Here is a 57,671-nt window from a genome sequence, read left to right as displayed (position 1 = left end):
CCGGCGGTGCTCCCGATAGCCCTCTCGAAGCTCCGACATGTCGTCCATGTCATGGAGCCCCGCCAGGTGCGAGTGGTCGCGCTCCCGGTGCTCCGGCGCTTCGCGATAGCCCCGCGACCCCATGCCATAGCGGCCACGCTCCGGGCCCATGCGGCTCTTGTCCTCATGGAAGGCGCCGCTCGGGCTGGCCCTCGGATCGAAGTCCCGGTCCCGGCTCGGCCGCTCGGCATATCGGCTCCCGCGCTCGCTCCGCTCACGTCGGCCCAGCCGCTCGCCCCCTCCATAGCCCCTCTCATCGGGACCCCGGTACATCTCCGCGCGCCGCTCGCCTCGCCGCTCCTCTTCGGGATCCCGTCTGCGCCGCTCGTCCTGTCCGCGTCTGTCGTCCTCGTAGCGCCTGTCTGCCATCGCAGCCTCCCCGGGTAACTCCAAGACGTTCAGGCTCCGGCTCGCGACCGGCAACGTACCCCTCCCGCGCCCGAGCGGCGGGCAGGGGAGGAGCGTGCCGCCAGGGAATGAAAGCCAAAGCCTCTCACCCGAAAAGACAGGGATGCCGATTGAGGCTGCTCGGTCGCTCGGCTACGCTAAGCGTGTCTTCGTGTCGTGGGGGCTGTGCGTTCGCGGCTGCAGCCCCGGCGAAGCGCTGGGGATTGGCGTGCCATCGGCCCCTCCCTTTTCTCTCCAGGAGGAATCATGCGTCTTATGGGGCCGGAGTTCGTGCGAATGCTCGCCGTCGTTGTCTGGGGTTGTCTGTTGGGGGCCTGTGAGCCTTCCACCGTCGACGACGCGCCTTCCCTGGCCGTCAGCAAAGCGGCGCTCGTGAATACCTCCTATATCGATCTCCGACTCCGGACGGGGACCGCGGTCGCCCAGGGGAGCACCTGTGGCGCGCGCAACGAGGTGACTCCCTCCTGCAAGAGCAACAGCTCCGCCTCGGACTTCAGCTTCCGCTGGATGGCCCCGTACACCGGCAGCTTCACGTACACCACCCACGGCTCCAACTACGACACGGTCCTGGTGGTCACCGACTGGAACTCCAGCGCGACACTCGGCTGCAATGACAATGCGCCCGGTGGCTCCACCTCGGGGGTGTCCGTCAACCTGTCGGCGGGGCAGGAGGTCAGCATCACGGTGGATGGAGCGGGTTGGTCCTGTGGCAAGTTCCAGCTCAACATCACAGGGGTGCAGCTGTCCTGTGGCGCCTGCAATACGCCTCCCAGCCCGTGCCATGAGCCCAATGGCACCTGCTCGGGTACCACCTGCCAGTATGCGCTGAAGGCCGAGGGGGCGAGCTGCGATGCCGGACCCCCGCCAGACCAGTGCTACGAGTCCACCGGCACCTGCTCCGCCGGGCAGTGTGTCCCCAACCCCAAGCCCGCCGGGACGTGGTGCGACTCGGGCAACCTGTGCATGGTTTCCGCCTGCAACGGAGCGGGCCAATGCGCGTTCGTGGAGAACGTCGTCTGTCCCTACTCCCCGTGTGAGCACTCTTATGGGTGCGATCCCTTCCAGGGATGCGTCTACGAGGACTGGTGCTCGAACGCGGGAGGGATATGCGCGTATGGCTGCTGCAGGGACGCCACCTTCAATTACTGCATCGCTCCCGTGGCGTGGTGAGCCCAGCGCGGGACTCTTGCTTGGATTCTCTTAAGCTGGGAAATCCAGTCATGCGAGAATAACTAAGAATCCTTGCACTCCCCTCATTTTCTCTGATAGTGAATATCGTCACGGGGTGCTCGCGCCGAGCGCCGGGCCTGAGGGCCAATCCCAACAGTTCGAATCCGGCAGGGACCGTGTTGCCATGGAATGGCGACACGGAAGGCCGTCCCATCTCGGCGTGACGCCACGCATGACAGGTATGGATGAAGAGGGAGGACGAATGAAGAACCAGAAGGTATCGAAGGCGTTGCGTTCCTTTGTCTCCGTGGGCTCGGTCTCCGCAGTCGCGCTGCTGTCGGCGGGGTGGACCAGCGCGCTGAACCCGCCGACCGCCAGCGTGGACAAGGCAAGCCTGCTCGCGGACTCGCAGTACATGAGCCGGAAGTTCCAGGCACGTGCCGAGCGGGCCTCGGACTCGATTCGCATCGACCTCGCGGACGCGGCGCAGTTCCGCTTCGTGGAGAACCGGCTCAAGGCGTCCGGAAAGACTCCCAAGAACTCGCCCTACCTCTTCCAGCGGCTGCGCGAGGCCCGGCTGAAGGCGCTGGCCAACCCTTCGCGCCCCGGTGACATCTCGACCCAGGAGTCGGAGGCGGGGCAGTGGTGCACCCACTTCCTCTATATGGGCAACGAGAAGGGTGACAGCACCAGCACCACCTATGAGCTGACCCCGGTGGTGGCCTGCGAGGGCGGCGCCAACTACATCTATACCGACGTCATCGCCTACGACTCGAACGCCGATCTCACGGACAACATCCCGGTCGACTCCGCGGCGGGCGAGGACTACGGCGGCGGCACGAACTTCGTGGGCGATCTCGTCATCTACCCGACCCTCCCGGCGGATGCTTCTCGGCACCTGAACACCGAGTCGCTGATGATCGCCATGGACGAGAGCACCGGGGCCGAGCAGTTCACCTACACCCAGGTGCAGTCGGCCGTCACGCCGGTGAAGCAGGGCATCCAGGTGTTCCACCCGGCGCAGCTGCTGGGCGGCGCGGGCTCGGACATCGTGATCTGCCAGCAGCGCGGTGGCTCGGACTGCGACTATGCCGTGTCTGGCTACGTCAACGGCGTGCTGCAGGCCTACCCGTCCGGCAGCCTCATCACCGGCATCGCGGGCGCGAAGCCCGACGGCACGCGCAACCCGAGCGCGTACTGGCCGGTGAGCAACTACTCGCAGGCGAAGGTCTACCTGCCCGTCAACGGCCTGTATGACGCGGGCGCGAAGGCCGCCGAGTGCCGCATCACCCAGTTCGAGTCGGCCAAGCTGCGCCTGCAGCTCGTGAACACCGGCAAGGTCTGCTACGTCGAGACGGACTTCCTCAACCAGCTGGTCTCCGGCTCGCGCGCCTCCGCGTTCTCGTTCCTGGCGGACTTCACCCGCACGGCCAGCGGCCCGGGCACCTGCAACAAGGACACGATCCTCAACGAGGCGGTCACGCTGTGGATGCAGATCAAGGCCAAGGCCGACTGCGGCGGGGGCCTGATCGAGGATCGCTTCACCTCCATGACGTCGGACATGAAGGCGCTGGTGACGCAGAAGATCTTCTACCGCAACAGCTGCATGGCCGAGGGCACCAGCATCCTGCGCGCCGACGGCACCAGCAGCCCCATCGAGCAGCTCGAGGTGGGCGACAAGGTCATCGCCAACGACAAGGGTGTGGCGCTGACGGTGATGGACATTGCCCGCGGCGGCGAGGACAAGCCGCTGGTGCGCGTGCGTGACAGCGCGGGCCACGACGTGCGCCTGACCGAGCAGCACCCGGTCATCACCGCCTCCGGCAAGGTGGTCCCCGCGGTGGCGCTGAAGGTGAAGGATCAGGTCAAGGCGAAGGGTGGCACCACCACCATCACCTCGATCGAGCGCATCCCCTACGAGGGCCAGGTCTTCAACCTGACCCTGGGCACGGACGCGGAGCTGGCCTCGCTGAGCAAGGAGGAGCGCACCATGTTCGCCGGTGGCTTCCTGGTCGGCGACAACGCGATGCAGCTCGAGCTCGAGACGCCGAAGCACCCGCAGGTGGCGGTCATGTCCAGCCTGCCCAAGGTCTGGCACAAGGACTACCTCAAGCGGCTCGACGTGAAGCAGGGCGCCGCCCGCAAGTAACGCGGTAGATGCTCGCCCCGGCCCCGGTCCTTCCCCGCGGAGGATCGGGGCCTCGTCGTTCGAGGGCTAGCGCGCCAGCTCCACCCGCTCCAGGTACCGGGGCACGTAGGCCTGCCAGCCCTGGGACTCGACGCGGCTCTTGAGCCCCTGGAGCGCCACGGGCTCGCCGTGTACCAGCAGCGTCTGGCGGGGAGGGGACTGGAAGCCCTCCATCCACCGCATCGTCTCCCGCCAGTCCGCGTGCGCCGAGAAGCCGCTCACCGTGCGGATCTCCGCCGCCACCGGCACCATCTGCCCGTGGATGCGGCTCTCCTTCTCCCCGTCCTGGAGGCGCCGCCCGCGCGAGCCCTCGGACTGGTAGCCCACGAAGAGGATGGTGTTGCGCGCATCCGGCAGCCGGTGCTTGAGGTGGTGCAGCACGCGCCCGCCCGTGGCCATGCCCGAGGCGGAGATGATGATGCCCGGCCCCTGGAACTGGTTGAGCCGCTTGCTCTCGTTGGGCGAGGTGATGAACCGGGTGCGCCGCGTGGCCAGCGGCGTGGCCCCCCGGTCCACCAGCGAGCTCATCCCCAGGTCATGCTCCTCGGGGTGCGCCAGGTAGATGGGGGTGGCATCGCACGCCATGGGCGAGTCCACGAACACGTCCACCTCGGGGATGCGGCCCTCTTCCTCCAGGTTGCGCAGGTGGTAGAGCAGCTCCTGGGTGCGGCCGATGGCGAAGGCGGGGATGACCACCACGCCGCCACGATCGAAGGCCCCCTTCACCGCGTTGCACAGCGCGTCGTGCGGCCGCGTCTCGCCGTGCTCCCGGTTCCCGTAGGTGCTCTCCACCACCAGCGTGGTGGCGGCGCTCACGCCCTGCGGATCCCTCAGGATGGGCGCGTTGTAGCGGCCCAGGTCCCCGCTGAACACCACGCGCTGCCCCGTGCTCTTCAGGTCGAAGGCGCACACCGCCGAGCCCAGGATGTGGCCCGCCCTATAAAAGGTAAGGGTGATGCCGGGGAGAATCTCCTTGGGGCGCTCGTAGCCGAACGTCTCCATCAGCTTCACGGCGCGCTGGGCATCCGCCACCGTATAGAGCGGCAACGCCGGCTGGTGCTTGGAGTAGCGCTCCTTGTTGGCGTAGCGCGCCTCTTCCTCCTGCAGGTGCGCCGAGTCCGGCAGCAGCAGCGCCGCCAGGTCCCGCGTCCCCGAGGTGGAGTAGACCGGACCGTTGTAGCCCTCGCCCACCACGCGCGGCAGCCCGCCCGTATGATCGATATGGGCGTGCGTCAGGACGATGGCGTCCAGGCTCGAGGCGGGCACGGGCAGCGGCTCCCAGTTGCGCCGCCGCAGCTCCTTGTGGCCCTGGAACAGGCCGCAGTCGACGAGCACCCGCCGGCCCTCGTGCTCCAGCAGGAACTTCGAGCCGGTGACGGTGCCCGCGGCACCCAGGAAGTGGATGGAGGCCATGGCTTTCCCCTAGTCGCGGACGTCCTGCAGGTCGGGCAACTGGTCCGGGTCTATCTTCAGCAGCACGCAGATGCGCGTCAGCGTCGAGACGCTGGGCAGCAGTCGGCCGCGCTCGATGCCCCCGTACGTCATCGGGTGCAGATCGATTCGGCTGGCGACATCCTCCTGCGTGAGCCCGGCGCTCTCCCGGGCGGCGCGGATGGCGACCCCCAGAGCGACGGCCCGCTCTCTCTGACTCATGCGGAACCCCGTTCAGTCCGCCAGCCTATGCCATACCCGGCACCGAGTCTTTCCACTCAATCTTCCATTCCAGGGCTACTCTCGAAGTAGAGTCGCTGTAAATTTACCCTCAGGGTAGTGTCCCAAGGCATTGAGCCATCTTTCCTGGAAAAGGAGCCCCTTCATGACCAGTCCGCCACTGGATCGTCCCCCCGCCGCCGGCCCCGCTGGCCCCGTGCTGCTGGAGTCCGGGCGCACGACTTATGAGCTCATCCGCCCCTTGGAGCAGACCGTCCATGGGGAGCTGCTGCTCGCCCGGCGGAGGTTCGACACCAACACCGGGGACTACGTCGTGCTCAAGCGGTTGAGCCGCGAGTGCCGGGAGGAGGATTACCGGCGCCTGATGGAGGAGGTGGCCATCACCGCGCGGCTGAGGCACCCCGGCATCGCCGGCATGCACGACGTGGACGGCAGCGTGGGGGACCCCTACCTGGTGTTGGAGTACGTGGAGGGGCACCGGCTCGACACATTGATTGAGGCGGCAGCGCAGGCGAGCAAGCCCCTGACCGAGGCGTTCGCCTGCTACGTGGGCAGCGAGGTGGCCGATGCGCTGCACCACGCCCACGAGCTCACCAGCGAGGAGGGCCGCTGGCTGCGCCTGGTCCACCGCAACGTGTCGCCGCGCACCATCATGGTGGGCTCGCGGGGCGAGGTGAAGCTCACCGACTTCGGCACCGTGTGGGCGGCGCTCCCGGGGCGCCAGCCCACGGAGGACGACGCGCTGCCGGGCAACCTCGCGTATGCCTCGCCGGAGCTGACGCGCAAGGGCACCATCGACGGGCGCACGGATCAATTCTCGCTGGCCGCCGTGCTGCTGCACCTGCTGACGGGCAGGCCCCTGGTCGAGGGCTCGGACCGCGTCACCCACGAACTGCACGAGCTGCGGCAGCGCATGGAGGAGGCGGTGGCGATGGGGCCGGGAGACGAGGCCGCCACCGCACTGGTGCGGGACTTGCGGGGCCGCATCCACAAGCTCACCTGGGGGTTCGTCGATCGGATCCGGGCGCTGACGCCTCGGGATGTGGCGGAGGCGACGCGGGCGGTGCCCGTGGGCCTGCGCCCCATCCTGCGCCGGGCCCTGTCTCCCCGGCGGACGGACCGCTATGCCTCGTGCGCGGAGTTCGGCCACGAGCTGCGCCTGCACCTGTGGCGCGTGGGCCAGTTCTACGGTCGGCCCGAGGCGGCCAGTGAGGTATCGGCCCTGCTGCGAGCCCCCTCGCGCGGCCGCTCCCGGAGCGCTGTGGCCCGCTCGAGCACCGCGGGGCACAAGAGCGGGGGAGCAGGCCAGGGCCGGCGCGCTGGCTCCTCGGCGGAGGGGCGCCGAAAGAAGGACACGCCGTCCCGGTGAGCCGGCAGGGGAGGCGGGGGTGGCACCCTGGCGGGGCCGTGCGCAGCCTCTCACCGGCAGTGAGAGGATTGGCGCCGGGCGTGCGCTGTGTTAGGCCGCCCCTCCCCCCAGGGAGAGACAGGAGAAGCGTATGGGTCGCCGTCAGATCCGCGTTGTCGGCGCGATGCTCCAGAACGACGAAGGGTGCTACCTCATCACCCAGCGGCCTCCGAAGGCCTCGCTGCCGTTGCTCTGGGAGTTCCCCGGTGGCCGGGTAGAGCCGGGCGAGGCGGACGCTCAGGCGCTCGCGCGAGAGCTCCGCGAGGAGATGGGCGTGGAGATCCGGGTGCTGGAGCAGGCGATGCACACGCTCCACGAGTATCCGAACTACGACATCGACTTCCGCGTCTTCCACTGCCGGCTGCGCGACGAGAAGGCCCCCATCCAGCACCTGCGCGTGCATGACCACCGCTGGGTGAAGCTCGAGGACATGGCGAAGTACCAGTTCCCCGACGCGGACGCGAAGACGCTGGCGAAGCTGCTCGACCTGGAACCGTGACGTGCGACGCCTGGCCCCGCTGCTGATCGCGGGCCTGCTGTGCGCCTGCTCGCGCTCCAAGCCCGTCACCCTCGAGTCCTCGGCTCCCGATGCGGGCCACTACGCGCCCGCCGACGGGGTACCCGGCTGCACGCTCTATGGTGAGCCCCGGCAGACGGGCACCGTGCCCGCGGAGCTGCCAGAGCTGTCCGGCATGGCGGCCAGCGCTCGGCACCCGGGCATCTTCTGGGCCCACAACGACTCGGACAACGACTTCCGGCTGTATGCGGTGGAGGACAGCGGGAAGGTGCGCGCCACCGTGACGCTGACGGGGGCCACGCCGCGCGATGTCGAGGACATCACCGTGGGGCCGTGCGCGCCGGGGGCCAATGCTCCGCCGTGCCTCTACCTGGCGGACACGGGGGACAACTTCCAGCGCCGCGAGCAGGTGCGGCTCTATCGGTTGCCGGAGCCGGAGCAGCTCGCGGACGTCAGCCTCCCCGTGGAGACGCTGGCGTTCACCTACCCCGAGGGCCCGCGCAACACCGAGTCCCTCATCATCGATGCACGCACCGGGCGGCTGGCCGTCATCACCAAGACGATGGACTCGCTCGGCGAGGTGTATGCGCTGGACGGCCTGAGCCCGGGCGGAGTCGGGAAGGCCACACGGCTGGGCACGCTGCGCGCGCCGCAGGAGGTGGACCGGCTGACCACGGCGGCGTCCCTGCACCCCTCGGGGGAGCGGCTGCTGCTGCGCACCTATACCCGGGTGTGGGAGGTCCGTCGGCCCCAGGCGCAGCGCCTCGAGGAGCTGATCGAAGGACAGGTGGCCGAAGTGCCCGGCGCGAGCCAGGCCCAGGCCGAGGCCCTGACGTTCACCCCGGGCGGGAAGGGCTATCTGATGGGCTCCGAGTTCACTGGCCAACCTTTCTATCGCACTGACTGCCGTTGACTGTCGTTCGCACCCGGACAGGACTGTGAGTACGGCGGGTTGACGGGCTGGCGGGGGTGACCATCTTTCGGCGGCAGGTGTGACGCCTCGCCACATGGGCGGGGGTTTGGGGAGGGGCGAGCGTGCCGACGATGAAGCAGCAGGATCCAACACCTTCCGGAGGGCTGGGCCCTCGTAACAGGAAGCCAGAGAAGCCGCAGACGCCCTCCAAGGGGTTCAAGTTCGGCTCGCCGCTGGGCTACATCCTCCTGCTGGTTTTGGGGTTCCTGCTGTTCCGCAACGTCTTCCAGGACGCGGGCGTGCGGCGGGTCAGCTACAGCCAGTTCCGCGAGGCGGTGGAGAGCGGCCAGTTCACCCGGGTGCAGGTGACCGATGAGTGGGTGAAGGGCTTCCTCAAAGAGAGCGCGCCCGCGCCGCAGGCCCAGCCGGCCCAGGAGCGGCCGCTGCGGGGAGAGCTCAACGCGCTGCCGTGGATGGCCTACCGCGTGTCAGGCGACGACAAGCTCGTCGAGCTGCTGCAGGAGAAGGGCGTCCAGTACGAGGCGGTGCCGCAGTCGGGCCTGTCCGAGGTGCTGTGGATCTGGCTGATCCCCATGGGCCTGGTGCTGCTCTTCTGGAGCTTCATGATGCGGCGGGTGGCCGGCGGCATGGGCCAGGGGCCGCAGAGCGTCATGAGCTTCGGCAAGACGCGCGCGAAGGTGCAGGCCGAGGCCGACACCGGCGTGGGCTTCAAGGACGTGGCCGGCGTGGACGAGGCGGTGGACGAGCTGCGGGAGATCGTCGAGTTCCTCAAGACGCCCGAGAAGTTCCGCCGCCTGGGAGGCCGCATCCCCAAGGGCGTGCTGCTGGTGGGGCCGCCGGGAACGGGCAAGACGCTGCTGGCCCGGGCCGTGGCGGGCGAGGCGGGCGTGCCCTTCTTCAGCCTCTCCGGCTCCGAGTTCGTGGAGATGTTCGTGGGCGTGGGCGCCGCGCGTGTCCGTGACTTGTTCGCCCAGGCGGCGGCCAAGGCCCCGTGCATCATCTTCATCGACGAGCTGGACGCGATCGGCAAGAGCCGCAACGCGGGCGTCGCCGGCGGGCATGACGAGCGCGAGCAGACGCTCAACCAGCTCCTGGCGGAGATGGACGGCTTCGATGGCCGCACCGGGCTCATCATTCTGGCGGCCACCAACCGGCCGGAGATCCTCGACAGCGCCCTGATGCGCCCGGGCCGCTTCGACCGGCAGGTGCTGGTGGATCGGCCGGACAAGCGGGGCCGCGAGCGGGTTCTGGAGATCCACTCGCGCAACGTGAAGCTGGGGCCGGACGTGGACCTGAAGGCCATTGCCGCGCGCACCCCGGGTTTCGCGGGCGCCGACCTGGCCAACGTGGTGAACGAGGCGGCGCTGCTGGCCGCGCGGCGCAACCGTGACGCGGTGACGCGCTCGGAGTTCGAGGAGGCCATCGAGCGCGTGGTGGCGGGTCTGGAGAAGAAGAACCGCCGCATGAACGAGCGCGAGAAGGAAATCGTCGCGCACCACGAGGCGGGCCACGCCGTGGTGGGGTGGATGCTGCCCTACGCGGAGCGGGTGACGAAGGTCTCCATCATCCCGCGCGGTCTGGCGGCGCTGGGCTACACCATGTCGCTGCCGCTGGAGGACCGCTACCTCATGTCGCTGGATGAGCTGCGCGACAAGATGGCGCAGATGATGGGCGGCCGGGCCGCGGAGGAGCTCTTCATCGGAGAGGTCTCCACCGGCGCCTCCAACGACATCAAACAGGCCACGGAGATCGCCCGGCTGATGGTGCGCGACTACGGCATGAGCACGCTGGGCCCCGTGGCGCTGGGGGCCGAGCATGGCCCGGGCTTCCTGCGGTCGGCGGGGGTGCCCGAGGTGCGCACCTACTCCGAGCAGACGGCGCGCATGGTGGACGAGGAGGTGCGCAAGCTGGTCACCGAGGCGCTGGATCGCGCCCGGAACGTGCTGCGCACCCACCGCGACAAGGTTCACGCCCTGGCCGCGCGACTCTTGGCCACCGAAGTCATCGAAGAAGATGCCATGACGCCGCTGTTGGGGCCCAAGGTGGTTCCGGATCGGGGCCTGCTGCATCCGGAGGCTCGGCAGGTGGTCGCCGCGCACCCGGCGGGAGAGCAGGAAGGCAGTCCTCCCACCCAGCACACCGAGTCCTCCCGGGACGTTTGATCGCCTGTTTGCTGGGCGATCGGACAAGGGGCCCCTGTCACGGGCTGCGGTGTCCAAAAGGCGAATTAACTTCTGACCAGAAGGAGGAGGCGCCGTGGAGAACAGGATCGGGAAGAGCTACATGGCTCGTAAGGCCCTCTTCGCCAAGGGATTGCGCGAGGGGCGGTTGACGGTGCAGGAGATCGAGAAGGCGCTTCCCGCCGGGACTCTGACGGCCGCGGAGCGGTGGTTGCTTTACTACTCGCTCCGAGCAGCCCAGGTGGAGATCATCGACGAGGTGACCGGACAGGTGGACCACGGCTTCCTGGAGCAGCAGGAGCCGGCACCTTCCGAGCACTAGCGTGACAGGTGCGTTGACAGGCCCTGACCGGCGGTTAGGTTCGCCCTGGTCAGGGATGTAGGACAACAACGACACCCATTACGGCGCGCTCTCTGGCGTCGGAGAGCGACGCAGGTTCGATATGGACGGCAACCCCCGCACTCAGGAAGGTACGCAGGAGCAGGCTCGCCCGGCGGAGCCCACGGCTTCGCAGCAGGCACAACCCGAAGGGGGCACCTCCGCCCAGGAGGCCTCGGGCGCGCCCGCGGTGGACGCGGAGCGCCAGCGGCTGGAGGCCGAGCTGGAGGCTTCGCGCCGTCGCGTGGACGAGCTGGCGCGGGCCTACCAGGCGGTCAACAAGGACCGCGAGGAGTTCAAGCAGCGCCTCACCCGCGAGCGCGAGCGGATGATGGACGTGGAGCGCGGCAACGTGGCCCAGTCGCTGCTGGAGGCCATCGATGAGCTGGACCGCTGCCTCAGCATGAGCGGGCCGGAGGCGGCCAGCACGGGGCTGGGCCAGGGCGTGAAGATGATCCGCGACGGGCTCCTGACCAAGGCGCAGGGGCTCGGCATCGAGCGCATCCAGGTGGTGGGCCAGCCGTACGACCCCAACACCGCCGAGGCGACCGACATGGAGATCACCACCCAGCCGGACGATGACCAGCGCGTCGTGGCCGAGGTGCGGGCAGGCTACCGGATGAAGGATCGGATCATCCGCCCGGCCCGGGTGAAGGTGGCCAAGTACGTGGCCCCAGCTCAGGCTTGACCGGCAGCCCGGTGGGAAATAGGCGGGGGGGGAGGTTGTTGCCCCGTCGCCATGTCCCCACTCATGGATCTTCCCTCTCTGCCGCGATGTCTGCTCCTCCTGTGCCTGGTGCTCGCCTCTACTGCGAGTGCGCAGTCAGGCCTGGAGGAGTGGATGCAGGCTCGCTCTCGCGAGCACTCCAACTGGTTCCAGGGGCAGGGCGAGCGAGCAGGCTCGGCCGGCAGCAGCCTGGAACTGTGGCGTGAGCGGGCCGCTGAGGACCCAGGCATCCCCGCCTTCGTTCCGCCCACCTCGCTGGCGCCGCTGATCCGCGCGGTGGAGGCGGCGGTGGTCAACATCACCACGGTGAACGTGCCGAAGAACGCGCTCGCGCAGGCGGGGCGTTCGACGGGCTCGGGCTTCGTGCTGACGCCCGAGGGGCTGGTGGTGACGAACAACCATGTGGTGGCCCAGGCGCGGCAGATCGTCGTTCGGCTGGGCGACGGCCGCGAGTTCCCCGCGGAGGTGGTGGGCCGGGACGCTTCCACGGACGTGGCGCTGTTGCGGCTGCGCGAGGTGGGACTCCAGCCCCTGCCGGCGGTGTACCTCGGAGACTCGGATCGGCTCGAGGTGGGGGACTGGGTGGTGGCCATCGGCAACCCGTTCGGGTTGGACCACTCGGTGGCCCACGGGATGATCTCCGCCAAGGAGCGCTCGCTGGGCGTGGGCATCTTCGATGACTTCATCCAGACCGATGCGCTGATCAACCCCGGCAACTCCGGCGGCCCGCTCTTCAACATGCGCGGCGAGGTGGTGGGGGTGAACACCGCCATCCTCAGCGGGGGCCAGGGCATCGGCTTCGCGGTGCCCATCAACATGGTGAAGGATCTGCTGCCCAACCTGCGCGAGAACGGGCGGCTGGAGCGCGGGTGGCTGGGGGTGAACATCGACGACCCGCGCCCCGGCGAGGTGGGGCGCTACCTGGTGGTGAAGGACGTCTACCGCCGCAGCCCGGCCGCCAACGCGGGTATTCGCCCCGGAGATCGCCTGCTGGCCGTGAACGGCAAGCCCATCGGCTCCTACGGGCAGATGCTGCGCAAGGTGGCGCTGCTGGCGCCCGGCTCCGAGACGAAGCTGACGCTGCAGCGCGATGGGCAGACGCAGGAGGTGACGGTGACGTTGGCGGCGCGCCCGGCGCCCGAGACGCAGCAGGCGCTCAACAGCCCCGGCAACATGGAGGAACTGGGCCTGGTGCTGAGGGATATGCCTCCCGAGGTGGCGGGGCCCCTGGGGTTCGAGGCGTATGTGGGCATCCTGGTGACGGGCGTGGTGCCCAACAGCCCCGCGGCGCAGGCGGGCGTGGCCGCGGGCGACGTCCTCCTGGAGGTGAACCGCCGCCGGGTGAAGGATGTGGCGGGAGTTCGCGCGACGCTGGAGAAGGGTGGGGCGGGCACCAAGGTCCTGCTGCGCGTGCAGCGCGGCGACGTCGAGCAGTACGTGGCGCTCTCTCCCTAGCGCACTCCAGGTCACCTTTCCGGATGACCGAGAGTCCGGGTTCTATTTGACTCGCTATTCTTCGGGTTTCACGATGGTGCCATGCGCGATGGACACCTTCGACCGTGGTTTTTGAGGCTATTCGTTGTCTCGTTGCTCGCCACCCTGGCCGGCTGTGTGGGAGACCCTCCGGACGGGAAGCCAGAGGACCTCAACTGTGGCACCGGGACGCTGCAGGCCGGTGAGGCCTGTGACGACGGCAACCGGTCGGATGGCGATGGCTGCGCGGCGAACTGTCGCAACGTCGAACCGGGCTGGTTCTGTGACACGCCCGGCGCGCCCTGTTTCGCCAACATCTGCGGGGACGGACGCCGGGGCGGCAGCGAGACGTGCGATGACCGCAACACCACCTCGGGCGATGGCTGCAGCAGTCAGTGTGCCCAGGAAGCGGGGTGGGTGTGCGCTCAGAACGGAGGTCGCTGCGTGGCCGCCCGCTGCGGGGACGGCATCATCGCTGGCGACGAGGAGTGCGAGGACGGGAACAACCCGCTGGCGGAGGGAGATGGCTGCGGTGTGACGTGCCGCCTGGAGAATGGCTACAAGTGCCCCACGGCGGGCCAGGCCTGCGTGCCCATCCGTTGCGGTGACACCCTCACGGAAGGCACCGAGCAGTGCGACGACGGCAACAACGACATGGGCGATGGCTGCTCGCCGCTGTGTACGCACGAGCCCCGCTGCACCAATGGCACCTGCACGGCCGTGTGTGGTGACGGCCTGATCCTCCCGGGGACGAACGAGGAGTGCGATGATGGCAACCAGCGCAACAACGACGGGTGCTCCTCGCTCTGCAAGCTCGAGCCGGGCTTCCAGTGCCGGCTCGTCGAGGAGGTGGCCCCGGACACCGTGAAGATCCCCGTCGTGTACCGCGATTTCCGCGGCAACGATCTCTCGGGCGGTCACGTCGACTTCGAGAACGCCAACGGAGCAGAGACGGGCATCGTCGCCAGCCTCCTGGGCGAGGACGGCAAGCCGGTGTACGCGAAGACCGGCGGTGGCAGCACCACCACCCACGGCGCCGGGCCTTTCAGCCAGTGGTACAAGGACACCGCGGGCGTCAACAAGACGCTCGTGGGCACGCTGACGCTGGAAAAGCAGTCCAACGGGGCGTACCAGTTCGACGAGCCGGACTTCTTCCCGCTCGACGACAAGGGCTGGGTGGCCACGGGCGAAGAGCCCGAGCGCAACAATCAGCACAACTTCAGCTTCACCAGCGAGGCGCGCTACTGGTTCGAGTACAAGGGCACCGAGGTGCTCGAGTTCCGCGGTGACGACGATGTGTGGGTCTTCATCAACAAGCACCTGGCCGTCGATCTCGGCGGCGTTCACTCGGCGCTCAACGGCAGCGTGACGCTCTCTCAGCGGGCCTCTCAGTTCGGCCTGGAGGTGGGCAAGGTGTACGAGGCCGTCGTGTTCCAGGCCGAACGCCACACCACGGCCTCCTCCTACAAGCTGACCCTCACCAACTTCGTCAGCCGCCGCACCGATTGCGAGAACACCTGCGGCGACGGCATCGTCCAGTCGCCCGAGCAGTGTGACGACGGGACGAACGCGGGAGGCTATGGCCAGTGTGCCCCCGGGTGCATCCTCGGTCCGCGCTGCGGCGATGGCATCACCCAGGAGGACCGCGGCGAGAGCTGCGACGACGGCAACCAGGTCAACGACGACCTGTGCAGCAACACCTGCCTGCCGTACATCGGCTAGCGGAGCCTGGGGGCGCGGCCATGTGCCGCGCCCCGGGCCCTTCGGGGGCGCCTACTTCTTCTTGCGGGTGTTGGCGTCCTTGCCGTCCAGCCACAGCCCCAGCTCCTGCCCGGTGCGGCCCTCGGTGAGGAGGATGGCCTCGATGCGGGCCGACACGCCGAACGTCTTCCCGCCCTTGGGCTTGGCCAGGCTCCAGATGTCCAGCGGGGTGAAGACGACCTGTACGCGGACGCCCTGGTTGGAGAACAGCCGGGTGAAGTACGGCCCCGTCCAGTCCGTGGGCGCCCGGCCCGTCACGCTCAGCAGCGGGAGGATGGGGTTGCCGGCCGCGTTCGTCTTCTTGGGCGTGCCGTGGGTGAGCGCGTAGCTGCCCCCGGAGAAGAAGGGCAGGATGTTGATGACGTAGTCGCCCGTGGTGGGCTGGTACGGGCCGGGCGACACCTGGTTCACCACGGCCTCGTCGACGATCATGTACAGCTTCTTGCCCTTGTAGTTCTTGCGGAAGGCGTCCGCCTTGGTGCGGCAGTCGGCCGAGGCGAACACATCTCCGCACTCGCCGATGTAGCGGCTGAGGAAGGCGTTGAGGCCTCCCAGGGGCTCGGCGGCGTCCCGGAGCCGGGCAAAGCGCGGATCCACGTCCGCGGAGGCGAGCGCGGGCAGCAGCAGGGCAAGGGTGACGAGCAGGCGGTTCACGGCGGGCTCTCTTGGAAAAGGGGGGCCGTCCATGGTGCCACCGGCGGGCGCTCCCGGCACGCTTCCAGGCAAGTACGTGTAGGTAGCGAGGGGTAGATAATTTGCCTACATGAAACCACCATGTAGTTTGTGGGCCTCAACGTCTTGGAGGCACCCCCGAGTGAACGAGCGGCGCGCACACCTTCGGTTCGACAAGGTCTTCACCGTGTACCTGAGCACGCATGACGGGATGACGCGGGGTATCGGTCGCAACATCAGCATGCGGGGGCTGTTCGTGGAGACACGCGAGCCGCTGCCTTTGGGAGAGCGGTTGAAGGTGACGTTCGCGGGGGAGGACGGCACGGAGATGACGTGCCTGGCGGAGGTGCGCTACCAGGTGGCGCTCTCGTACGGGCGGCAGGACGGGCGCGAGGGCAACAGCCGAGGCGTGGGCCTGCGAATCGTGGCGTACGAGACGCACGACGACGCGCCGCTGCTGCTGGTGGATCGCGAGCGGGTGATGCACTGAGGCGTTGAAATGCAAAGGGCTCGGCCCCCTGTGAGGAGACCGAGCCCTGGGTCACGCCGGAAGGCGTGAGCCGGTTACTGCGAGAAGCCCTCGAGCAGGTAGTGGGCCTCGATGCGCTTGAGCGCGAGGATCATCGCGGCGCAGCGCGGGTCCACGGTCTTGCCGATGGCGTAGTGGCGGCTGTCGTGCATCTCGGTCTTGCGCGGCTGGTTGCGGGAGATGTCGCGGATGATGCGGTAGTTGCGCTTCATCGCCTTCTCGAGGCGCTGATCGACTTCGGCCTCGCTCCAGCGCTCCATGCGCTTGTTCTGGATCCACTCGTAGTAGCTCACCGTCACGCCGCCGGCGTTGGCGATGATGTCGGGGATCAGGTCGATGCCGCGCTTCTGCAGGACGCGGTCGGCCTCGGGGGTGGTGGGGCCGTTGGCGCCCTCGGCGATGAGCTTGACCTTGAGCTTCTCGGCCACGTCACCGGTGATCTCGCCACCCAGAGCGGCGGGGATGAGGATGTCGGCCTGAACCTCCCAGAGGTCCTTCTTCTCGATGCGCTGGGCGCCGGGGAAGCCGGCGACGCTGCGCTTGAGGTTCTTCGGGTCGCTGACGTACGCCATGAGGGCGTTCACGTCGATGCCGTCGCCGTTGTAGATGGAGCCATCGGCGTCATTGACGGCCAGCAGGCGGGCGCCCATGGAGGAGAGGATGGCGGCGGCGTGGCTACCCACGTTGCCGAAGCCCTGCATGGTGAAGGTCTTGCCCTTCACGGTCTCGCCGCGGTCGGCGTAGAAGTCCTCGATGCAGTAGACGACGCCCTGGCCGGTGGCCTTGACGCGGCCCTCGGAGCCGCCGATGCGCACGTCCTTACCGGTGACGATGCCGCGCATGTTGTGGCGCTCGCGCTCACCGTCCGAGTACTGACGGTACATGAGGGCCATGATGTCCCCGTTGGTGCCCACGTCGGGGGCGGGGATGTCGATGTTGGGACCGATGAGGCCCTTGAGCTTGTACATGAAGCGCAGGGTGATGTTCTCCAGCTCCTCGCGGCCGTACTGGCGCGGGTCGATCTGGATGCCGCCCTTGCCGCCGCCGAAGGGGACCTCGGAGATGGCGGTCTTCCAGGTCATCTCCGCGGCCAGGGCCTTGAAGAGATCGAGGGAGACCTCGCGGTGGTAGCGGATACCGCCCTTGTAGGGGCCGCGGGCCTGGTTGTGCTGGACGCGGTAGGCCTTGAAGCGCTGGGACTCGCCGGGGACGAGCTGGTAGACGCCGCCATCGGGCAGGCGCAGGTGGCCGCGGCGAATGGATACGTCCGAGCCGAGCAGGGCGCGGCCATTGAGGATGATCTTCCCATCGGCCAGACGCTCAAGTCCGTCGGGGTTGCGGACCTGGGTGGCGGAGAGGTCAGAGAAGGCCTTGGCCTCCTCGGGGGCGAGGGGGACCAGACGGTCCTTCAGCTTGGTGGTGACGTAGAAGATGTGCTCGTAGTCGGGCTCCTCGAGCTCGAGGCGAACGCGTTTGTCCAGACCGATCAGGTCGGCGGCGCGGTGGAAGATCTCCATCGCCTCCGTGTAGACAGTGCGCTTCGGGCTGGGCGCCGGGGCGCGCATGAAGTTCTCTTCGCTGGCCATGGAAGTTGCTCCTCGCTTGAGGCGAAGGGGGGTTGAATCGCGGCCCTTATGCGCACAGGCCCGAGGGGGAATCAACCGCCGCTGGGTGCTGGTTGCCGCCCAAAACACCAGAGATGACGGGCACTTAGGCAACGCACTGTGTCATCTAGGCCCCGCCGACCGGTCGGTAGGTCAGGGGGCATGAACGAAACCGGTTGCCCTGCATGAGGGTGCATGGTATTCGCCCCGCCCACGTCGCGCCGACATAGCTCAGTTGGTAGAGCAACTGATTCGTAATCAGTAGGTCTCCGGTTCAAATCCGGATGTCGGCTCCAGAAAAATCAAGCACTTGAGGGCCGGCTGCGAAAGCAGCCGGCCCTTTTTATTAGCCCTGTTGGGGAATCTGTTGGGTAACGCTACCCAACACCCCTGCGGGGAGCAGGTAGTGAAGTCGAAGCGTCGAGGCGGGTTCAGGGGAAGTTGGGCCGGGGGGAGATCTACTGGAAGGACCTGGGGGAGCCCGAGGTCCCGGTGGATCAGGGGGCACCGGCGAAGGGCAACGGGGCCCTCCAGGTCGCGAGCAAGCGCGGCAGGAAGCCCAAGGGGCCTAGCGGGCCGACCTACTACATCTCCAAGCCAAGATGGTGAACAGTCACCGCTACAAGGTCTCGACCGGCGCCGACAACCTGAAGGACGCGCTCAACGAGTTGGATCGCTTCGTGGCGGACCCCGAGGGCTACCGCCCACCGGGCGAGCGGCGCCCTGAGCGTGCGCTTCCCATCTTGTTGAATGCGGACACGGCCTCGCAGTTCCTCACGTGGAGCCGGGACGAGAAGAAGAACAGCTCGAAGTGGGTCCACGAGCAGAAGGTGTACCTAGCGTGGTGGCAGGAAGAGCTCGGCTCGGTGAACCTGCGCGAGCTGAGCATCGAGCAGCTCCTGGAATCGCTGAACGGGACGAAGTGCCGGGCGCCGAAGATCGCGGTCATCAAGTGCCTCTACAGCTTCCTCCGCAAGAACGGCTTCCGGGATTCTGACGGCTGCGTGCATCGGCTGGCCGCTGATGATCCAGCTCCCGCCGCACCCGATAGCTCCCTGGCGCTAGCTCCAACTCCGTGGGGTGCCCGGTGGCTTCGTCAGGCCCACGACCAGCACCCCTGCCCCATCACGCACTAGGCTAGGAGGCAGCCATTCAGCTCCTCCGTCAGCACCAGAGCTGTAGTCGTCTCTGCGGCGGCCCTTCCCCCGCCAGCAGTATTAGCAGGCCCCTCAGTCGCGTCATGGAGAACTCCTTCCCGGTGCGGTACGGATGTTCTTCGAGCCTCGCAGTATCGCAAGAAATGCGCGAAGGCACCTTGCTGGCCTGCTCCTACCCATCCCATAGACCGTCGTGGGCGTGTCCAGCCGCACCTAGCCGTTGAACCTCCCATCAAAGTCGCTGAGTATCTCCGTCAGACGATGCCTCTTTAGTGGAGGAGGCGGCCTTCCTCGTTGTCTCTTTGAGCGTGCCATGTCGCAAAACAGCCTCCTCTCCGACCTCCGGGGTCTCATCAAAGGTGAGGTGATCGACTCTCCCTCGGAGCTTGCTGAGATCTCGCTCGATTTCGGCAAGATCATGCAGAAGACCCCGCGCGTCGCGGTTCGTCCTCGCAGCGCGCAGGAGGTCGCACGCGTCCTCAAGTATGCCTACGAGCACGACATCCCCATCACCCCGCGGGCGGGAGGCAACTCGTTCGCGGGCCAGTCACTCAACGAAGGGGGCATGAGCATCGACCTGCGCCAGCTCCGAGGCATTGGGCCTGTCAACGTCGAAGCCGGTTGGTTCGAGGCTGCGGCAGGGGCCATGTGGAAGGAGGTGGCCGAGGCTACCTTGCCACTGGGTGTGCTGCCGCCAGTCTTTCCCAGCTATTTGCGCACCACGGTAGGCGGGACGCACTCCGCCGCAGGCTTCGGCTCCTCGACGTTCAGCCGCGGCACCCAGATCGAGCACTGCCTCGAACTGGAGGTCGTCCTCTACGATGGCGAGATCGTCCGGTGCAGCGCGGACCAGAATGCCGAGCTCTTCTCGCACGTGCTCGGCGGCTATGGCCAGTTCGGCATCATCACTCGCGTCCGGCACCGCCTACGCCGCTTCCTGCCGCACACCCGCACCTATTTCCTCCTTTATGACGAAGTGGGCGCCCTCCTTGAGGATCAGGTGCGCATCATGGAGGAGCGGCGCTTCGATTACATCGACTCCTCGATTCAGAGCTGTTATCACGGCCCTCGGGTGGTGGACGGGCGCCAGAAGTCGCTCTTCTCGTTCTCCTACCCGATGAACGTCACTCTGGAGGCCCAGAGCGCGGACGCGATTGACGACGCGCGGGTGCTTGAGGGTTTGAAGTTCCGCCGGTGGATCCACACCGAGGATCTGAGCATGCCGGACTTCACCCTCATTGGGCGGGCTGACGAGCGTCCCTTCAGCCCCAAGGTGGCTCACGTCTTCACTGATGTGCTGGTGCCCTGGTCCAGCCTCGAGCGGTTCATCAAGGCGACGGAGGAGCACATCTACCCCAACATTGTCCACGTCGAGCACATGGTGCTGTGGCCCATGACACGCGCGGTGCTCACGCGGCCCATGCTCCGAGTCCCCAACGAATTGATGTTCACCGGGTTCGGTCTGTACTCGCGTGTTCCCCAGGCCTACGGGCAGGTCACCCTGGCGGCTGCCCAGGGCTTCGTCGATCTGGCCATGAGGATGGGGGCGACCTATTACCTCACGGGCTCGGTCAGGCTCGACGAGCCCCGCCTAGCACAGCAGTTCGGCGACGCATGGCCCGCCATTCAGGAGGCTCGGCGCAAATATGATCCCAAGGGCCTGCTCAACCGGAGCTTCTTCCCATCGCTCTCTACTTGACGAGGTTGTCCGGGCGTGGCTTCCGCAGATCAGGCGGAGCGCGGGCCCTGACTTGAGCTCACCCTCGCGGACGGTGGCGCGAGCGACAGCACCGACGGCACCCGCTCCGGTGCCGCGATCCGCAGCAGCCCCAGGCCGATACCCGACAACCCAACCATCAACCCGGGGGTCTCGACGCCCAGGGGTAGGCCAGACCGCGCGCCGCGAGCCTCAATGTCCTCCACGATCTTCGCGGCAAGCCGATCGAGCTCGCCCTGCACGTGCAGGCTGGGGAGCGAGGCGTTCGCAGCGAGCAGCAGGTCGAGGTTGCCGAGGTCGCCGTGGCACAGCGAGTGGTTCCTGCCGAAACCGTGGGCCAGGGTCGTCCTCACGGCTATCTCGATCTCGGCGCGGAGTTCCGGCGTCTCCTCGTGTCCCAGGATGCGCAGGCGCGCAAGTCCGATCCCGGGTGCTCCATGGCACCAGTTGAACCGCGCGAAGCGCTCGCTCTCGGTGCGTACATCCGGCCAGTTGCCATGCTCTGGCGAGAACAGGCTGCGCTCGTAGTGCAGCCCCTCGAGCGCCAGCTTCCGGAATCGCTCCGTGCCTTCGATGGCAGACAGCTCGAAGAGGGCTGCCGCGATCCCGGCCGCTCCGTGAGAGAGGCCCGTGAGCGGCTGATTAGACTCACCAGTGGTCAACCACCCAGTCCCTTGGGCTGTCTGCACGGCTCTCTGTTCGATCCGTTCGCCACAGCGGAGCATGAGGCCCCTAAGTTCCTCGGAGGGCTCGCGCCGCCACAGCGTCGAGAGCGCGAGAAGACACCCGGCCGCGCCTCCCATGACATCCAGCCGCTCATCTCCTTCGATCCGCTCCGATATGAGCCTGAACAGGCTCTGCGCGTCGGTCAGGAACTTGGGCTGATCCCACAGGGCTGCAAGGTGGTGGAGGGTGTAGACAATCCCTCCCAGCCCCTCGAATGCCCCTATCCCCTCGACCACGAGGCGTTGCTCCCGGAGCTTCTGAAGGATGGCGCGGCATGCCCTGTGGGCCATCTGCGTGTACCGGGCTTCCCCCGTGATCTGCCCGAGATAGGCCAGGAACAACGCAATCCCCGACGTGCCGCTGTAGAGGTTCTCGTTCAGGGAGGCGATGGTGTACTGGCGGTGCCGATTGGGGACGAGGCCCAGCCAATGCACGTCGTCGCCCTCCTCCATGGCTACATCACAGAGGCGATCACCTATAAGGGTGGCGAGCCGTCGCACCCTCTCTGCGGTGATGTGCCTCGTTGGCGCCGAGGTAGGCTCCAGGGCTGGACTGCGCTCGTGCTCTACGTTGCTCGTACTCAAGATCGCGAGCGACGCATGGATAAACCATAGCTGCTGCTTCAGATCACCCTCGCCCAGATCCTCCAGCCGCGCATGCACCTGGCTCATGGCCGATTCCGCGAGGAAGTCCGGGAGGCGCTCGCCCGTGCTCGTCCAGAGATCCCGGGAGCCCGGCAGCGTCATGAAGGCAGGAATGTCCCCGCGCCGCAGATCCGCCTTCTCTGCACTGATCACCCTGCGCAGGTACGCGCGCTCCTGCGCCTGCACCCAGAGCTTGTCGAAGAAGCGCTCCCGATCGAGTTCGTCACGCAAGAAGTCCGGGTGCGAGCTCTCCTGCAACATCAGGCTGTAGAGCACGGTGGGGCGCAGCAGCACGCGGATCTCGTCCCGCTCGAACCGCCGGAGCGGGCCGTCGTCGGCCAGCAGTTCGCTGCGTCTTGAGAGAATGAGCCGATACATGTCCTCGAAGCCGCCAACGATCTCCGCGACGTGTTCGAGCGCCGGGATTGGGCGCCCCTCGAACGTGGGGCGATGGTGGCCTTGGCCCGAGAACTTCCGGTGCTTGCGCGTCATACGCATCTGATCCGTCCCCGAGCCGGACCAGTAGGGGTCTGCGCGAGGCGTGAGCTGACCTTCCTCGACACCGAGGGCGCTCACGTCGATACCTGGTGAACTCTCATTCTCCCAGATGCGGATGGGCAGGAGCCCTACCTGGAGGATGGATTCGCTCAGGAAGTCCCCGGCGCCCAGATCATTGCGCTTCACTACCGGGTGAATGACCGACTCAAGATCGACGAGAGTGGGGTGCTCCCCATTGGCAATGATGTTCTCGAAGTGGATGTCCGTCGCCCGCAGGGTATAGAGGACGGCCAAGTACCCTCCCTGGCGGCGGTAGAAGCGTTGCACCTCGGCCAGCGAACCGCACCCCCGTGCGTCGATGCGCTCCACCCAGCCGTAGGCGCCCCGGTCCAAGACGCGGAGCCTCCGAAATGTCGGTTGGAAGCCCCATTCATTGAAGGTCCCTAGCAGCTCCTGGAAGTGGAGATCGACGGCTAGGGATCTCGGTTTGTAGACGAGCTGGAACCCCGTGCTGAAGCGCAGCAGGGCCACCGAGGCCCGACCCCGGTGCTTGTCACCCGCGCCGCCATCAATGCCTACCAGTACGCCGGAAGGATCGGCCTCCTCGAAGGCGCGAGTGATGAGCGGCCAGTCCTGGCAGAGCCTTTCGAGCAGTTCCAACGTCGTGCGGCACCAGTCGTCGGCGTAGGAAACGAGCTGCCGCGCCAGGATCGGGTACTCCGCGAAGAGCGCTAGCGCCGACTCGGCGGTTGAGATGCGCGCGGCGAACTCGCGGTACCGCTCCTGGGGACTCTGGCCCTTCAGTTGCTCCTGCAGCCGCGCGACGTTCAGCTCTAGGACCAGCGTCCGGAGCATCGCCTTGAGCAGATCGTCCGGCAGGCAGCTCATGAGCAGGTCGCCGAGCGACTCTCGCGAGAGCGGCACGTGGACGCGGGCGCGGAGCAGCTTGTTGGCCCCGGCTTCGAGCTTGGCATGAGCCCGCCGGATGAGAGGCTCGATGAAGCCCCAGAACTCGCCGCCGGGTTTGCTCTTCCAGTGCGATGGCAGGGCGAGCCGGGGGGATTCGGGGAGCCTAGCCTCCAGGCTCTCGCGCACTGCGCACGCCCACTCGGGCTCTGCAGCGCAGCGCTCCGCGGCCACCTCGATCGACTCGCCAAGCAGTGTGAGTAGCTCATCCCGGCTCACTCCATCAGCGGCGAGCCGCTGCTCGAAGGAGTCCCTCATGGAGAAGGGCGCTTGCGCCCTCCATCGCGCGAGGCGCTTCTCGGCACGCTCCAGATTCACCGGGGCCGGGGCACGGGCAGCACGTAGCAACCCAAGCCGCTCACGCAGCGAGAGGGCATGATACCAGGAAGACTGCGGCAGGACGGATGGGCTCACGAGGTTCCCGCTCGGGTGCGAATCCAATAGTGCCTCACGCCCAGGTAGGCCTTCGCGGCGATCTCCTGGTCTGACTCGTAGTTGATCTTGATGTGGTTCAAGGTCCTCGCGAAGGAACTCAGCACCTCGGGGCCAAGGCCCTCGGAGGCCTTGATCAGGTGAGCTGGCCAGCGCTCCCGATCAGTGCGCTCGGTGCAAAGCCCCAGCCACTCAAGGATGGCCGTCCCCTTGCCGGGGGTGCAATACCCTTCGGTGCTCAAGCGCTCCAGAAAGGCCTTGACCTTGTCTCGCCCATCACTGCCGTCACGAATGCTGCACTCGATGCCAATCTTGGGCAGCACGGACTGGCCGATGTCGAGATCGAGCCCCATACCATCTACCAGCGGCGCGATGGACTCGAGTTGGCGCTGCAGCACGGCCACTGAGCCCGGCCAACCGATGTGGCTCAGGTAGGTGGCGATCTGCTCGGCTGTGAGCCGCTTGATGCAGAGCCGTACCGCATCTGTGGGGCGAGAGAGCATCAGTCCAATTTGGAACACCTGCGCTCGCTGTGGCAGCTCTTTGAAGCAGGCACTCAGGGTATCGAGTCCGGCGCTCGGCAGAGGCGCCGCACGTAGCCTCTCCACCATGGTGCGGGTAGTATCCGGGTAGTTGTCGTTCCGGGTGTGATCGAACCCAAAGAAGAAGCTGGGGACGGGCTCCTCAGAGTCCTGCCCGTCCATGTCGAACTCCAGCCATGTGTCGTAGATGGGCTCGAAGCCGCCTTCGCTGCGCTCCCAGTCTGCCAGGAAGCGCTGAACCTTCTCCCAGGCCGGGTGCGAGCGTCGCCCCCGCGCCTGTCGGGCCTCTTCTGCCCATGCACCCCGGCTGCCGTCGGAGGCAATGACGGCGATCAGGAAGTCGGCCGTGGGCGCCGGGCTCCCCAACTTGCACTCGAAGCCGAAGTTCGAGGATGGCGGCAGTGTTGCGGCGAGTTCGGCGAGCCGGTTCATGCTGTTCACATCAATGAGCCGCTGGGGGACATGAGGAGCGACAATGTCCAGGTAATCTCGCGTCGTGTACTTCATGAAGGCTACCTCAGGCGATATGCCCCCTCACGTCCCAGAGGACACCTCCTCTTCGAGGGCAGCGAAAGAAAGAGAGAGGGACATGCCTGAGCGCGCCCCTCTCCCACCCTACTTATTGGCTTGGAAGCTCAGGTCTCGCCCGGCACCTCCTCGGAGCCGCAGCCGCTCCAGCACACACACGAGGGGCCGCCGACCACGTCGGACAGCGCCTCGTCGGTCAGCTCGACCATTCCGGCAGGGTTCTCGGGGATCAGCGCGCGCTCCTCGGCGCTCAGCTCCGTGCGGAAATCAGCATCCTTCCAGGCCTTGATGATATTCGACATGCATTTTCTCCTTGGTTTGAGTCTTGACTGCTGCTGCACAACCGGCCTCGTTTAGGGGCCGGGTCCTGGTCGACGAGGGGCGCTACGCCGCGCACCTTCCTCGAAAGCTCAGTTCTCCTTTTGCGTCTCGTCGGAGCCGCAGCCGCTCCAGCACATACACGAGGGGCCGCCGACCACCTCGGGCAGCGCCTCGTTGGTCAGCTCGAGCATTCCGGCAGGGTTCTCGGGGAGCAGCGCGCGCTCCTCGGCGCTCAAATCCGTGCGGAAATCAGCATCCTTCCAGGCCTTGATGATGTTCGACATGGTCTTCCGCCTTGGGGGTTGAGTCTTGATTGCCGCTGCACAACCGGCCTTGTTCGAGAGTCGGGGTCTTGACGAGGAGGGGCCACGCACCGTCGTTCTCCTTGGATTCGAGTGGCGGAAGGGCGTTCTGGTCCGCCTCAAGCTGCTTACTGATCAGCGAGGCATAGAAGCCGCCCTGGCGCAGCAGTTCTTCATGCATGCCCTGCTCGACGATCCTCCCGGCATTCATGACCAGGATGCGATCCGCATCGCGGACGGTGCTCAGCCGGTGGGCAATGACCATGCGCGTGCAGCGAAGCCGCGCCAACTCGCGCTCGATCTGCGACTCGGTCAGGACATCAAGGTGGCTGGTGGCCTCGTCCAGCAGGAGCAGTACGGGCTCGTTGAGGAGTGCCCGAGCGATGGCCAGCCGCTGCATCTGCCCGCCGGACAGAGAGGTCCCACGCTCCGATATGAGGGTCTCGTACCGCATGGGCATCTGCATGATCTCGTCGTGAACGGCGGACAGCCGGGACACCCGCATAACCTCCTCAAGCGGAACGTCTGGCCTCGTGAACGCGATGTTGTGGCGAATGGAGCCGGAGAACATCGACGGCTCCTGCAGCACCACGCCAAACTGACTGCGGACGTCGCGGTAGCTCAGGTCCGAGAGCGGGATCCCATCGTAGAGGATCTCTCCTTCCGTGGGCACGTGGAGGCCTAGCAGGAGCAGCCCCAAGGTCGTCTTTCCCGAGCCCGTCGGTCCCACGATGGCGATCTTCTGCCCTGGCTCGATGCGCAGCGAGATGTCCCGCAGCACGTAGGGAGCATGAGGGTTGTAGCGGAAGCTCACGTTGCGCAACTCGACTTGGCCGGAGAGCCTGGGCGTGGACGCCTCCTTGCGCGCGGCTTGCTCGGGCTCAGCCGAGAGGACGTCGAACAGTCGCGCGAAGTGGGCCGCGCCGAATTGGAGCTGCTGCACCACGGCGACCAGCGAGGAGAGGGGCCGCAGCACGGCAATGCCCAGCGTGTTGAGGGCGAGCATGGTGCCAAGGCTCAGTTGACCCTCCAGAACGAACCGGGCCCCGAGGTAGAGCAGCGCCAGGGGGGCGACCAAGCCCAGCGCGGATGTGGAGACGTTGATGAGCGCCGCGAGGTGGTTGCGCTTGAGGGACGTGTTAAGGTGATTGAAGAAGAGGTTCGACCATCGGTCGAGAGCGTGGTTCTCCGCGCCGGTGGCCTTGAGCGTGACCATCCCCGTCAGCACCTCCACCAAGTACCCCTGGGATGCCGAGTCGGCGGTGATCTCCTCCTGTAGGAGCGCATTGACCCGGCGCGCGGTGAGCACGGGCACTGCGGCCTGCACGGCGCCGATGACGAGCACGGCCGCGCCAAAAAGCGGCGCCAGGAGGAAGAGCACTGAGAGGTAGACCAGCACCAAGCTGCCATCGAGCACCGCAGCGAGCGTCTGGTTTGTCAGCACCTCGCGGATGATGCTGTTACTCTTCAGGCGCATGATCAGATCGCCAGTGCTACGCTGCTGGAAGAATGCGAGGGGCAGGCTGAGCATGTGCTCGAAGAAGCCAAGCATCATCTGGGCATCGAGGCGCGCCTGGAGGTAGAGGAGCAAGGCGGCGCGCAGATAGCTTGTGACGACCTGCATCACTACGGTGATGACGAGCCCCCACCCCAGGATCGTCAGCAGGTCCGGGATCCGTGCGGGGAGCAGGTAGTCGACGACGACCTTGGTGGCGATGGGCAGTGTCAGGCCCAGCACCTGCAACAGGAACGAAGCCGCGATGATCTGCACCAGCCCCGCGCGCAGCCCGGGGACGGCGAGCATGTGCTGGAGGTAGGTGCGCCAAGTGCCTATCGAGTCACCGGACTTGCGGGAGAACTGAACCCCAGGTTCGAAGGTGATGACCACGCCGGTAAAGCCGGCGTCGAACTGCTCCTGCGTCAGGCTCCGACGACCGATCGCCGGATCCACAATGTCCACTTGCTGGGGAGTCCAGCGCTCTACGACGACGTAGTGCTTGAACTCCCAGAATATGAGCGCGGGCAGCGTGATGTATGCGAAGTGCTCCGGCTGCCCCGAGTAGGCCCGGGTCCGCAGCCCCATCTCTCGCGCGACCCTAGTGATGACGTTCGCCTTGATGCCATCGCGACCGGCCCCGACGCACTCACGCAGTTCGGCGATGCTGGTCTTGCGGCCGTAGTACCCTAAGATCATGGCCAAGCAGGCAGCGCCGCACTCTGCGTTGGCCTGTTGCAGGATGACTGGGACACGGCGCTGACGTTGCATGAGGCCTCAAAGCCTTTCGTGAACTTGCTAATTAGAGAAACGAGTGGAGCCTTGGCACCAAGTCGATGATCCGGCGTGTGCCGGTCACCACCTCGATGTGGGAGATGCTGCCGGCGTAGGCCACGTAAGGGATTTCCCCTGGGATGAACTCGACCCTTGCCACCGCGACGGCAGCGGGCTCCGTCACGCTCCCTGACAATGCCGCGTCCAGAGAGAAACGCTCCCGGATGGCCTGAGGGCTCATGACGTGGGATTCCACGGACATTACGCTAGCGCGCAAGGGCTCACGGTTCGTAGCAAAGCGGGCGAGTAGGTGCTGCGCCGGGGCGAGGTCGACGCGGCTGTCGGGTGGAAGCAGAGCCAGAAGGACGAGTTCGGTCCCAGTGGGAGAATCTCTCGCCACGATCAAGCCGCGGCCCGTCACGTGAACCGGCACCTGCACGGACGAGAGGAGCCCGGCCCCCAACCCCAGCAGCGCGATGAGCCCCCAGAAATACCCCAACGCCCTCGGACGAATCAGTCGGGGAAGCACCATCTTCTGGCTGTTTGCCATGTAGAGACGAAGCGCTTTCTCTCGAAAGATCTGCTGCCGATCATCTGCCATGCACATGCTCGCTCGACGGCGGGTGTAGGCGGCTGTTGTATTCCCAGCGCGGAAATTATTCACGGACAGTGTAGGAACCATCCCGGTGCTGAGTCAAACCCGGCTTGCATGGAAAGAAGATACTCGTGGGCAATCAGACATCTGCGCGCCCCGCCTTCGTTCAAACTCGGGTCCTTAGTCAGGCCCTTTCGGAGCTGGCAAGAGACGTTGGCGGCGGACTCGCCCCCTGTAGAGCGACAGCAAGGTTGCCCCCTCGCGACACTAAAACTGACCCCCTCCCCGTGCCTTTACCTGAGCGGTAGGCAGAAATAGGAGGAATGGGGCCCCAGTTGAGGCTCAAGTGCTAGAGCAGAGAGGGAGGGGAGGGCTGCTGCGGGGTTCGCCAAGGGCTGCGCGCCGGGCTGGAGCAGAGGGCGGGCAATCCCGTGGGTCACACACCTGCCCAGGCTGTCCTTCCATGGAGGCGTGGCGGAGGTCGGGGGTCGGGGCTTGTGGGCAACTGCTGCCAAGCGCTCAATACCATGCGAGTTGCGATGGCCCCTCAACTGGAGCCAGTTCCACAGACCGAGTGGCCAGTCCCAGGGTAAGACCTCGCCGTGCCCCGTCGTGACGGGTTCTCCTTCTCGTGAGACCACCTGCGGCCACACACCAGGAGGTGGTCGGTGGAGTTGGAGAAGGAATTGGAGCAGTTCCGTCAGGAGGCGCAGCGGCTGAAGGCTGGGCGGCGCAGTGGCTCGTTGCCGTTCCCTGAGGCGCTGCGCGTCTTCGCGGTGCGCTATGCCGAGCACACCGTGGCGGCGGGAGGGACGGTGACGGACGCGGCGCAGAAGCTGGGGGTGTCCGGGCCGACGCTCTACGAGTGGCGCAACGCACCAGGGCCGGGCGAAGCGTCCCCGGAAGAGTCTCTTGGTGAGCAGCACCAGGCCTGTGCCGTCGAAGTGCAGCACCTTGGCCCGACGCCGGCACCGGCCCACGAAGAGGAACACATCCCCCTTGAGCAACTGCCTTTCCAACTGCTGCTCGACGAGGGCGCTCAGTCCATCGAAGCCCTTGCGCATGTCCACCGGGGCCGCGTACGCGAAGACGCGCACCGCGCGCGTGAGCGTCAGCACCCCAGTCTCCCCAGCAACTGCGCGGCGCTCTCCACGCTGAGGCCCTCGACTCGCCAGCCGCCTGGCGACACCAGCGCCATCGCCTGCACTCCAGCCACCTGGGCTTGGGCGCGACGCTCGCCGACGCGCACTGGCACCAGGGCCGCGCCCTGCTCGGTGGACTTCGGACGGCGGTGTCCTGCGGGACGGCCCTTGCGCCACTCGTAGAGCGTCGGCCCGGACACCCCCAGCTTCTGCGCCGCGTCCGTCACCGTCCCTCCCGCCGCCACGGTGTGCTCGGCATAGCGCACCGCGAAGACGCGCAGCGCCTCAGGGAACGGCAACGAGCCACTGCGCCGCCCAGCCTTCAGCCGCTGCGCCTCCTGACGGAACTGCTCCAATTCCTTCTCCAACTCCACCGACCACCTCCTGGTGTGTGGCCGCAGGTGGTCTCACGAGAAGGAGAACCCGTCACGACGGGGCACGGCGAGGTCTTACGCTGTTCCTGGAGGGGTGCGAGCTGGCAGGCCGCTGGAAGTTGTCGCCACCGGCCTTCGAAGAAAAAACCCTGGCGGTGGGCCACGCGTCGTAGCACCTGTAGAGTAGGATGGTGCTCATCGACGAATTGCCAGACTTAGACACGGCCAAACAGGTGGCTCGGCTGCTTCAGTCCGAGAATGAGCGGCTGCACCAGCGGCTGGAGCAGTTGGTGGCGGAGATTGCCCGGCTCAAGGGCAAGGACGCCCAGCAGCTGCTGCAGCGCGAGCTCACCCAGCTCCAGGAGCAGCTTTCGCTGATGCAACAGCGCCTGTACGGCGCCTCCAGCGAGAAGCGCCCCGTGTCGGCGCCCGAGCCGCCGCCGCAGCGCACGCGGCAGCAGCCGGGCCATGGCCCGCGAGTGCAGCCCGAGCTGCCCGTCCAAGAGGTGCTGCTGCCACTGGACGAAGCCGACCAGGTGTGTGGCCTATGCGGTGGTGCCCTGCACGAGTGGAAGGGGCAGACAGAGGACAGCGAAGAAATCACCGTGGTGGAGCGCCACTTCGTGCTGCGTAAGCTGCACCGTCAGAAGTACCGCTGCCCTCAAGGGTGAGCGCCGGTGACAGCGCCCACCCCGCCACGCTTGGTGGAGGGTGGCCGTTACTCGGTGGAATTCGCCGTCCACGTGGCCTTGCAGAAGTATGCCTTTCACCTGCCCTTGGCGCGCCAGCAGCGCATGTTCCAGCGCGAGGGCTTGGTGGTGGAGCGCCAGACGCTGTGGGATCAGCTCGAGGCATTGGCCCGCCACCTTCACAAAAGCTACGAGGCGTTGCTGGCCGAGGTATTCACCTCACCGCTGATCCACGCGGATGAAACCCTCTGGTACCTGTTGGACAAGGGCCCTGGAAAGAAGTGGTACGTGTGGACGGTGGCCTCGCCGGACGCGGTGTACCACCGCATCTTCCCCAGTCGCTCGGGCGCCACGGCCAAGACGGTGCTCGGAGACTTCCAGGGTGTTGTCGTGGTGGACGGCTACGCGGCGTACCAGACGGCCACCAAGGCCAGTGCTGAGGGGCCCGCGCCCGCCACCCTGGCCTTCTGCTGGGCCCACGTGAGGCGCAAATTCGTGGAGGCGCTCAAGTTCGAGCCTTGCTGCGAGCAGGTGCTGACGCTCATCGGTCAGCTGTATGCCATTGAGGAAGACCTCCCAGACTGGCATGAACTGGAGGAGAAGGCGCAGCAGGAGGTGCTGACCCATCGGCTCGCCGTGCGCCAGCAGCAGTCCACCCCCCTCATCGAGCGCATCAAAGCGTGGGCACTGTCTCAGAAGGCGCTGCCCGACAGCACCTTTCGCAAGACCCTTGAGTACATGCTGGAGCTGTGGAACGGACTGACGGTGTTCCTGCACAACCCGCGGGTGCCTCTGGATAACAACCACGTCGAGCGACAGATGCGAGACGTGGTGCTGGGTCGCAAGAACCACTACGGCAGCAAGTCCCAGCGCGGCACCGAGGTGGCCGCTCTCTTCTACTCGCTCATCGAGACGGCGCGCCTGCGCGGAGAGGACCCGGGGCACTACCTGCGGCGCGCTGCGCTCGCCGCCATCGAGAAACCGGGCACCGTCACGCTCCCGAAGAGCCAGGCCTGACGGCCTCTCCTGTCGCTCCTTCCTCCCGGGTCAGCTCCGAACCAGGATGGGGCACGGCGAACAGTTACGTTTCTCCTCCGCAGATGCTCACCCAGACCGCGCGACCTCAGTCGCCCGTGGCGAGCACCAACTCGCCATAGTGGCCGTATGCGATCGCTACGCCGTGTTCGGCGAGCAGATCCACGAGTTGGGCCCCATTGACCAGTTGGATCTGAGGAGCGAGCGATGCTGCCTTCTGGGCGTCCTTCGAGAAGTCGGAGGTCGTCACGAGGATGCCGGCAACGTACCTCTCGCGCACGATCGTCCCGAGCAGTTCGTCCACGGTCCTGCGTCCGAGCGACTTGCTGTACCGCTTGACCTGAACGGCGATGGGCGCGGCATGCCCCCATTGGTCGACGCGAACCGCGCGGACATCCACGCCTCCATCGCCGGGTCGTCCGGTGACTTCCACATCGCGATGGTTGAGGGCTTCAACGAGCTGGCCCACCAGGTTCTCGAACGCTGCGGGCTCCATCTTTGAGAGCCATTCAAGATATCGCTGTTTGGCGAGTGCGTTGTGCGTGGCGATGAGATGCGAGCTGACTGGTGAGGTTGGGGAGGTCCGGGCCGACCGCGGTCGACTCAGGAGCGCGCACATATTCACGCCAGCGCATGAGCGTCTGCGCGCGTCTGTCGGCGGTGGTCTTCGAGAGGCCGGTGAGCTGGGCGAGCCGGTGCGAGATCTCCTCGAAGGAGATCGTCTCGCCTTCGAAGAAGGACTGGAACGGTCTCAGCCCGCGCGCGGAAATGATCGCAGCGTGGAACTGGCGGCGTTCTTCGGGAGAGCGCTCCTTGGTTCCGAGAAGCGCACGCCCGTCCTCGGTGAGGTCGAGACGGCCGTCCTCTCGGTCTACCAGGAGCCCCAGAATCGTGGCGGCCCTGCGGTAGTATGCGAAATGGCGCTCATCGACTCCAAGTAGCTCGCGAAGGGCTGCGGGGTGTTGAATGCCCTCCTTCGCGGCTGCCATCAGCTGCCGGACGTTCTCGAGACGATCAGCCTGGGGCACATCGACGGTGCGATGAAGCCGGGCAGACTTGCTGAGCGTCTCTTCGGATTCGGGCTGGCTCGATGTCACGGAATGGAAGCGTGACATGAGCCAGTGATGCTTCATAATATCCCGATAGATCCTGTAGCTCAGGCTACAGCCGGATTCGCGATTTAGCTACGTCGAGCTTTGGCTGGGCAATCTCCACTTCAAGGCATTTCCACCAATATCCAATACTTGTTCAGGGCCAGCATCAGCTCCACGAAGGAGCCGAAAGTCACCGGCTTGAGCAGGTACCCCGCCACGTTGAGCTGAAAGCTCTCCATCCGGTCCTTGTCGTCGTTGGATGTGGTGAGCACCACCACCGGACTCGTGCGAAGCACCGGGTCAGCGCGTAAGGCTCGCAGGAACTCGATGCCGTTCATCTTCGGCATGTTGATGTCCAGCAGGATGAGCCGGTTCTGCGCGGGCACCTTGCCGCTGCGCAGCATCTCCAGCGCATCGACGCCATTGCCCGCCACATAGAGCGGATTGCTGATGTTGTTCTTCTTGAAAGACCGCTGGACGTTCATCACATCCACTTCATCGTCTTCAACCAGCAGGATGTTCAGGGTTCGCATATCTCGGGCTCCAGTTATTTCTTCGGGGCGGATTTGGGCCAGGTGAAGAAGAAGGTGGCCCCTTGCCCCGCGGCGGACTCCACCCTCACGGCTCCTCCACGGGCCTCGACGATCTTCTTGACCACCGACAAGCCAATCCCTGTCCCCTCCACCTCATCCCGCGCCCGCAGCGTCTGGAAGATTCCCCAGATCCGCTCGTGGTACTCGGCGGGGATCCCGGGGCCGTTGTCGGCGACGGAGAACTCCCAGCCATCGCCCGTCTCGGTGCAGCTCACGCGCACGAGTGCATCCGGGCGCATGGAGTGCTTGAGCGCGTTGCTCAGGAGGTTGAGGAAGATCTGCTGAAGGGGCACTCGCTCGGAGTGCAATACAGGCATTTGGCTCTCGACCTGGATGGAGGCTGGAGGCGTCGGGGAGAGCATCTCGATGGTCTCGGTCAGGAGCACTCCCACGTCGACGTTCTCGGGGTGTTCGCGCACCCGCCCGGCACGGCTGTAGTCGAGGATGCCGTTGATGAGCGCCTCCATGCGGTGGGCTCGCCCCATCAGCATCCGCAACTGCTTGCGCGTCTCATCGGTCATGACCTCCTGCAGGTCATCCCCGATCCACTGCGCCAGGTTGGTGATGCCTCGCAGGGGCGCCTTGAGATCGTGGCTCGCGACATAGGCGAACTGATCGAGCTCGCGGTTGCTGCGCTCGAGGGCGGCGATGAGCCGATCGCGCTCGGCCTCGGCGCGCTTGCGATACGAAATATCCAGGATCACGGTGGCCACCCCCAGATGGTGGCCATCCGGCGCGCGCACGGGCGCCGTGCATGCCATCCAGGTGAGCTCATCGTCGGAGGCGGGCGTCTTGCCGGTACTCTCGAAGACCACCGTCTTTCCCGTGGAGAGGACCTGGCGCAGGAGCCCTTCCGGATGGGGGTTCAACTCCGGGAACAGCTCGCGCGTCGTATGCCCGATGTGGGCCTCGACGGACAGGCCGTTGATCTCCGCCAGGGATCGGTTGATGCGCATGTAGCGCAGCTGATCGTCGAAGAGCGCCATGCCCGCGGGGACGGCATCGAAGAAGGTATCGAGCGCCGCGCGTACCTGCTCCGACTTGCGTTGTTCCTCCTTCGCCTGTTCGACGGCGGCCCGGCTTTCCTGGATGTCGATGCTGCAACCAAGCCAGGAGACGATGCGACCCTCCGCATCGCGCACGGGAAGGTTTCGGATGCGATGCCAGATCCAGGCGCCATCGTGCCGCCGGTAGCGGCACTCCATCTCGTAGGGCTCGCCGGTGGCCAGGCTATGGGTCCAGTTCTGGATGAGCTTGGGGAGGTCCTCCGGATGGATGATTTGCCGCCACGAATCGGGATCGATCGGGCCCTCGGGAAGGCCAGTGAACGCGTACCAGAACTGGTTGTGGTAGTCGGGCGCGCCGTTGGGTCGCACGGTCCAGACGATCAGCGGCAGATGCTCGAACAACGAGCGGAACCGGGCGAACTCCGTCTCGAGCCACTGCATCTGTTCCTGTGGCACTGGCGCCTGCTCGAGCGCCGCGAGGGTCACGGCCACACGAGGAGCGCCGCCCTCGCGAGCCAGGAGCGGCTGGGCGATGACCCGCAGCAGGGCCTGACCCACGGTGAGTTCCTGGGAGGCGGCCTTCCCCGTCTCCTGCGCCTGTCGGACCAGGGACAGGGCGGAGCTCCCCGACGAGAGAGAAAGCTCCTCGTACGCGCGGCCGAGGAGTTTCTGGGGTTGGGCTCCGAGCAGCTGCGCGAACTCCGCGCTGCACTCGGCCAGCCGGCCGGAGGAGTCAAAGATTGCCATTCCCTCTTGAGCGGGCAGGCCGTTGGAGGCCGAGAGAGCTGCCGGACGGATCATGCGCCGGGACCTTATTACAGCCAGGTCCCGCGCGCTTTTTTCGGCCGGCCTTTCGGCTGAACAGGAAAGACGAGGGAATCGCTCAATTCCAAGCAAGCTGCTTCAGTGATCCTTTGCTCCCTCGCTGTGTGGGTAGGCTCCCTGTTCGGCTCCTAGGAGGTTCTGGCGCACGAGGCGGGCCACGGCCGCGACATGGGGGAACTCCATCATGGTGAAGTGATCGCCCGGAACGTTGTGCATGGAGAACGCACCGTCGGTGTGGTTCATCCACCAGCGCTCGGCGTGGGACTCCAGCACCTCATTTCGCTCCCTGGCGCGGATATAGACGAGGGGGAGCTTGCTGCGCCTGGGCGCGTAGGAGGCCAGGGCGTGCGCATGCACCATGAGGAACTCCCGGAAGGGCGAGTCTTTGGCGACCGCGCTGGCAAGACCCGCCCATGCGGAGGGCGCCCGTTCCCGGAAGGGATCCGCCAGGCGCAGCAGATCCTCGGGCTGCTCGATCTTGAGCTGGTTCAGGGGCAGCGGCGGTGTGTCGAGGAGCAACACGGGAGCAACGTCCAGCCCCCGCTGGTGGAGCTGGCGGGCCATTTCGTAGGCCACGGCACCTCCGGAGGAATGCCCGCCGAGTTGGAAAGGCCCTCGAGGCTGTCGCTCCAGCAGTTCCGCGATGTGATGCGCCGCGATGGTCGGCACGTCGGGATGGATGGGTTCCCCTGGCTCGATGCCCGAGGCGCGAAAGGCATAGACCGGCTGCTGAGGACCGAGCAGGCGGGCCAGGTTCATGTATGAGTAGACCGTGCCACCAATGGGCTGGACCAGGTAGAAGGGAAGGGCCTCGGGGTCCCCAGCCTGGAGGCAGACCAGCAGGCGTTCCCTCGGGGCGGCCTGTTCTTCAGGGGCCGCTGGAGAAGTGGCGCTCGCTTTCCGGATGACGGCCAGCAACTGCGTGAACCGGGGGTTCTCCACCAGCGTGTGGATGGGCAGTACGACGCCGAGCCTCTCCTTCACCCGGGTGCGAAGCTGCAAGGCAATGAGCGAGGACCCGCCGAGATCGAAGAAGTGATCGTCCGGCCGGATGGAACGGACGCCGAGCACTTCCCGCCAGAGTTCCGAGACGACCTGCTCGATCGCATCCCGATCCAGCGGAGGGGGCTTCACGAGGGGAGCGGGGGGAGGCTGAACGCTCCGCGGCTTCTCGATGAGGTGCTCGACCCGTTCGAACGGGTAGGTCGGCAGGGGCACCCGCTGCCGGCGCTCTTGCCGAGAGAAGGCGGCCCAGTCGAGTTCGCCTCCCACACACCAGAGCTTCCCCACCGCGCCCAACAGGGTTTCCAGATCACCACGGTCCGAACTGGGAGTGGACAAGGTACTCGCTACCAGACGGGCCTGCCCCGTCTGCGCATGGAGGCGCGCCAGGGACGCCAGCACCTTGCCTGGCCCGACCTCGATGAGCACGGGGGCTGGCATCGCCAGCAGGGTGGAGAGTCCGTCGGCGAACCGCACCGTTCCTCGCAGGTGGCGGGCCCAGTAAGAGGGATCGCGCGCATCCGCAGGGCTCATCCAGGTGCCCGTGAGGTTGGAGACGAGGGGCGTGACAGGGGCCTGGAGCTTCATCGAGGCCGCGCGCTCGGTGAGGCGGGCCGCGAAGGGTTCCACCAGCGGCGAGTGGGAGGCTCCCGCCAACCACAAACGCTGGGTCTCGATTCCCCCGAGGCGCAGCTTCGCCTCCAGTCGATCGATCGCCTCTTTGCGGCCCGCGACCACGCAGTGCGCGGGCCCATTGATCGCCGCGATGGAGACCTCCTGGGCCCACTTGGCGGAGAGCGCCTCCTCTGGCAGGGGTACGCTCAACATGGCGGACTCGGGCATCGCGTCACACAGCCGCCCGCGCAGGGCCACGAGGGCCACCGCGTCCTCGAGCGAGAGCACACCGGCGAGGGTGGCGGCCGCGTATTCTCCCAGGCTGTGTCCGGTCAGCGCGGAGGGACGCACTCCCCAGGAGAGCAGGAGCTGCGCCAGCGCATACTCGGTGGAGAAGATGGAGGCCATGTTGAGCGAGGGCCGCAGGAGTTGGGAAGTGGCCTCGGCGCGGTGTGCCTCCTCGGCGAACAGCAGCGAGCGCAGGTTGCACCCCAGCTCCTGTCCGAAGAGGTCGGCACAGCGGTCGAGCGCCTCTCGGTAGACGGGCTCGCCCTGGTACAGCTCGTGTCCCATCCCCACGTGCTGAGTGCCGCCGCCCGGAAACATGAAGATGACTTGGGGCGGCTGCGGCGGGACGACCCCCTCGAAGACCTTCGCGCTCTCTCGTGAAGCCAGCGAGGAGATCGCGGCATCCCGCTTCTGGGAGATCACCACCCGGCGGTGCTCGAAGGCCACTCGGCCCTGCTGGAGGGTGAACGCGACATCTGGAAGCTGCAGCTCCGGCTGTTGCCGCAAGTGCTCGCTCAGCCTGTCGGTCATCGACTCGAGCGCCGTGGGGGTGCGGCCGGACAACGGCAGCAATTGCCAGGGGCGCGAAGGGCCGGACGGCGCGCGCGCCGGAGCCTCTTCCAGGATGGCGTGAGCGTTGGTTCCACCAATGCCAAAAGAGCTCACGGCGGCGCGGCGGGGGCGCTCTCCGCGCGGCCACGCGCGCGGCTGTGCATTCACGAAGAAGGGACTGTCCTCGAGCGCAAGCTCCGGGTTGGGGCGTTGGAAGTGCAGCGTCGCGGGGATGAGCTCGTGCTCGAGGGAGAGGGCCACCTTGAGCAGGCCGGTCACTCCGGCCGCCGCGTCCAGGTGCCCCAGGTTGCTCTTGAGCGAGCCGAGGGCGCAGGACTGCTTCGGAACCGCACCACGGCGAAACGCCTTGGTGAGGGCCGCGACCTCGATGGGGTCTCCCAGCGGCGTGGCCGTCCCGTGCGCCTCGACATAGCTCAGGGTCTCAGGGGTCACTGCCGCCGCGGCCTGGGCCTTGGCGATGACCTCGACCTGCCCCTCGATGCTGGGAGCGGTGTATCCCACCTTCTGGGCACCATCGTTGTTGATGGCCGAGCCCAGGATGACGGCATGGATGGTGTCGCCATCCGCCAGTGCCTCCTCCAGCCGCTTGAGCACCACCACACCCACGCCGCTGCCAGGAACGGTCCCTTGGGCCTGCGCATCGAAGGGCCGGCAATAGCCATCGGGAGAGAGGATCCCGCCCTCTTCGTAGGGATAGCCCGAGGGGGTGAGCGAGAACAGCGACACGCCGCCGGCCAGCGCCATGTCGCACTGGCGGGACAGAAGGCTCTGGCAGGCCAGGTGGATGGCAACGAGGGAGGTCGAGCAGGCCGTCTGCAAGCTCAGGGCGGGGCCACGCAGTCCCAGCTTGTAGGCCACCCGCGTCGCCAGGAAGTCGTTGCCATTGCCGACGATGGTTCGATAGTCGCCCGAGCTGCCTCGCGGAGAGCCCTGCATGGCCACCTGCTGCAACCAGTAGCGGGGCACCCCCGCGCCGCCGAAGACCCCGATGCCGCCAGGGTAGCGACGTGGGTCGTAGCCGCTGTCCTCCAGTGCCTCCCAGCTGCACTCGAGGAAGAGGCGCTGCTGAGGATCGGTGAGCTGCGCCTCCTGGGGGGAGTACCCGAAGAAGGCCGCGTCGAAATGGGCGGCCTCCTCGACCAGTCCCATGGTCGGGACGAAAGAGGGGTCCCGCCGAAGCTCCGGCGGCAGGTCGGAGGCGTCGAGCGACTCACGGGTGAAGCGGCTCAGGCCTTCGCGCCCATCGCTCAACAGCTCCCACAGCTCCCGCGGACTGCGTGCGCCCGGGAAGCGGCCGGCCATGCCGATGATGGCAATGGCGTGCTCTTGTCGCGCGAGGGGGGGGGCTGCCTTCTCCTGGGGGGCGGAGACCCTGGGCGCTTCTCCCTCGTTGGGACTCAGGTGTGCGGCAAGCTGGCGGATCGTCGGGTACTGGAAGAGCGTCACCAGTCCGATGTCTCGCTCCAGCCGTTCGCGGATCCGCACGCGGACCTGTGCCAGTAGCAGCGAGTGGCCCCCGAGATCGAAGAAGGCATCTTCGACGCCCACTCGCTCCACGCCCAGCACCTCTTGCCAGATGGCTCCCAACGTGTGCTCGAGCTCCGAGCGCGGCGCCACGAAGCTCTGCTCGGATCCGGGCCGGGTCGTGCTGGGGGCTGGCAGCGCGCGGCGATCGATCTTCCCAGGGAGTGTGAGGGGGAGCGTCTCGAGCCGCACGAGCGCTGAAGGCTGCATGTACCTGGGCAAGTGCTCCGTGAGGTGGGTGCGCAGCACGGCCATGTCCAGCTCGGGCGGGGCCACGACGTAGCCCACCAGGCGCTTCTGGCCGGGGGAGTCTTCGCGTGCCACCGCCACAGCCTTGGACACGGAGGGGAAGGAGAGCAGGGCGGTCTCCACCTCCGCGAGCTCGATTCGATGGCCCCTCACCTTCACCTGGGTGTCCAGGCGACCGAGGAACTCGAGTGCGCCATCGCTCCGCCAGTGGACCCGATCTCCGGTCCGATAGAGGCGCCCCCCGGGCTCGGAGCCGAAGGGGTCGGGCACGAAGCGCTCGGCGGTGAGCTCCGGCTGGCCCATATAGCCGCGCGCCAGACCATCCCCTCCGAGGTAGAGCTCTCCAGCCACGCCGATCGGCACCGGCTGCATGTGCTCATCCAGGACGTAGCAAGTGGTGTTGGAGATGGGCTGACCCAGCGGCACCGGGTCCTCCACGCGCGAGTGTGGCTCCATGCGCCAGGCCGTCGCGAAGGTGGTGCATTCCGTCGGACCGTAGGCATTCGTGACGGTCACTCCCAGCTCCACCATGCGGCGGGTGTGCGGGGCGGACAACACATCTCCGGCGACAACGATGTGGCGCAGGCTGGGGACGCTCGCCAGCCGCTGCGCGGCCACGTCCACCGCCTGCGCGAAGAGGCCGGACGACAGATAGAGGCAGGTGACGCCATGGCGAGCTACCACCTCGGTCAGCTCCAGCGCATCCGCGGGAGGGTGGGGCGGAAAGACGGCGAGGGTGGCTCCCGTGAGCAGGCTGCCCCAGAGCTCGAAGGTGGAGGTGTCGAAGGAGAGGATCGAGGCCAGCAGGAGCGTCTCCCCCGGGCCCAGCTCCGCGTAGCGGATGTTCTTGACCAGCCGTAACACCGAGCGCTGCTCGATGCAGACCCCCTTGGGCCGACCCGTGGAGCCGGATGTGAAGGAGATGTACGCGAGATTTCGAGCCGTCACTCCCGAGTCCGGGGCGGAAGTGGGTTCCTCCTCCAGCCGAGCCTCGTCCATGAGCAGGTGACCCAGTCCCTGCGCGGGGACCTTCGGCAGCAAGGCCGTGGTGGTGATGAGGGCATCGGGTCGCGAGGCCTCGAGCATGAGGGCCAGGCGCTCGCGAGGGTAGTCCGTGTCGAGCGGAACGTAGGCGCCGCCTGCCTTGAGAATCCCCACCAAGGCGATGACGAGCTCCAGGGAGCGCTCCATGGCGATCGCCACGCGAGAGTCCGGGCCCACGCCCATACGGCGCAGCCGCCAGGCCAACTGGTTGGCGCGCTGGTCCAGTTGCCGGTACGTGAGCTGCCGCGAGCCGAACCTTACGGCCACGGACTCTGGAGCCCTGAGGACCTGTTCGGCGAAGGCCTCGGGAATCGTGGAGTCGCGGGGGTAGTCGACAGCGGTGTCATTCCACCGCACCAGCAATTGCTGCCGCTCTTCTTCTGCCAGCAGTGGCAGTCCCGAGAGCAGCGCGTCCGGTTGCCGGACGGCGCCCTCCAGGAGTCTGCACAGGTGCCCCGCCATGCGCTCGAGCGTGCTCCGATCGAAGAGCGCCGTGGCGTACTCCCACTGGCCCGCGAGCGTGTCGGCTTCTTCCCAGGAGAGCAGGGTGAGGTCGAAGGGTGCGCGACCCGGATCCAGGTCGAGCGGCTCGACGCCCAGCCCGTCCAGCTTCAGTTGCCCCAGCTTGGAGACCTGGGGGGCGAACATCACCTGCACCAGCGGCAGCGTGCTGAGGTCTCGATCGGGCCGTAACGCCTTGACCAGGCGCTCGAAGGGGACCTCCGCGTGTTCATGCGCGCCCAGGCTCGTCTCGCGTACCCGCGCCAGCAGGGTCCGGAAGGAAGGTGCTCCCGAGAGATCGGCCCGCATCGGCAGGGTGTTGACGAAGAAGCCCACCACCCCCGCCAGCTCCGAGCGCTCCCGGCTGGCGTGAGGCATGCCGACGAGGAACTCCTCCTGGCCGGCGTAGCGGTGGAGCAACGCTTGGAACGCGGCGAGCAGCACCATCGTGGGCGTGACGCGCTCCTGGGCTGACAGGGCCCGCAGCGCCGCGGTGGTCTCTCGGCCGATCTGGAAGGGTACTCGTGCGCCGCGGAAGTCCTGGACGGGGGGCCGAGGCCGATCCGTGGGCAGCTCAAGGACGGGAGGAGCCCCGGCGAGCTGGTTCTTCCACCAGGTGAGCTGCTCCTCCATTGCTGGCGTCTCGGCCCACTGCCTTTGCCAGGCCGCATAATCGGCATACTGCAGAGCGAGTGTCGGCAAGGCGGGAGGCTGCCCCTGGGGCAAAGCACCGTAGAGGGCTTCCAGCTCGCTGTAGAGCACGTCCATGGACCAGCCGTCCGTGACCGAGTGGTGGAGGTTGAGCAGCAGCACGTGCTCGTCGTCACCCAGCGTGAGCAGGTTCGCTCGCAGGAGCGGTGCCCGGTGGAGATTGAAGGGGCGCCTCGCTTCGGCCTCAGCGCGTCGATGGACCTCCTGCTCCTGCTCTTCTCGCGGCAGGGACCGCAGCTCGATGCGCTCGATGCGCAAGGGCAGGTGCGCTGCAATCACTTGCATCGGCTGACCATCGATCTCCGAGAAGCGGGTTCGTAGGGACTCGTGACGGGAAACGAGCACCTGGAGGCTCTTTTCCAGCGCATCGGCGTCGAGTGGCCCATGCATTCGGAAAAACGCCGGGTAGTTGTACGCGGCGCTCGCGGGTGCAAGCTGTTGAAGGAACCAGAGTCGCTCCTGGGCGAAGGAGAGCGGCACGACGGCGCCACGGGACGCGGAGGTGATGGACGGAGCGGCCTGCTGCCCGCCCTGAGTCTGGCTCACAAGGTCGGCCAGACTGGCCAGCGTGGGATGGGAGAAGAAGGAGCGCAGAGGAACGTCCACTTGGAAGTGCTGGCGTATCCGCGACGTCACCTGCAGGGCGCGCAGCGAGTGCCCTCCCAGCGCGAAGAAGTCGTCGTGGAGCCCGACCCGGTCCAGCGAGAGGATCTCCTTCCAGATGGTCGCCAGCGCCTGTTGCGTGGGGGTCCGTGGGGCGACGAACTCCTGCTCCAACTCCGGACGAGTTTCCTCTGGAATGGGCAGGGCCCGCCGGTCCACCTTGCCATTGGGGTTCAAGGGCAGGGCGTCCAGCATGACGAAGAAGGCTGGCACCATGTAGGCCGGCAGCTTCCGCGTCAGGTACTCACGCAATTCCGTGATGGAGGGGGACGGACTCGCCCGCGGAACGACGTAGGCCACGAGCTGCTTGTCACCCGACCCGAGCACGCGTGCGGTGACGACGACCTGCTTGACCGCCGGGTGTTCCACGAGCACGGCTTCGATCTCTCCGAGCTCGATGCGGAAGCCTCGAATCTTGACCTGATGATCGATGCGTCCGAGGAAGTCGAGCAGTCCTCCAGGCTGATATCGGACGAGGTCTCCCGTCCTGTAGAGCCGGGCGCCAGGCTCTTGCGAGAAGGGGTGGGGGATGAAGCGCTCCTGCGTGAGCTCCGGTCGGCGCCAGTACCCCCGCGCCAGGCCTGCTCCGCCGACATAGAGCTCGCCTGGCACGCCCCGAGGAACGGGCTTCAGGTGGCGATCGAGCACATAGACTTGCACGTTCGGAATGGGGCGTCCGAGCGGGATGGAGGTGGCCCCCTCCGGCACCTCCGTGATGGGGTGGAGGTGAGTGAAGACGGTGGTCTCGGTAGGGCCGTACCCGTTGAAGAGCCGCGTGTTCCCCGCCTGGAGCGCGACTCGGATCCAGTGGGGATCCAGCACATCGCCAGCGACGATCACGGTCCGGACGGGCTGGAAGAGTCGAGGTTCCTCCCGGACCAGCGTGTTGAACATCGCGGGAGTCAGGCAGCACACGGTGATCGCTTGACGCCGCAGCTCTTCCCCGAGCGCCTGGGGAGACAGGGTGACGTCTCGCGCGCCGATGACGACGCGGGCTCCCTTGAGGAGCGCGCCCCATATCTCGTACACCGACATGTCGAAGGAATAGGTCGCCCCCTGCAAGACGCGATCGTCAGGGCTCAGGTCGGCGTGGAAGGCAAGCTGGACGACGGAGCGTTGGATGATGCCGACACCCTTCGGAGTCCCCGTTGAGCCCGAGGTGTAAAGGATATAGGCGAGATTGTCGCTGCGGGCCTCGCTCGGCAGTGGAGCCAACTCCTCGTCAGCGGCGGGAGTTTCCGTTGCCTCGATGCGAAGGAGCTCGAGGCCCTCAATCGACAGAGGGAGCGGGGACGAGCCGACCGCCACCACCAATCGGGCTTGGGCGTCCTCGATCATCCAGGCCAGACGCTCGGCGGGAAGCTCTGGGTCGAGGGGGACATAGGCTCCCCCTGCTCCAAGAATGGCGAGCATGGCGATGATCGTCTCGGGCGAGCGCTGGGTAAAGAGCGCCACCCGGTCATCGGCCCTTACCCCTCGATCGCGGAGTTCACAGGCGAGCCGATGAGCCCGGCGCTCCAGCTCTCGGTAACTGAGCTGCCGGCCACCGGAGACCAAGGCCACCGCCTCCGGGGCACGACGGACCTGTTCCTGGAATGTCTCGTATATCGTTGAATCCTTCGGATAATCCGCTTGCGTTTGATTCCACGCATACAAGAGTTGATGCGACTGCTCGGCAGAAAGCAGCGGTATTTCAGAAATACGCTGTTCCGGTGTCTCGAGGGCACCGTGTAGCAACGCCTCCCAGTGCCCGAGCAATTGTTCAGCGGATTCAGGAAAGAACAGCTTGCGGTTGTATTCGAGCTTCAAGCTCAGGTCGGTCCCCAGGTCTCGGACAGACGCGATGAGTTCATAAGCGACGAACGGTAGCTCGATGTCCACGGGCGTGAGGGTGAGTGCCGGGCTCGTGAGAGGGGAGAGCCACGCGTCTCTCAGGACGAAGAGCACCTGGAAGAGCGGCGGTCGGCTGAGGTCTCTCGCGGGGGCCAGCGCCTCGACGAGGTCCTTGAAGGACAGCTCACCCTGAGCTTGAGCGTGGGTGAAGTCTTGCTGTGTGCGAAGAACAAGCTGACGGAAGGAGGGATCATCGCCTACTCGCCCACGCAATACGACAGGGTTTCCGAAATAACCCAAGAGTTGTCGCACGCCTGGATGTTGCCGCCCAGCCAAGGGTGTCCCCACGTTGATGTCATCCTGGTGGGTGTATCGGTGGAGCACGGCTTGCAAGCCCGAGAGCAGCACCGCGAAAAGCGTGACACCTTCCTTCTCCGCCAGTTCTCTTGCGGCCTGTCCAAGCGCCGGAGACATGCGCCGCTCCACCGTTCCTCCCGCAAAGCCTTGCATGGAGGGGCGAGGCCGATCCACAGGGAGGTCCAGGGCAGGGGACACCCCCTGGAGTTGTTCCCGCCACCATGTGAGTTGACGTGCGATCTTCTCCCCGCGCAGGTGCTCGCGCTGCCAGAGCGCATGATCCCGATATTGGAGCTGGGGTATGGGAAGGTCCGCCGAGCGCCCTTCACAGCGTGCCGTGTACAGCGAAAACAATTCGGAGAAGAGCAGGCCGAGGGTCCAGTCTCCATCCGAGATGAGATGATGCATCGTCACCACGAGCAGATGCCGCTGTGGCTCCAGCTTTATCAGACAGACCCGCCAAAGAGGACCATGCTCCAGGTCAAACGGGCGGGAGACCTCCTCGCGCGCGACGGACAGGGCCTCTTCCTCTGTCGTTCTCGCGTCTGCCTCGCGCCAGGGAAGGTCAATCGTGTCAGCGATTCGCTGAGCGGGTTGCCCATCCACTTCGACAAAGGTTGTCCGGAGGACCTCGTGTCGCTGCGCCACCTCAGCGAGTGTTTGTTTCAACACAAGGAGGTCGAGTGGACCCTGGAGCCAGGCTCCGCCTCGCTCGTGGAAAGCCGGTGCGGCGCCATGGAGTTTGGACAGGAACCACATGCGTTCCTGCTCGAATGAGAGAGGGAAGAGAGTAGGATGTTTCATGATCAGAGATGAGAGTTCGGAGTTGGTGTTTTTACTCTACTCACTCATATTATTAATTGCTGTATCAAGTTCCGATTTTTTGTTTCGTGCAGCGCGGGTGTGAAAAGAGCATTCCGAGTTCATTTCCCGTGCAGTGCTGACGGGAAAGAAGAAACAGACAGGAACTGGAAGACCTGCGCGCAGAAGGTGCTCCCGTGGCGAGCGACTGCTTGCTCCCGAGGTCGCCCTCCAGGAAGTCCTCGTGCATGGGGTGAAATTCGAGACACTGTCGGAGTGTGTCCCCAGAGCGTCACCTACATGACAGTTACAGAGGGATGGGCGTATATTGGAGGGCCCTGGCTTCTTGAGGGGTTATGCCACACTCTACTACCGTGCCCTCCGCGCCTCCTGCGGACCTGCTCAACGAAGAAATCCTCCAGGCCGAACACCGGCAACTCCTTGGGTCTTTCCTGACCACGGTCTCCGACGGCGTCTCCATCGCGGATGCTCGGGGAACCTGCATCTATTCAAGCCCCTATGCGCGCCAGTTGTTTGGCGCCGGCGGCACGGCCAGCGCTCCCATACAAGGGAATGCCTTCGGGCTCTTCCACGCGGATGAGCAGACACCCTTCGAGAGCGATCAACTGCCCATTCGGAGGGCGTTGAAGGGAGAGGAAGTCCGGGATGTGGAGATGTTCATCCGCAACGAGAACGTGCCCCAAGGCAGGCACGTGCGGTGCGATGGCATCCCGCTGCGAGACGAGCAGGGGCGCGTCATTGGTGGCGTGTCGCTCGTGAAGAACCTGGCCCCGGCCCGCCGGAGCGAAGGTGAGGAGCTCGAGCGACGCATCACCGAGCGCACCGCCCAGCTCCAGCTTGCCAACCGCGAGCTGGAGGACTTCGCCTACTCCGTGGCGCATGACCTGCGTGCCCCGCTGCGCGCCATCACGATCTTCAGCGATGCGTTGATAGAGGATTGCTCCAAGCAGCTGGACGCGACGGGCGTGGACTACGTGAAGCGCATTCGCGGCGGGACCCAGCGCATGGCCGATCGCATCAATGGCATCCTTGCACTCTCGAAGGTCAACCGCGCGACGCTGTCGGCCAGCGAGTGCGATCTGTCAGCCCTGGCACGGGTCGTCTTCGAGCAGCTCCAGGCCCAGGATCCCAAGCGCACCGTGCGACTCACCGTCCAGGAGGGACTGGTGGACCGGGGCGACCCGCAGCTGCTGCGCTCCGTGCTGGAGAACCTGCTGGGCAATGCCTGGAAGTTCACGCGCGAGCGCCCCGTTGCCGAGGTCGAGTTCGGTGTCACGCAAGCGCAAGGAGCCCGCGCCTACTTCGTGAAGGACAACGGTGCCGGCTTCGAGATGGCTTACCAGCACAAGCTGTTTGGCGTCTTCCAGCGGCTGCACTCGCCGTCGGAGTTCGAGGGCAGCGGCGTGGGGCTGGCGACGGCGCAGCGCATCATCCGCCGTCATGGCGGCCGTATCTGGGGCGAGGGTGAGCCAGGCCAAGGCGCCCGCTTCTTCTTCACCCTGAACGAGCAGCCCCTTCCTTCCGCCACCACCGTTGCCTCCGGAGCTCCCCATGACTGAGGCCCTCCAGAGTGCGCAGCCCCTGAGACTGCTCCTCGTGGAGGACTCCGAGGACGATGCCATGGCGTTGCTGCGCGAGCTGCGGCGCAGTGGCTACGATGTCTCCCATACTCGTGTCGAGACGCGTGAGGGGCTGGAGCGCGCGCTGGGCGCGGGGGCTTGGGACGTCGTCATCGCGGACTATGCGCTGCCCCGCTTCGACGGCCTGAGCGCGTTCTCCCTGGTGCAGCAGCGCGGGCTGGATGTGCCGTTCATCATCGTGTCCGGGACGATCGGCGAGGACGTGGCGGTGGCCGCGATGAAGGCGGGCGTCCACGACTTCGTGCTCAAGGATCGGCTGGGGCGGCTGGGCCCGGCCGTGGCCCGCGAGCTGCGCGAGGCCGAGCTGCGCGCCGAGCGCCGCAAGCTCCAGGAACAGGTGATGTTGTCGGATCGGCTGGCCTCGCTGGGCATGCTCGCCGCCAGCGTGGCGCATGAGCTCAACAACCCGCTCGCCTCGGTGATGATGAACCTGGAGTTCAGCCTGACCAACGCCGAGGAGCAGGGAAACTTCCAGGAGTCCATGGAGGCGCTGCGCGAGGCCTTCTCATGCACCGGGCTCATCCGGGACATCATCCGAGACATCAAGATCTTCTCACGCCCCGAGGGGCAGCACTTCGGACCGACGGACTTGCACCGGGTGATGGACTCCGCCCTGCGCATGGCACACAACCAGCTCTTCCACCGGGCCCAGCTCGTGAAGGACTACGGGGAGCTTCCCCCCGTGTACGGCGGTGAGGCACGGCTGGGGCAGGTCTTCCTCAACCTGCTCATCAATGCGGCCCAGGCCATTCCCGAGGGCCGCCGGGACGCGAATGAGATCCGGGTGGTGACCCGGCGGGTGGGGGAGCAGGTGCGGGTGGAGATCCGCGACTCCGGGGCGGGCATTCCGCCGCAGCTCCGCGAGCGGATCTTCGAGCCCTTCTTCACCACGAAGCCGGTGGGAGTGGGCACCGGGCTGGGGCTGTCCATCTGCCGCCGCCTCATCACCGAGATGGACGGCAGCATGGGCGTGGAGAGCGAACCAGGGCAGGGCAGCACGTTCTGGATCCTCCTGCGCGTGGCCCAGGGGCAGGAGGTCGTGCGGGAGATGAGGCCGAAGTCCTCCGCTCAGGGGCTGGGCGTGCTGGTGCTCGACGACGAGGCGGCCGTGGGAATGGCCTTGCACCGGTTGCTGAGCACTCGGCACCAGGTCACCACGTTCGAGCGTGCCCAGGATGCGCTGGCGCACATCACCTCCGGCCGTCGCTTCGATGCCATCCTCTGCGATCTGATGATGCCGGAGATGAGCGGTGCTCAGTTCCACCACGAGCTGGAGCGGCTGGCTCCGGAGCAGGCCCGGCGGGTCATCTTCATGACGGGAGGGACCTTCACGGAGGAGACGCGCGCCTTCCTGCGCACGGCGCGCAACCCCTGCATGGACAAGCCCCTCGACATCCCGCGGCTGCTCTCCCTGTTGGAGGCGCGGCCCGCGTGAAGGTGCGGCTCAGGCCGCCTCGTCCTCGGCCAGCAGCGCGGCGAAGGGAGAGCTGCCTTCGCCCAGCTCCTTGTAGAGGGCTTCCACCTTCTCCAGCTCGCGCTTGAGCACCTTGTGGTGGTTGCGGTTCTTCAGCAGGTTCTCCCGCCCCAGCAGCCGGAAGGCCTCTTCGCGGCCCAGTTGCTGCACGGCCTGCCCCAGCACCACGCCCACCATCGCCTCTGCCATGGCCAGGTCCAGCGGCGTGCCCCGGCGCCTGGCCTCCGCGATGAACGCCGTCGCCGCCGCGCGGAACGCCTCCACCAGCGAGCTGGCGCCCTTGTCCGCCGCGTCACCCGCTCTGCCCTCGTACTCCAGCGCCCGTGCGACGTGGCCCTCTTGCAGCATCAGCTCGGGCACCGCCCCGTGCTCCACCAGCGCCAGCGTGTAGGCCCGGCGGATGATGTTGTCGAGCTGGCGCAGGTTGCCCGGCCACTTGCGCCCGCTGAGCAGCTGCTCCGCCTCGGGCGTCAGCCGCGCCTGCCCGTTGGGGAACTGCTCGCGGTGCCGCCGGTTCACCATGTAGTTGCCCCACATCGGCAGCTCATCCCGGCGCTCGTCCAGCGAGGGCACCCGCAGCGGGAGCACGTTGATGCGGTAGTAGAGGTCCTCCCGGAACCGTCCCGCGCGCACCGCCTCGCGCAGGTCGGCGTTGGTGCCGATGACGAAGCGTACGTCCGCCGGTCGATCCCCGACTCCGTCTCCCAGCACGCGATAGGTCCGCTCCTCCAGCACGCGGAGCAGGCCCGCCTGGGCCTTGAGTGACAGCTTGTCGATCTCGTCGATGAAGAGCGTGCCACCTTCCGCGCGGCCGATGCTGCCCAGGCTGTCCTTCACCGCGCCCGTGAACGCCCCTTTCTTCCACCCGAAGAGCTCCGCCATCTGAAGCTCTTCGGGAACGGCGATCAGATCCAGCACCTCGAAGGGGCCCTTGCGCCGGTTCGAGCGCGAGTGGCACCAGCGCGCCAGTCGCGACTTGCCCGCGCCCGTCGCCCCGCTGATCAGGATGCTCTCTTCCTGCTGGGCGAACACATTCAGGATGGGCAACAGGCTGGCCATCGTCGCGCCCACCACCGGGAGATACTCGTCCACCTCCACCTGACCCACCGGGCGGGCCGGCAGGCCGGTGAGGTAGGGCGAGGCGATCTCGGAGATGAGCTGCAGGCGCTCCACGCAGTCGCGCCAGATGAAGTCCTGGCCCATCGCCGTGGGGCAATCGGCTTCCAGCGAGATCATCCCTCCGAGCCCCGCGCCCACTGTGCGCAGCGGAATGACGCACACGTGCGAGGCCTGTCGGCTCAGGAAGCTCTGTCGGCTCTCCTGGCTGTTGAAACTGCCCGGCAGTTGCTCCTCGATGTTCTCGGAGGACTGGGGCGAGTAGGGCCGCAGCGTCCCCAGGCTCGCGTCGATGAAGACCGGGCACCCGTGCTGCACCACCGAGCGCCACGCCGTGGCCGACACCAGGCTGGGCGCTCCCTTCGGTCCGGCGCTGCCCGCCGACTGCACCGTGGTGGCGCCCTGCTCGAGGATCGCCAGCCGCAGGTACCCGCCCGAGGGACGCAGATGCACCATGCCGCGCAGCACCTTGGCGCGCCCCTTGTACTTACCGGCGGCGATCGTCTCCTCCGTGAGGTGCATCAGGCTGCTCAGCGTCCGCGCCGCCGCTTCCTCGAAGTCGCCTGCCTTCGAGAGCGCTACGACGAGCGAGGACAGATCGTCTTGCATGAAGTCACCCAGGGTGTTGATTTCCGAAGCAGGGACTCGGGCGCCCCTGCTGACGCAGTGCCTCCATCCTCTCAGAGCCAGGGCGCTCCTTGAAAGCACCTCCTTGGCAGGCACCCGAGCGCCCAGGCGCACCGGCACACATCGCGTCCGTAGTAAGTAGGGAGCCGCGATGGCGAATGAGAATAGTAAGGCGGACCGCCCGATGAGGGCCGCGGTGGCGCTTCCTCCACTGCACTTCAAGGGCCTGTCTCAGTGGTTCGAGGCGCACCCGGAGCGGCTCGGGCAACTCTTCGAGCTGCGATCTTTTCCGCGAGAGACGACGATCAGTGTTTCCCAGGCGCAGGGCGGTTCGCCCGAGCCCAGGGCGCTGGTGGTCATCTCCGGGGAGCTGGCGCTGACCCAGGTCTTCCCTGGGTGCGCGATGCCCCACCGACCCCTCTATCGCGGGGACCTTTGGATCAACCTCAACCCCTCGGCCGCCAAGCGGCGCGAGCCGCGCGCCTCGTTTCGGGTCGAGTCGATGGCACCCAGTGAGGTGCTGCTGCTGTCCCAGGCTGCGCTGGACTCCCTGCCCGAGCAGGAGGCGAAGGAGCTGGAGGACTTGCTGGAGGGCTACACGCGCCTCGAGCGGTCACGGTCCACCTTCTTCACCGCGCTGCGCAAGACAGTCCAGCTCCAGCGGGTCGGCACGCGGCTGCTGCACGCCCTGGTCGACACGGCGGACGTGCGCTCCATTCGAGAGGCAGAGGGAGTCGTTGTGCCCCAGGGCAGCTCCGAGGAGGAGCACCAGGGGGCGTTCCTGGTGCTCGATGGGCACCTGGGGGCGTGGCGGGATCCCGAGGGGAAGGAAGGGGACTCGGTGCTCACGCATGCCCTCTACCCGGGGAGCCTCTTCGGCGATGTGGTGCTGCACAGCGATGCGCCTGCTCCCTCCACCGTGAAGCTCCACTCCAAGGCGGCTCGGGTGGCCTTCATCCCCCAGCGCAACAGCGAGCGGCTGAGCCTCCGGTCCGCGCTCTATGCGGGTGCCATCGCTCCGTCGCCCAACGAGACCTGGCAGCGTGGGTTGCAGCTCCTGCACGAGCTGCTACCGGCGCCGGAGGTGGTGCTCTTCCGAAGTGAAGTGCCGGACGCGCCCCTGGAGGTACTGGTCCAGGACGTGGCCGAGGCCACCCATCAGGCCTACCAGGACCACATCCTCCGAGTGGATCTGGTCTTCTCATCCAACGCGGGGTCGCCCGAGCCTCGACCGCGCTGGCAGCCCGGGGAGGTGCCGTGCTACCGGCTCCGGGTCGCCAATGGGCAAGCCGCGGCCGAGGCGCTGGCGTCGCTGGCGGAGGACTGCCGAGGCGAGTGGGACTACCTCTTCGTGCATGTGGATCCCCGCCTGTGGCCTGGGCTGCTCCCGCCCCAGAACCGCGCGCACGGCTTCCGTCCCATGTCCGAAGGGGAGGTGACCTGGAAGCTCGTCCTGCTCTCGCGCGATCCCCTGGCCTCGAAGCCGCCTCCGGGCTTCGATCGCGACTCCACCCTCTACACGGCGCTGCTGGCACCGCGCTCGGAGCTCCTCCCTGGGCCTTCTCTTCCGGCCGGGACGGTGCGGCTGCGCCTCGAGCTCGAGCGCTTCTACAGCCACCGGCCCTTCTCCCAGCTCCCCGTGGAGGATCAGGAGCGCTTCCGGCGCTGGGGGCGAGGCATCACCGAGCGCGTCGTCGGCGTCGCCCTGGGAGGAGGCGGAGCCTGGGGCTTCGCCGAGATCGCCCTCATTCGCGGGATGCACGAGCGCAACATCCCCATCGACGTCGTGAGCGGCACGAGCTTCGGGGCCGCGGTGGGCGCCTTCTACTCCGGCATGGGCCTGGCGGGGCTGGACCTGATGTTGAAGCAGGGCCACGTCTTCCCCTGGGTCATGGTCGCCAGCGTCGTCAACTCGAGCGCCATGTCCCTGTATGTCGATCGGGTGCTCCATCACCAGCGGCTGGAGCGGGTCGAGATTCCCTTCTTCCCCGTGGGGACGAACGTCTCCGAGTCCCAGGCCTACGTGCGCCCCAAGGGAACCTTGGGCTCGGGCGTGCGCTCCAGCGGCATCATGCCCGGCCTGCTATCCCCGGTCTTCACGGACGATCACTGCCGAGTCGTCGATGGCGCCTTCATCAACAGTGTGCCCGCCAGCGTGCTGCTGACCCAGCGCGCCAACCTGACCGTGGCCGGCAACGTCCTCTCCGACCCTCCCGACCACAAGGATCCGGGCCCTCTGCTGCCCGGCCCCGCGGGGCGGTTCATTCACGGGCTCAACCCCCTCGGGCGCTTGTCGGATCTGGTGCGCTCGACCCTCATCCTGTTCCACACCGGTGGAGAGCAGAGCAGCTCTTGCGCCGATGTGCTCTACGACAGCCCGTTCGTCCCGATCGCCCCCTGGTCGTTCGCCGAGGGGCAGGCCTTCGTGGACGCGGCGAAGCAGAACCTGGGGCCCTCCCTCGATGACATCGAGAAGCGGTGGAAGGGGATGGCTCAGCGACGCGGGGATGTCCTCTCCCAGGTTCGGGAGCGGGTGCGGTCCAAGATGAAGGAGGCGGTCCTGCGGCTCGGGGCGAAGGAGTCGGCATGATCCCCGTTCGCATCCTGGGGACAGCCAGCATGCTGCCCGGGAGAGCGGTGACGACGGAGGAACTGTCTCGGCAGCTGGGGCGTGAGCCAGCGGCCATGATGCGGCGCACCGGCATCCGCACCCGCCACTGGGCCGAGCCCGAGGCCAAGGTGGCGGAGCTGGGCGCTCAGGTGCTTCGCCAGGCGCTGGAGGTGGCGGGCCTGGAGGCCAGGCAGTTGCGCCGCCTGCTGTTCGTCAGCTCCACGGGGGGAGAGATCCTCATCCCCGCCAGCGCCAACCGGGTGTCCGCCGCGCTGGGGCTCGCGGGGACGTGCGACGGCATCGATCTCAACAACGCCTGCATGGGCTTCTTGTCGGCCTTCGATCTCGCCTCGCGCTGCGTGGCCACGGGGCTGTCGCCGGTGGGCATCGTCGTCGTGGAGCTGGGCTCGCGCATCGTGGACGCGAGCGATGCGCGCCCGTACCTCGTGTTCGGGGATGCCGTCGCCGCCGCCGTGCTCGGCCCCGCGCGTCCGGGCGAGGGGCTGCTGAGCTCGGTGCTCGCCAATGATGGCACCCTGCCGCCGGACACCGTGCTGGAGCACCCGGTGTTCACCGGTCGCCCCGAGAAGGTGCGCTTCCATGTCTCGCGGGACGAGATCCTCCAGATCGCCATGAACGCGCTGTCCACCGCCACCCGCACGGTGCTGGATCAGGCCCGCGTGACGCTGGCCGACATCCAGTGGGTGCTGCCCCACCAGCCCAACGGGGCCATGCTGCGCGCCATCGTCGAGGGGCTCGGCATCGCACCGGAGCGGATCGTCCCCGTGGTGGAGGAGACCGGCAGCGTGGGCGCGGCGTCGATCCCCGTCAGCCTCGATCGACTGTGGCGCACGCGGCCCGTGAAGCCGGGGGATCGGATCCTGATGGTCGGAGTAGGGGCGGGCGTCTCGCACGGCGCGCTGCTCTACCAGGTGGGGGAATGAGTCAGGCTCATGGCGTTCCCCTGAGCACGTGGTTGGCGGCGTTCCGGCTGCTGCGCGCCTGGCACCGCTATGAGGTGAAGGGACTGGGGACGCTCTTGCGGCCAGGGGCGAAGCTGATCGTCGCCTACCATGGCCGGCCGCTCGCGCTCGATCAGTGCATGCTCACCGTCACGCTCTACGAGCGCCTGGGGTATCTGCCGCACGGCATCATTCATGGCTACTTCGGCCACAACCGGCTCTTGCGGTGGGTGATCGACGGCCTGGGCTTCGTGACCGGGGACGGACAGGGAGTGGCGGACGCGGTGGCGCGGGGCGAGCACATCCTCGTCCAGCCGGGAGGTACGCGGGAGGGGTGCCGCAGCTTCCGCCACCGCTATCAGGTGGATTGGGGAGAGCGACTCGGCTACCTGCGCCTGGCGATCAAGTACGGCCTGCCCATCGTCCCGGTCGCGGGTGAGGGCGTGGATGATGGCTACCTGGGCCTCAATGATGGCTATGCGCTCGGGCGGCGGCTCGGCGTGCCCTTCGGGCTTCCGGTCTGGCTGGGAATCGGCGCGACGGGGGTGTGGCCGTTCTCGCCCCCTCTGCCGGTGAAGATGACGCAGTGGGTGGGGGAGCCGATCGAGCGGCACCTGAACGGGCGGATCGATCCTGGAGACCGCGAGGCGTTGCTGCGACTGCACCAGGAGGTCCGTGGCGCGGTGCAGGCGCTCATGGATGGCGCGCGGAGCAGAGGGGAGGGGAGATGAGTCAGGAGCAGTGGGCGGTCATCCTGGGGGCATCCTCGGGGACCGGGGCCTCCATCGCGGTGGAGGTGGCGCGTACTCGGGGCCTGAACGTGTTCGGCATGCATCGCGGGCGCTATCTCGAGCAAGCCGCCCAGGTGGAGCAGGAGGTCGCCTCCACCGGTCGCCGCATCGTCATGCACCGGGGCGATGCGGGCACCAGTGAGGGGGCTATCCAGGGAGCGGAGCTCCTCCTGGCGGCGGCGGGGCCGCGCAGCGTCAAGCTGTTCGTCCACTCGCTCGCCAGCGGCTCCGTGGGGCTCTTCGTCCCCGAGAAGGGAGAGCCCCTGCATTCTCGGCAGCTGGAGCGGACCTTCACCGCCATGGCCCACTCGTTCATTTATTGGGCCCAGGCGCTGGTCGCGAAGGACTTGCTCGCGCCCGGGGCCCGGCTGTTGGGGCTGACCAACCCGCTCACCGAATCGCTGCTCCACAACACGGGGGCCATTACCGCGGCCAAGGCGGCGCTGGAGATCTACGTGCGCCACCTGGCCCTCGAGCTGGGCCCTCGTGGACACCGGGTGAACCTGCTCAAGTTCGGCACCGTGGTGACGCCGGCCATTCGCCACGTCTACTCGCCCGAGGCGATGGCTCGGCTGGAGGAAGCCCACCGCCAGATGAACCCCTCGGGGCGGATGTGTACCGTGGAGGAGGTGGCGCGCTTCGTCTCCATCCTCGTGGGAGAGGACGTGGACTGGTTCAACGGTGCCACCATCGACTTCACGGGCGGCATGACGCTGAGGCTGCTCGATCTGGTGCTCAACCCTTCGCGCTGAGCCCTACGCGCGGTCGAGCTCCGCCTGTACCCGCGCGACGTCATCGACCATGTTCATTTGAGCGAAGAGCGCCCGAGCGCGCAGCAGGTGCTCCTGTCGGGCGGGCTCCTGCGGGTCCATGTGGCGGCCGAGCTCGTAGCGGGCCCGGGCCTGCTCGAAGGGCATCGCGAGCCGCTCGGCCTGGGCCAGCGCCGAGCGCCACGCCTCCCGCGCCACGGCCTGTCGCCCGGAGAGCCACGCTTCGTTCCCCCGGGCCAGACGCGCATAGGGGCGGGCGAACGGGTTGACCAACGCAAAGGTGCGCAGGATCCCCAGGGCCGCCTTGGCCTGCTGCTCCAAGGGCGCACGCTCGGCGGGAGCCTGCGTGGAGGCCCTCTCCCACAGCGTGAGGTATGCCTCCACCATCCCGAGGATGCCGGGGTAGAGGAAGAAGGTGACGGGCTTGATGGAGCGGAGTACCTCCAGCGTCCGCCCCGCCGCGTGTAGCGCCTTCTCGGTGTCTCCCAACCGCAGCCGCGCCAGCGCCAGCGGGCCGTAGGCCACGATCTTCTCCGAGGACTCGGCTTCCGCGTCGATGCCCGGCAGCTCGGGTTCCAGCAATGCCACGGCCTCGGCCGAGCGGCCCAGTCGCATCAGCGGCCCCACGCGCATGATAGGACCCCAACGCTTGGTCTGAAGGGCCCCACGCCGGCGTGCCGAGGCCTCCACCTGGTCCAGCCGCTCCAGGGCGTACTGGTACCGGCCGCGAATGGTGTTCGCGCAGGCCAGCATCGCCTGGGTCTCCTCCGCCTGCCGGGAGTAGCCCAGGCTCTGCGCCAGGGCGATGGATTGGTTGCCCCATGCCTCCACCTGCTCCCAGCGCGCCAGGGCGATGCCGCACAGGGCGTGCTGGCTGAGCGCGTAGGCCTTCTCGACGGGCGCGCCCACCTGCTCGGCCATGCCGAGAGCGCGGGCGAGCCACCGCTCGGAGATGGGACGCGTGGGGGGGACGCTGCCCGTCACGATGGCCATGAGCGCATAGCCGCGCGACAGATCCGAGGACGGCCCCACGGGCGCGTTGAGGTTGAGCATCCGCAGCCCGGACCAGAGCATCCGGGGCAGGTCCTGCGCGTAGACGGAGATCTCCGCCAGGCGCACCATCAGGCGTCCGGCTTCGAGGCGGCGTTGCTGCTTCTCGGGAGCGGTGATCTCGAAAGCCTCGGGCACCGCCGCCTGCGCGATGCGGTAGACGATCTGCCACAGCACCCCCAGGCCCCAGCGGGCAGGGGAGTTGGGCATGCGCCAGCCGAAGTGGCGCAGGGCGCGCTCGGCGTGTACGCGGAAGCGGTCCGGGTGCCCGAGCTGGAAGGCGGCCTCCGCCAGCCGCGCCTCGAGGCGGGCCACCGTGTCACGCTGCTCGGGCTTCAGGGCCTGAGGAGACTCGGCGGGCAGGCTCAGCGCCAGGGCCCGCTCCAGGTGCGGGATGGCCTCGCGGCAGGCGTAGACCGCCAGCGCCTGCTCTCCCGCCTTCTGGGTGTAGAGGATCTCCTTGGCCGTGTCGCCCGCCTTGCCCCAGTGGGACGCGAGCGCCACCGTCCAGTCCGGGGAGTCCGGGTACAGCGCCTCGATGGCCACCGCGGCCTGGCGGTGCAGCAAGGGCTCGGCGCGTGGCGGCAGATCCGCGAGCACGCCCTCGCGCAGCTTGTCGTGCGCGAAGCGCCACTGCCCATCGGAGACATCCAGCACCGCGGCGCTCGCGCACTCGTTCAGCCACGCGTCCATGCGCATGGAGGGGGCGCACACACGCAGGAGCTTCGGATCGATCTGGCGGCCGATGACCGCGGCCAGCTGGAGCAGCTCCCGCGCCGAGGGGGGGAGCTTCGCCAGCCGCCGCTGGACGATCTGCCGCACGCCACCGGGAAACACCTTGTCCGGCAGCGGCGCGGAGCCGACGCGATCCAACTGCCCGGTCTCCTCGGCCAGCGAGCGCACCACCTCCACCAGGAAGAAGGGGTTGCCCTCCGTCTCGCGGCGCAGCAGCTCGACGATCTGGGGCGAGCGCCCAGCCGCGCCGATCATCGACTCGCTCAGCACGGTCATGGCCTCCGTGTCGAGCCGGGGCAGCTTCAGCACCTCCACCTCGGGCAGCTCACCCGGCAGGTCCGGGCGCTCATCGTCCCGGTAGGTGGCCAGGATGAGCAGCGGCGTCGCCCGCGCCAGCGTCGAGAGGCGCGCCAGCAGGCGCAGGGAGTCGCTCGCCGCCCAGTGCTGATCCTCGATGATGAGCACGGTGGGCTGGGGGACGCGGCGGAAGAGATCCGCCACCACCGTGAACAGGCGCGCCTGCGCCATCTCGGGGTCGATCTCCACCAGCCCGGGCACCGCGCGACCCAGCAGCACCTCGATGTCCTCCACCAGCGG

40 protein-coding genes, 1 tRNA gene and 2 pseudogenes (2 of these 43 only partly in view) are annotated in these 57,671 nt (G+C 67.1%); 23 read left to right on the top strand and 20 right to left on the bottom strand.

Annotation, left to right across the window (positions count from 1 at the left end; translation table 11 throughout):
- Positions 1–408, bottom strand: the 5' portion of a protein-coding gene (locus SYV04_RS17850) for a BON domain-containing protein (RefSeq protein WP_321547007.1). It extends 492 nt beyond the left edge of the window; the window shows 408 of its 900 coding nt (coding positions 1–408); it begins with the start codon at positions 406–408; the stop codon falls past the left edge of the window.
- A gap of 285 nt (positions 409–693) precedes the next feature.
- Here SYV04_RS17850 and SYV04_RS17845 point away from each other — a divergent pair, with 285 nt between their 5' ends.
- Together SYV04_RS17845 and SYV04_RS17840 are read left to right on the top strand one after the other, a co-directional pair.
- Positions 694–1,617: a hypothetical protein gene (locus SYV04_RS17845; protein WP_321547006.1), complete on the top strand. Its 924-nt coding sequence runs from the start codon at positions 694–696 to the stop codon at positions 1,615–1,617.
- A 262-nt stretch (positions 1,618–1,879) separates the two neighbouring features.
- Positions 1,880–3,766 (top strand): Hint domain-containing protein, encoded by a 1,887-nt coding sequence (locus SYV04_RS17840; RefSeq protein ID WP_321547005.1) that lies wholly within the window; start codon positions 1,880–1,882, stop codon positions 3,764–3,766.
- A 66-nt stretch (positions 3,767–3,832) separates the two neighbouring features.
- Here the strand turns inward: SYV04_RS17840 and SYV04_RS17835 are convergent, their stop codons facing one another.
- Positions 3,833–5,218, bottom strand: a complete 1,386-nt coding sequence (locus tag SYV04_RS17835) for an MBL fold metallo-hydrolase (RefSeq protein WP_321547004.1) — start codon at positions 5,216–5,218, stop codon at positions 3,833–3,835.
- 9 nt (positions 5,219–5,227) lie between these two features.
- A complete protein-coding gene (locus SYV04_RS17830) occupies positions 5,228–5,458 on the bottom strand; it encodes a helix-turn-helix transcriptional regulator (protein ID WP_321547003.1) in 231 nt (76 codons plus the stop codon).
- 163 nt (positions 5,459–5,621) lie between these two features.
- Between SYV04_RS17830 and SYV04_RS17825 the strand changes: the two genes are divergently transcribed.
- From SYV04_RS17825 to SYV04_RS17790, 8 genes are all read left to right on the top strand, one after another.
- Positions 5,622–6,845 (top strand): serine/threonine protein kinase, encoded by a 1,224-nt coding sequence (locus SYV04_RS17825; protein ID WP_321547002.1) that lies wholly within the window; start codon positions 5,622–5,624, stop codon positions 6,843–6,845.
- A 130-nt stretch (positions 6,846–6,975) separates the two neighbouring features.
- Positions 6,976–7,383 carry a (deoxy)nucleoside triphosphate pyrophosphohydrolase gene (locus SYV04_RS17820; protein WP_321547001.1) on the top strand — a complete coding sequence of 136 codons (408 nt, stop codon included), beginning with the start codon at positions 6,976–6,978 and terminating at the stop codon, positions 7,381–7,383.
- 1 nt (position 7,384) lies between these two features.
- Positions 7,385–8,314, top strand: a complete 930-nt coding sequence (locus SYV04_RS17815; RefSeq protein WP_321547000.1) for a hypothetical protein — start codon at positions 7,385–7,387, stop codon at positions 8,312–8,314.
- A gap of 131 nt (positions 8,315–8,445) precedes the next feature.
- On the top strand, positions 8,446–10,497 hold the full coding sequence (gene ftsH / locus SYV04_RS17810) for an ATP-dependent zinc metalloprotease FtsH (RefSeq protein ID WP_321547059.1): 2,052 nt from the start codon (positions 8,446–8,448) through the stop codon (positions 10,495–10,497).
- 94 nt (positions 10,498–10,591) lie between these two features.
- Positions 10,592–10,837, top strand: coding sequence for an RNA polymerase sigma factor region1.1 domain-containing protein (locus SYV04_RS17805; protein WP_321546999.1), 246 nt, complete (start codon positions 10,592–10,594; stop codon positions 10,835–10,837).
- Positions 10,838–10,958: 121 nt separating this feature from the next.
- Entirely contained in the window at positions 10,959–11,582 is a 624-nt protein-coding gene (locus SYV04_RS17800) for a nucleotide exchange factor GrpE (protein WP_321546998.1), read from the top strand.
- A 63-nt stretch (positions 11,583–11,645) separates the two neighbouring features.
- The gene (locus SYV04_RS17795; protein ID WP_321547058.1) at positions 11,646–13,076 is read left to right on the top strand and encodes a trypsin-like peptidase domain-containing protein; all 1,431 of its coding nucleotides are present in this window, start codon (positions 11,646–11,648) and stop codon (positions 13,074–13,076) included.
- A gap of 81 nt (positions 13,077–13,157) precedes the next feature.
- Positions 13,158–14,816, top strand: a complete 1,659-nt coding sequence (locus SYV04_RS17790) for a DUF4215 domain-containing protein (protein ID WP_422723947.1) — start codon at positions 13,158–13,160, stop codon at positions 14,814–14,816.
- Between the two features lie 51 nt (positions 14,817–14,867).
- Here the strand turns inward: SYV04_RS17790 and SYV04_RS17785 are convergent, their stop codons facing one another.
- On the bottom strand, positions 14,868–15,509 hold the full coding sequence (locus SYV04_RS17785) for a DUF6066 family protein (protein ID WP_321546997.1): 642 nt from the start codon (positions 15,507–15,509) through the stop codon (positions 14,868–14,870).
- Between the two features lie 109 nt (positions 15,510–15,618).
- Here SYV04_RS17785 and SYV04_RS17780 point away from each other — a divergent pair, with 109 nt between their 5' ends.
- Positions 15,619–16,017, top strand: coding sequence for a PilZ domain-containing protein (locus SYV04_RS17780; protein WP_321546996.1), 399 nt, complete (start codon positions 15,619–15,621; stop codon positions 16,015–16,017).
- Positions 16,018–16,091: 74 nt separating this feature from the next.
- Here the strand turns inward: SYV04_RS17780 and SYV04_RS17775 are convergent, their stop codons facing one another.
- Positions 16,092–17,642: a Glu/Leu/Phe/Val family dehydrogenase gene (locus tag SYV04_RS17775; protein ID WP_321546995.1), complete on the bottom strand. Its 1,551-nt coding sequence runs from the start codon at positions 17,640–17,642 to the stop codon at positions 16,092–16,094.
- A 238-nt stretch (positions 17,643–17,880) separates the two neighbouring features.
- On the opposite strand from SYV04_RS17775, the gene SYV04_RS17770 reads away from it, so the two are divergent.
- From SYV04_RS17770 to SYV04_RS17760, 3 genes are all read left to right on the top strand, one after another.
- A tRNA-Thr gene (locus SYV04_RS17770) sits at positions 17,881–17,956 on the top strand.
- Between the two features lie 306 nt (positions 17,957–18,262).
- A complete protein-coding gene (locus tag SYV04_RS17765) occupies positions 18,263–18,796 on the top strand; it encodes a hypothetical protein (RefSeq protein ID WP_321546994.1) in 534 nt (177 codons plus the stop codon).
- A gap of 334 nt (positions 18,797–19,130) precedes the next feature.
- Positions 19,131–20,516, top strand: a complete 1,386-nt coding sequence (locus SYV04_RS17760) for an FAD-binding oxidoreductase (RefSeq protein WP_321546993.1) — start codon at positions 19,131–19,133, stop codon at positions 20,514–20,516.
- Positions 20,517–20,545: 29 nt separating this feature from the next.
- On the opposite strand, the gene SYV04_RS17755 is transcribed toward SYV04_RS17760, so the two are convergent.
- From SYV04_RS17755 to SYV04_RS17730, 6 genes are all read right to left on the bottom strand, one after another.
- The gene (locus tag SYV04_RS17755) at positions 20,546–23,626 is read right to left on the bottom strand and encodes a type 2 lanthipeptide synthetase LanM family protein (RefSeq protein ID WP_321546992.1); all 3,081 of its coding nucleotides are present in this window, start codon (positions 23,624–23,626) and stop codon (positions 20,546–20,548) included.
- A gap of 152 nt (positions 23,627–23,778) precedes the next feature.
- Positions 23,779–24,849 (bottom strand): hypothetical protein, encoded by a 1,071-nt coding sequence (locus SYV04_RS17750; protein ID WP_321546991.1) that lies wholly within the window; start codon positions 24,847–24,849, stop codon positions 23,779–23,781.
- A gap of 128 nt (positions 24,850–24,977) precedes the next feature.
- On the bottom strand, positions 24,978–25,172 hold the full coding sequence (locus SYV04_RS17745) for a mersacidin/lichenicidin family type 2 lantibiotic (protein ID WP_321546990.1): 195 nt from the start codon (positions 25,170–25,172) through the stop codon (positions 24,978–24,980).
- A gap of 108 nt (positions 25,173–25,280) precedes the next feature.
- Positions 25,281–25,475, bottom strand: a complete 195-nt coding sequence (locus SYV04_RS17740; protein ID WP_321546989.1) for a mersacidin/lichenicidin family type 2 lantibiotic — start codon at positions 25,473–25,475, stop codon at positions 25,281–25,283.
- Positions 25,441–27,759 (bottom strand): peptidase domain-containing ABC transporter, encoded by a 2,319-nt coding sequence (locus SYV04_RS17735; RefSeq protein WP_321546988.1) that lies wholly within the window; start codon positions 27,757–27,759, stop codon positions 25,441–25,443. Before SYV04_RS17735 ends, SYV04_RS17740 begins: the two co-directional genes overlap by 35 nt.
- A gap of 31 nt (positions 27,760–27,790) precedes the next feature.
- Complete coding sequence (locus SYV04_RS17730; RefSeq protein WP_321546987.1) at positions 27,791–28,363, bottom strand: hypothetical protein; 573 nt, start codon at positions 28,361–28,363, stop codon at positions 27,791–27,793.
- 662 nt (positions 28,364–29,025) lie between these two features.
- Here SYV04_RS17730 and SYV04_RS43760 point away from each other — a divergent pair.
- A pseudogene (locus SYV04_RS43760) lies at positions 29,026–29,265 on the top strand (transposase); the annotation flags it as partial.
- Here the strand turns inward: SYV04_RS43760 and tnpB are convergent.
- Positions 29,248–29,454 (bottom strand): annotated as a pseudogene (gene tnpB, locus SYV04_RS43755) (IS66 family insertion sequence element accessory protein TnpB); the annotation flags it as partial. The pseudogenes SYV04_RS43760 and tnpB overlap by 18 nt on opposite strands.
- 14 nt (positions 29,455–29,468) lie before the next feature.
- Positions 29,469–29,873 (bottom strand): transposase, encoded by a 405-nt coding sequence (locus SYV04_RS17725; RefSeq protein WP_321546986.1) that lies wholly within the window; start codon positions 29,871–29,873, stop codon positions 29,469–29,471.
- A gap of 188 nt (positions 29,874–30,061) precedes the next feature.
- Between SYV04_RS17725 and SYV04_RS17720 the strand changes: the two genes are divergently transcribed.
- Both SYV04_RS17720 and tnpC read left to right on the top strand, forming a co-directional pair.
- Positions 30,062–30,544 (top strand): hypothetical protein, encoded by a 483-nt coding sequence (locus SYV04_RS17720; RefSeq protein WP_321546985.1) that lies wholly within the window; start codon positions 30,062–30,064, stop codon positions 30,542–30,544.
- A gap of 6 nt (positions 30,545–30,550) precedes the next feature.
- On the top strand, positions 30,551–31,579 hold the full coding sequence (gene tnpC, locus SYV04_RS17715; RefSeq protein WP_321546984.1) for an IS66 family transposase: 1,029 nt from the start codon (positions 30,551–30,553) through the stop codon (positions 31,577–31,579).
- Positions 31,580–31,685: 106 nt separating this feature from the next.
- On the opposite strand, the gene SYV04_RS17710 is transcribed toward tnpC, so the two are convergent.
- From SYV04_RS17710 to SYV04_RS17690, 5 genes are all read right to left on the bottom strand, one after another.
- Entirely contained in the window at positions 31,686–32,093 is a 408-nt protein-coding gene (locus SYV04_RS17710; RefSeq protein ID WP_321546983.1) for a restriction endonuclease, read from the bottom strand.
- A 13-nt stretch (positions 32,094–32,106) separates the two neighbouring features.
- On the bottom strand, positions 32,107–32,730 hold the full coding sequence (locus SYV04_RS17705; RefSeq protein WP_321546982.1) for a DUF7226 domain-containing protein: 624 nt from the start codon (positions 32,728–32,730) through the stop codon (positions 32,107–32,109).
- Between the two features lie 83 nt (positions 32,731–32,813).
- Positions 32,814–33,224 (bottom strand): response regulator, encoded by a 411-nt coding sequence (locus SYV04_RS17700; RefSeq protein ID WP_321546981.1) that lies wholly within the window; start codon positions 33,222–33,224, stop codon positions 32,814–32,816.
- A gap of 14 nt (positions 33,225–33,238) precedes the next feature.
- The gene (locus tag SYV04_RS17695) at positions 33,239–35,038 is read right to left on the bottom strand and encodes a sensor histidine kinase (RefSeq protein ID WP_321546980.1); all 1,800 of its coding nucleotides are present in this window, start codon (positions 35,036–35,038) and stop codon (positions 33,239–33,241) included.
- A 156-nt stretch (positions 35,039–35,194) separates the two neighbouring features.
- Entirely contained in the window at positions 35,195–45,235 is a 10,041-nt protein-coding gene (locus SYV04_RS17690; RefSeq protein WP_422723946.1) for an amino acid adenylation domain-containing protein, read from the bottom strand.
- Between the two features lie 398 nt (positions 45,236–45,633).
- Between SYV04_RS17690 and SYV04_RS17680 the strand changes: the two genes are divergently transcribed.
- Positions 45,634–46,857, top strand: coding sequence for a sensor histidine kinase (locus tag SYV04_RS17680; protein ID WP_321546979.1), 1,224 nt, complete (start codon positions 45,634–45,636; stop codon positions 46,855–46,857).
- On the top strand, positions 46,850–48,373 hold the full coding sequence (locus SYV04_RS17675; protein ID WP_321546978.1) for a response regulator: 1,524 nt from the start codon (positions 46,850–46,852) through the stop codon (positions 48,371–48,373). The genes SYV04_RS17680 and SYV04_RS17675 overlap by 8 nt, the downstream gene beginning before the upstream one ends.
- 9 nt (positions 48,374–48,382) lie before the next feature.
- On the opposite strand, the gene SYV04_RS17670 is transcribed toward SYV04_RS17675, so the two are convergent.
- Positions 48,383–50,137 (bottom strand): sigma-54-dependent transcriptional regulator, encoded by a 1,755-nt coding sequence (locus tag SYV04_RS17670; protein ID WP_321546977.1) that lies wholly within the window; start codon positions 50,135–50,137, stop codon positions 48,383–48,385.
- A 214-nt stretch (positions 50,138–50,351) separates the two neighbouring features.
- Here SYV04_RS17670 and SYV04_RS17665 point away from each other — a divergent pair, with 214 nt between their 5' ends.
- Genes SYV04_RS17665 through SYV04_RS17650 form a run of 4 tightly spaced genes read left to right on the top strand, consistent with a single transcriptional unit; the run spans position 50,352 to position 55,271 of the window.
- Positions 50,352–52,745 carry a patatin-like phospholipase family protein gene (locus SYV04_RS17665; protein WP_321546976.1) on the top strand — a complete coding sequence of 798 codons (2,394 nt, stop codon included), beginning with the start codon at positions 50,352–50,354 and terminating at the stop codon, positions 52,743–52,745.
- A complete protein-coding gene (locus SYV04_RS17660; RefSeq protein ID WP_321546975.1) occupies positions 52,742–53,710 on the top strand; it encodes a 3-oxoacyl-ACP synthase III family protein in 969 nt (322 codons plus the stop codon). The genes SYV04_RS17665 and SYV04_RS17660 overlap by 4 nt, the downstream gene beginning before the upstream one ends.
- Positions 53,707–54,459, top strand: coding sequence for a lysophospholipid acyltransferase family protein (locus SYV04_RS17655; RefSeq protein ID WP_321546974.1), 753 nt, complete (start codon positions 53,707–53,709; stop codon positions 54,457–54,459). The genes SYV04_RS17660 and SYV04_RS17655 overlap by 4 nt, the downstream gene beginning before the upstream one ends.
- Positions 54,456–55,271 (top strand): SDR family NAD(P)-dependent oxidoreductase, encoded by an 816-nt coding sequence (locus tag SYV04_RS17650; protein WP_321546973.1) that lies wholly within the window; start codon positions 54,456–54,458, stop codon positions 55,269–55,271. Before SYV04_RS17655 ends, SYV04_RS17650 begins: the two co-directional genes overlap by 4 nt.
- Before the next feature lie 3 nt (positions 55,272–55,274).
- Here SYV04_RS17650 and SYV04_RS17645 read toward each other — a convergent pair whose 3' ends face one another.
- Positions 55,275–57,671: the 3' portion of an ATP-binding protein gene (locus SYV04_RS17645; RefSeq protein ID WP_321546972.1), read on the bottom strand. 1,176 nt of this gene lie beyond the right edge of the window; only the last 2,397 of its 3,573 coding nucleotides appear in the window; its start codon lies off the right edge, out of view; its stop codon occupies positions 55,275–55,277.

Source organism: Hyalangium ruber (genome assembly GCF_034259325.1).
Taxonomy (GTDB): Bacteria; Myxococcota; Myxococcia; order Myxococcales; family Myxococcaceae; genus Hyalangium_A; species Hyalangium_A rubrum.
Note: the sequence above shows the minus strand (reverse complement) of the source record. Positions and strands in the feature narration are given on the sequence as shown.

What these genes read in the sequence shown, in the direction of transcription:
- SYV04_RS17845 (WP_321547006.1), top strand. Translation starts at nt 694, where the DNA reads ATGCGTCTTATGGGGCCGGAGTTCGTGCGAATGCTCGCCGTCGTTGTC.
- SYV04_RS17675 (WP_321546978.1), top strand. Translation starts at nt 46,850, where the DNA reads ATGACTGAGGCCCTCCAGAGTGCGCAGCCCCTGAGACTGCTCCTCGTG.
- SYV04_RS17795 (WP_321547058.1), top strand. Translation starts at nt 11,646, where the DNA reads ATGGATCTTCCCTCTCTGCCGCGATGTCTGCTCCTCCTGTGCCTGGTG.
- SYV04_RS17735 (WP_321546988.1), bottom strand. Translation starts at nt 27,759, where the DNA reads ATGCAACGTCAGCGCCGTGTCCCAGTCATCCTGCAACAGGCCAACGCA.
- SYV04_RS17695 (WP_321546980.1), bottom strand. Translation starts at nt 35,038, where the DNA reads ATGGCAATCTTTGACTCCTCCGGCCGGCTGGCCGAGTGCAGCGCGGAG.
- SYV04_RS17765 (WP_321546994.1), top strand. Translation starts at nt 18,263, where the DNA reads ATGGTGAACAGTCACCGCTACAAGGTCTCGACCGGCGCCGACAACCTG.
- SYV04_RS17655 (WP_321546974.1), top strand. Translation starts at nt 53,707, where the DNA reads ATGAGTCAGGCTCATGGCGTTCCCCTGAGCACGTGGTTGGCGGCGTTC.
- SYV04_RS17710 (WP_321546983.1), bottom strand. Translation starts at nt 32,093, where the DNA reads ATGGAGCCCGCAGCGTTCGAGAACCTGGTGGGCCAGCTCGTTGAAGCC.
- SYV04_RS17820 (WP_321547001.1), top strand. Translation starts at nt 6,976, where the DNA reads ATGGGTCGCCGTCAGATCCGCGTTGTCGGCGCGATGCTCCAGAACGAC.
- SYV04_RS17775 (WP_321546995.1), bottom strand. Translation starts at nt 17,642, where the DNA reads ATGGCCAGCGAAGAGAACTTCATGCGCGCCCCGGCGCCCAGCCCGAAG.
- SYV04_RS17825 (WP_321547002.1), top strand. Translation starts at nt 5,622, where the DNA reads ATGACCAGTCCGCCACTGGATCGTCCCCCCGCCGCCGGCCCCGCTGGC.
- SYV04_RS17650 (WP_321546973.1), top strand. Translation starts at nt 54,456, where the DNA reads ATGAGTCAGGAGCAGTGGGCGGTCATCCTGGGGGCATCCTCGGGGACC.
- ftsH (WP_321547059.1), top strand. Translation starts at nt 8,446, where the DNA reads ATGAAGCAGCAGGATCCAACACCTTCCGGAGGGCTGGGCCCTCGTAAC.
- SYV04_RS17830 (WP_321547003.1), bottom strand. Translation starts at nt 5,458, where the DNA reads ATGAGTCAGAGAGAGCGGGCCGTCGCTCTGGGGGTCGCCATCCGCGCC.
- SYV04_RS17840 (WP_321547005.1), top strand. Translation starts at nt 1,880, where the DNA reads ATGAAGAACCAGAAGGTATCGAAGGCGTTGCGTTCCTTTGTCTCCGTG.
- SYV04_RS17760 (WP_321546993.1), top strand. Translation starts at nt 19,131, where the DNA reads ATGTCGCAAAACAGCCTCCTCTCCGACCTCCGGGGTCTCATCAAAGGT.
- SYV04_RS17835 (WP_321547004.1), bottom strand. Translation starts at nt 5,218, where the DNA reads ATGGCCTCCATCCACTTCCTGGGTGCCGCGGGCACCGTCACCGGCTCG.
- SYV04_RS17660 (WP_321546975.1), top strand. Translation starts at nt 52,742, where the DNA reads ATGATCCCCGTTCGCATCCTGGGGACAGCCAGCATGCTGCCCGGGAGA.
- SYV04_RS17705 (WP_321546982.1), bottom strand. Translation starts at nt 32,730, where the DNA reads ATGAAGCATCACTGGCTCATGTCACGCTTCCATTCCGTGACATCGAGC.
- SYV04_RS17790 (WP_422723947.1), top strand. Translation starts at nt 13,158, where the DNA reads ATGCGCGATGGACACCTTCGACCGTGGTTTTTGAGGCTATTCGTTGTC.
- SYV04_RS17720 (WP_321546985.1), top strand. Translation starts at nt 30,062, where the DNA reads ATGGTGCTCATCGACGAATTGCCAGACTTAGACACGGCCAAACAGGTG.
- SYV04_RS17690 (WP_422723946.1), bottom strand. Translation starts at nt 45,235, where the DNA reads ATGTGGTTCCTGTCCAAACTCCATGGCGCCGCACCGGCTTTCCACGAG.
- SYV04_RS17700 (WP_321546981.1), bottom strand. Translation starts at nt 33,224, where the DNA reads ATGCGAACCCTGAACATCCTGCTGGTTGAAGACGATGAAGTGGATGTG.
- SYV04_RS17755 (WP_321546992.1), bottom strand. Translation starts at nt 23,626, where the DNA reads ATGAGGGACTCCTTCGAGCAGCGGCTCGCCGCTGATGGAGTGAGCCGG.
- SYV04_RS17745 (WP_321546990.1), bottom strand. Translation starts at nt 25,172, where the DNA reads ATGTCGAATATCATCAAGGCCTGGAAGGATGCTGATTTCCGCACGGAG.
- SYV04_RS17730 (WP_321546987.1), bottom strand. Translation starts at nt 28,363, where the DNA reads ATGGCAGATGATCGGCAGCAGATCTTTCGAGAGAAAGCGCTTCGTCTC.
- SYV04_RS17740 (WP_321546989.1), bottom strand. Translation starts at nt 25,475, where the DNA reads ATGTCGAACATCATCAAGGCCTGGAAGGATGCTGATTTCCGCACGGAT.
- SYV04_RS17680 (WP_321546979.1), top strand. Translation starts at nt 45,634, where the DNA reads ATGCCACACTCTACTACCGTGCCCTCCGCGCCTCCTGCGGACCTGCTC.
- SYV04_RS17800 (WP_321546998.1), top strand. Translation starts at nt 10,959, where the DNA reads ATGGACGGCAACCCCCGCACTCAGGAAGGTACGCAGGAGCAGGCTCGC.
- SYV04_RS17750 (WP_321546991.1), bottom strand. Translation starts at nt 24,849, where the DNA reads ATGAAGTACACGACGCGAGATTACCTGGACATTGTCGCTCCTCATGTC.
- SYV04_RS17780 (WP_321546996.1), top strand. Translation starts at nt 15,619, where the DNA reads ATGAAACCACCATGTAGTTTGTGGGCCTCAACGTCTTGGAGGCACCCC.
- SYV04_RS17670 (WP_321546977.1), bottom strand. Translation starts at nt 50,137, where the DNA reads ATGCAAGACGATCTGTCCTCGCTCGTCGTAGCGCTCTCGAAGGCAGGC.